The 45,013-nt window shown below is 42.3% G+C and carries 36 protein-coding genes and 2 tRNA genes (1 of these 38 running past the window's edge); 27 read left to right on the forward strand and 11 right to left on the reverse strand.

All coding sequences use genetic code 11. The features are described from left to right. From pepB to rluF, 14 genes are all read left to right on the forward strand, one after another. Nucleotides 1-682: the 3' portion of an aminopeptidase PepB gene (pepB, locus tag PSF11_RS11125; protein WP_004921373.1), read on the forward strand. It extends 614 nt beyond the left edge of the window; only the last 682 of its 1,296 coding nucleotides appear in the window; its start codon lies off the left edge, out of view; its stop codon occupies nucleotides 680-682. Nucleotides 683-781: 99 nt separating this feature from the next. Beyond that, entirely contained in the window at nucleotides 782-1,240 is a 459-nt protein-coding gene (locus tag PSF11_RS11130) for an enhanced serine sensitivity protein SseB C-terminal domain-containing protein (protein WP_004921371.1), read from the forward strand. A 426-nt stretch (nucleotides 1,241-1,666) separates the two neighbouring features. Further along, complete coding sequence (locus PSF11_RS11135; RefSeq protein WP_014656319.1) at nucleotides 1,667-2,629, forward strand: Rpn family recombination-promoting nuclease/putative transposase; 963 nt, start codon at nucleotides 1,667-1,669, stop codon at nucleotides 2,627-2,629. 327 nt (nucleotides 2,630-2,956) lie between these two features. Beyond that, a complete protein-coding gene (locus PSF11_RS11140) occupies nucleotides 2,957-8,005 on the forward strand; it encodes an alpha-2-macroglobulin family protein (RefSeq protein WP_072502415.1) in 5,049 nt (1,682 codons plus the stop codon). Nucleotides 8,006-8,078: 73 nt separating this feature from the next. Then, complete coding sequence (pbpC, locus tag PSF11_RS11145; protein ID WP_072502414.1) at nucleotides 8,079-10,400, forward strand: peptidoglycan glycosyltransferase PbpC; 2,322 nt, start codon at nucleotides 8,079-8,081, stop codon at nucleotides 10,398-10,400. 243 nt (nucleotides 10,401-10,643) lie between these two features. After that, nucleotides 10,644-11,069: a nucleoside-diphosphate kinase gene (gene ndk, locus PSF11_RS11150; protein WP_072502413.1), complete on the forward strand. Its 426-nt coding sequence runs from the start codon at nucleotides 10,644-10,646 to the stop codon at nucleotides 11,067-11,069. Nucleotides 11,070-11,221: 152 nt separating this feature from the next. Further along, a complete protein-coding gene (locus tag PSF11_RS11155; protein ID WP_004921358.1) occupies nucleotides 11,222-12,403 on the forward strand; it encodes a bifunctional tRNA (adenosine(37)-C2)-methyltransferase TrmG/ribosomal RNA large subunit methyltransferase RlmN in 1,182 nt (393 codons plus the stop codon). A 193-nt stretch (nucleotides 12,404-12,596) separates the two neighbouring features. Next, a complete protein-coding gene (gene rodZ / locus PSF11_RS11160) occupies nucleotides 12,597-13,541 on the forward strand; it encodes a cytoskeleton protein RodZ (protein ID WP_004921357.1) in 945 nt (314 codons plus the stop codon). Nucleotides 13,542-13,694: 153 nt separating this feature from the next. Then, on the forward strand, nucleotides 13,695-14,816 hold the full coding sequence (ispG, locus tag PSF11_RS11165; protein WP_004921354.1) for a flavodoxin-dependent (E)-4-hydroxy-3-methylbut-2-enyl-diphosphate synthase: 1,122 nt from the start codon (nucleotides 13,695-13,697) through the stop codon (nucleotides 14,814-14,816). A gap of 215 nt (nucleotides 14,817-15,031) precedes the next feature. After that, the gene (gene hisS, locus PSF11_RS11170; protein ID WP_014656316.1) at nucleotides 15,032-16,324 is read left to right on the forward strand and encodes a histidine--tRNA ligase; all 1,293 of its coding nucleotides are present in this window, start codon (nucleotides 15,032-15,034) and stop codon (nucleotides 16,322-16,324) included. A 10-nt stretch (nucleotides 16,325-16,334) separates the two neighbouring features. Then, nucleotides 16,335-16,958, forward strand: coding sequence for a YfgM family protein (locus PSF11_RS11175; RefSeq protein ID WP_004921349.1), 624 nt, complete (start codon nucleotides 16,335-16,337; stop codon nucleotides 16,956-16,958). Nucleotides 16,959-17,101: 143 nt separating this feature from the next. Then, on the forward strand, nucleotides 17,102-18,274 hold the full coding sequence (bamB, locus tag PSF11_RS11180) for an outer membrane protein assembly factor BamB (RefSeq protein WP_004921347.1): 1,173 nt from the start codon (nucleotides 17,102-17,104) through the stop codon (nucleotides 18,272-18,274). Between the two features lie 138 nt (nucleotides 18,275-18,412). After that, nucleotides 18,413-19,885, forward strand: a complete 1,473-nt coding sequence (gene der, locus PSF11_RS11185) for a ribosome biogenesis GTPase Der (protein WP_004921345.1) — start codon at nucleotides 18,413-18,415, stop codon at nucleotides 19,883-19,885. Nucleotides 19,886-20,033: 148 nt separating this feature from the next. Further along, nucleotides 20,034-20,909 carry a 23S rRNA pseudouridine(2604) synthase RluF gene (gene rluF, locus PSF11_RS11190; protein ID WP_072502412.1) on the forward strand — a complete coding sequence of 292 codons (876 nt, stop codon included), beginning with the start codon at nucleotides 20,034-20,036 and terminating at the stop codon, nucleotides 20,907-20,909. A 79-nt stretch (nucleotides 20,910-20,988) separates the two neighbouring features. Here the strand turns inward: rluF and PSF11_RS11195 are convergent, their stop codons facing one another. Both PSF11_RS11195 and hemF read right to left on the reverse strand, forming a co-directional pair. Beyond that, nucleotides 20,989-22,137, reverse strand: coding sequence for a M4 family metallopeptidase (locus PSF11_RS11195; RefSeq protein ID WP_014656315.1), 1,149 nt, complete (start codon nucleotides 22,135-22,137; stop codon nucleotides 20,989-20,991). 155 nt (nucleotides 22,138-22,292) lie between these two features. After that, nucleotides 22,293-23,210: an oxygen-dependent coproporphyrinogen oxidase gene (gene hemF / locus PSF11_RS11200; protein ID WP_004921339.1), complete on the reverse strand. Its 918-nt coding sequence runs from the start codon at nucleotides 23,208-23,210 to the stop codon at nucleotides 22,293-22,295. Between the two features lie 136 nt (nucleotides 23,211-23,346). Between hemF and PSF11_RS11205 the strand changes: the two genes are divergently transcribed. The 8 genes from PSF11_RS11205 to cysM all read left to right on the forward strand — a co-directional run bounded on the left by PSF11_RS11205 (nucleotide 23,347) and on the right by cysM (nucleotide 30,893). Continuing rightward, on the forward strand, nucleotides 23,347-23,778 hold the full coding sequence (locus PSF11_RS11205) for a GNAT family acetyltransferase (RefSeq protein ID WP_014656314.1): 432 nt from the start codon (nucleotides 23,347-23,349) through the stop codon (nucleotides 23,776-23,778). Nucleotides 23,779-23,871: 93 nt separating this feature from the next. Next, nucleotides 23,872-24,468, forward strand: coding sequence for an RpoE-regulated lipoprotein (locus PSF11_RS11210; RefSeq protein ID WP_004921336.1), 597 nt, complete (start codon nucleotides 23,872-23,874; stop codon nucleotides 24,466-24,468). Between the two features lie 279 nt (nucleotides 24,469-24,747). Then, nucleotides 24,748-25,644, forward strand: a complete 897-nt coding sequence (locus tag PSF11_RS11215; protein WP_036940983.1) for a Dyp-type peroxidase — start codon at nucleotides 24,748-24,750, stop codon at nucleotides 25,642-25,644. 263 nt (nucleotides 25,645-25,907) lie between these two features. Beyond that, complete coding sequence (locus tag PSF11_RS11220) at nucleotides 25,908-26,930, forward strand: sulfate ABC transporter substrate-binding protein (protein ID WP_272682823.1); 1,023 nt, start codon at nucleotides 25,908-25,910, stop codon at nucleotides 26,928-26,930. Continuing rightward, nucleotides 26,930-27,760: a sulfate/thiosulfate ABC transporter permease CysT gene (gene cysT, locus PSF11_RS11225; protein ID WP_072502410.1), complete on the forward strand. Its 831-nt coding sequence runs from the start codon at nucleotides 26,930-26,932 to the stop codon at nucleotides 27,758-27,760. The genes PSF11_RS11220 and cysT overlap by 1 nt, the downstream gene beginning before the upstream one ends. Further along, a complete protein-coding gene (cysW, locus tag PSF11_RS11230; RefSeq protein ID WP_004921327.1) occupies nucleotides 27,760-28,626 on the forward strand; it encodes a sulfate/thiosulfate ABC transporter permease CysW in 867 nt (288 codons plus the stop codon). The genes cysT and cysW overlap by 1 nt, the downstream gene beginning before the upstream one ends. Then, nucleotides 28,623-29,711 (forward strand): sulfate/thiosulfate ABC transporter ATP-binding protein CysA, encoded by a 1,089-nt coding sequence (gene cysA, locus PSF11_RS11235; protein ID WP_060561139.1) that lies wholly within the window; start codon nucleotides 28,623-28,625, stop codon nucleotides 29,709-29,711. Before cysW ends, cysA begins: the two co-directional genes overlap by 4 nt. Nucleotides 29,712-30,008: 297 nt before the next feature. Further along, on the forward strand, nucleotides 30,009-30,893 hold the full coding sequence (gene cysM, locus PSF11_RS11240) for a cysteine synthase CysM (protein WP_004921324.1): 885 nt from the start codon (nucleotides 30,009-30,011) through the stop codon (nucleotides 30,891-30,893). Nucleotides 30,894-31,064: 171 nt separating this feature from the next. On the opposite strand, the gene crr is transcribed toward cysM, so the two are convergent. From crr to cysZ, 5 genes are all read right to left on the reverse strand, one after another. Then, the gene (gene crr, locus PSF11_RS11245) at nucleotides 31,065-31,574 is read right to left on the reverse strand and encodes a PTS glucose transporter subunit IIA (RefSeq protein ID WP_004921322.1); all 510 of its coding nucleotides are present in this window, start codon (nucleotides 31,572-31,574) and stop codon (nucleotides 31,065-31,067) included. Nucleotides 31,575-31,623: 49 nt separating this feature from the next. Beyond that, complete coding sequence (ptsI, locus tag PSF11_RS11250) at nucleotides 31,624-33,351, reverse strand: phosphoenolpyruvate-protein phosphotransferase PtsI (RefSeq protein ID WP_004921320.1); 1,728 nt, start codon at nucleotides 33,349-33,351, stop codon at nucleotides 31,624-31,626. Between the two features lie 142 nt (nucleotides 33,352-33,493). Continuing rightward, nucleotides 33,494-33,751 (reverse strand): phosphocarrier protein Hpr, encoded by a 258-nt coding sequence (ptsH, locus tag PSF11_RS11255; RefSeq protein WP_004921318.1) that lies wholly within the window; start codon nucleotides 33,749-33,751, stop codon nucleotides 33,494-33,496. Nucleotides 33,752-34,105: 354 nt separating this feature from the next. After that, nucleotides 34,106-35,059, reverse strand: coding sequence for a cysteine synthase A (cysK, locus tag PSF11_RS11260; RefSeq protein ID WP_004921315.1), 954 nt, complete (start codon nucleotides 35,057-35,059; stop codon nucleotides 34,106-34,108). A gap of 277 nt (nucleotides 35,060-35,336) precedes the next feature. Further along, complete coding sequence (gene cysZ / locus PSF11_RS11265) at nucleotides 35,337-36,101, reverse strand: sulfate transporter CysZ (RefSeq protein ID WP_004921313.1); 765 nt, start codon at nucleotides 36,099-36,101, stop codon at nucleotides 35,337-35,339. 348 nt (nucleotides 36,102-36,449) lie between these two features. On the opposite strand from cysZ, the gene zipA reads away from it, so the two are divergent. The 4 genes from zipA (at nucleotide 36,450) to PSF11_RS11285 (ending at nucleotide 41,238) form a co-directional block, all read left to right on the forward strand. Beyond that, nucleotides 36,450-37,463, forward strand: coding sequence for a cell division protein ZipA (zipA, locus tag PSF11_RS11270; RefSeq protein WP_151207855.1), 1,014 nt, complete (start codon nucleotides 36,450-36,452; stop codon nucleotides 37,461-37,463). A gap of 57 nt (nucleotides 37,464-37,520) precedes the next feature. Next, nucleotides 37,521-39,536 carry an NAD-dependent DNA ligase LigA gene (gene ligA / locus PSF11_RS11275; RefSeq protein WP_004921309.1) on the forward strand — a complete coding sequence of 672 codons (2,016 nt, stop codon included), beginning with the start codon at nucleotides 37,521-37,523 and terminating at the stop codon, nucleotides 39,534-39,536. A gap of 231 nt (nucleotides 39,537-39,767) precedes the next feature. Continuing rightward, nucleotides 39,768-40,952: a NupC/NupG family nucleoside CNT transporter gene (locus PSF11_RS11280; RefSeq protein WP_014656308.1), complete on the forward strand. Its 1,185-nt coding sequence runs from the start codon at nucleotides 39,768-39,770 to the stop codon at nucleotides 40,950-40,952. Between the two features lie 70 nt (nucleotides 40,953-41,022). Next, nucleotides 41,023-41,238, forward strand: a complete 216-nt coding sequence (locus tag PSF11_RS11285) for a DUF3820 family protein (protein ID WP_004921304.1) — start codon at nucleotides 41,023-41,025, stop codon at nucleotides 41,236-41,238. Between the two features lie 10 nt (nucleotides 41,239-41,248). Here the strand turns inward: PSF11_RS11285 and PSF11_RS11290 are convergent, their stop codons facing one another. Continuing rightward, on the reverse strand, nucleotides 41,249-41,665 hold the full coding sequence (locus PSF11_RS11290; RefSeq protein ID WP_004921302.1) for a MarR family winged helix-turn-helix transcriptional regulator: 417 nt from the start codon (nucleotides 41,663-41,665) through the stop codon (nucleotides 41,249-41,251). A 132-nt stretch (nucleotides 41,666-41,797) separates the two neighbouring features. Here PSF11_RS11290 and PSF11_RS11295 point away from each other — a divergent pair, with 132 nt between their 5' ends. Then, nucleotides 41,798-42,550, forward strand: coding sequence for an SDR family NAD(P)-dependent oxidoreductase (locus tag PSF11_RS11295; protein WP_014656307.1), 753 nt, complete (start codon nucleotides 41,798-41,800; stop codon nucleotides 42,548-42,550). 203 nt (nucleotides 42,551-42,753) lie between these two features. Here PSF11_RS11295 and PSF11_RS11300 read toward each other — a convergent pair. From PSF11_RS11300 to gltX, 3 genes are all read right to left on the reverse strand, one after another. Beyond that, nucleotides 42,754-42,829, reverse strand: a tRNA-Ala gene (locus PSF11_RS11300). A 38-nt stretch (nucleotides 42,830-42,867) separates the two neighbouring features. Continuing rightward, nucleotides 42,868-42,943 (reverse strand) — tRNA-Ala (locus tag PSF11_RS11305). A gap of 204 nt (nucleotides 42,944-43,147) precedes the next feature. After that, nucleotides 43,148-44,569 (reverse strand): glutamate--tRNA ligase, encoded by a 1,422-nt coding sequence (gene gltX, locus PSF11_RS11310; protein ID WP_004921297.1) that lies wholly within the window; start codon nucleotides 44,567-44,569, stop codon nucleotides 43,148-43,150. Nucleotides 44,570-45,013: the final 444 nt, after the last annotated feature.

Genomic DNA, 45,013 nt, shown 5'->3' on the forward strand with positions numbered 1-45,013 from the left:
TAGTATCAAACCTTCATCATCCATGAACTCAATGAAAGCAGATATGGGTGGGGCAGCAACGCTGGTTGGTTCTCTGGCACTCGCTATTAATCGTGGTCTGAAAAAACGCGTTAAATTGTTCCTTTGCTTGGCTGACAATATGGTTAGCAGTAATGCCTTTAAATTAGGTGATATCATCCGTTACCGCAATGGTAAGTCTGTTGAAGTGATGAACACAGATGCAGAAGGTCGTTTAGTTTTGGCTGATGGCTTGATTGATGCAAGTAAAGAGCAGCCATCGCTGATTATTGATGCGGCAACTTTAACGGGGGCTGCAAAAACCGCAGTTGGCAACGACTATCATTCAGTGCTTAGCTTTGATGATAAACTGGTTGCTGAGCTTATGGATGCTTCAAATGAAGAGTTTGAACTGTTTTGGCGCTTACCACTGGCTGAATTCCACCGCCAGCAATTGCCGTCGGGGTTTGCTGACCTAAATAACATTGCTGCACCATCCCATACAGCAGGTGCAAGTACCGCAGCCGCATTCCTATCCCATTTTGTTGAGAATTATCGTCAAAACTGGGTGCATATTGATTGTTCAGCAACGTACCGTAAATCACCAGTGAGCCTGTGGGCTGAAGGTGCAACGGGAATTGGTGTAAGAACGATAGCAAACTTACTGATGAAAAAAGCAGGCTAAAAAGTTTTATCTTAATAAACATTAGCGGGGACGAAGGGGGCGACTTTTCGTGCCCGTTTTTTTATTATAGGGTTAATTATTTTTCTATGAGGCATAAGCATGTCGCAGCAATCCGAATCGAATAAACCTTTTAGTAACGATAACAATATCGAATTTACTGAGTTGGTTATTCCTCAAGGGGCATCGTTAAAATTAAGCGCACTTGAAGAAGAGCCTGAAGCATTAGTAGGGGTCTTAACTGAATGTTTTAAACAGCATAAGGTGGTACGCCGTGCCTTTTTAGTATCTGCCCAAGAAGAAAACCAAGAGGGTGATGAAGCTATTTTAATGGTGGCATTAGAGTTTGTGCCAGGAACTGAGAATATCGATGAGATTATTCATCAAGCGGGAACATTAGCGTGTGAATATTTAGACGATAATGAGTCCATTGATTTTTGTTTAGTTAATGAAGCAGAAAAGGGTATTAGCCATTTTATTACCGAACATATTCAACCTTTCTATCAACGTAAGTTAGGCAGTTGGTTACGTGATTCAATCCCAATTAAAAACACCAAATAAGCTTCTGCAGTGGGTTAGTGGCCCACTGTGGGGTAGTTATCCCTCATTAAACCAATAGCTTAAATAACCTAAGCAGCGAGCGTCATTACATATAGCGTTTCAGAATCATGCTATTTTTCAGAGAAACTTTTGTCGTGAGTTAATTGAGCGACTAATGACCTTTTCAGTATTGAGATGATAGGTTTGTCATGTAATGACAAATAGTAGGGTACATCGTCCATATTGATGGTTAAATAGTTTAAAGTCATAAATATTGCTGTGTCGATAACGATATGGCTAGTGTGAGTGTAGTCAGTAACGACTTAATATATGACGAGTTATAGTGGTCATTTAAAATACGATGCTCCCTTCTAAGGCAATCACCAAAATCGCCTGCAAATAAATATCACAATGATTTTTATAGGTCTGCTTAGATAAGGTTCGCTAATGAAGAAAGTACAACGACACTCAGCTCACGATGCGGCATTTAAAGGTTTCATGGCGCAAATAGAAAATGCTAAAGATTTTTTTCATTTTCATTTACCAGAGCATATTCATGCATTATGTGATTTTGAAACATTAACTCTCACTAATTCTTCTTTCATAGACAAACAATTGCGTTCACGATTATCAGATGTGTTGTATTCAGTTCAAACGACAGAAGGAGAAGGGTATATTTACTTACTCGTCGAACATCAATCTTCACCAGACAAATTGATGGCATGGCGATTAATGCATTATGCATTTTTAGCGATGAATCAGCATTTGCAACAAGGGCATAAGAACTTGCCGCTAGTCGTACCTGTTTTGTTTTATCACGGGGAGAGTTCACCTTATCCATATTCACAATTATGGACTGACTGTTTTCCTCTCGCGGATGTGGCTAATAACTTGTACACACGTTCTTTTCCTTTAGTCGATGTCACGGTTATTGATGATAATGAAATTGTTAATTATCGTAAGGTTGCAATTATGGAATTGGCTATGAAACATAAGCATTTGCGGGAGGAAAGTGAGCATGTGATCTCCCTATTGGCTCAAGCGCTCAATAATCACTATAATACTGATAGCGATGTCATCACTATTCTCAACTATCTATTTTTTACGATGGATGCAGAAAATGTTGAGAAAATAGTCCAACAGTTGAGTGAAAAAACTGAAAAGCATCAAGAGGTTATTATGAATATTGCACAACGTTTGCAAGATAAAGGTGTAAAAGCAGGCTGGGAAAAAGGGCATCAACAAGGCCTGGAAGAGGGCATTGAAAAAGGTATTGAAAAAGGTATTGAAAAAGGCAAACATGAGGCAAATCTTGCCACCGCTAGAACACTTTTAAAAAATGGAATTAGTCTTGAGTTAATTATGGAAAGTACAGGGCTAAGCCAAGAAGAACTTATTTCCCTCCAGTGATGTGACAGGCGCTCTGCTTTGTTGATGTGAAGGGCTCTATTTTTTCTTTGTATCTTACAAAATCATCACAACACCGCCTACTGATACATTAATGGATTATCTTATGTGCGTTAATATCTGTTTTATCTGTACTGATGCCTAAAATAGTTAGGGTTTTTTCCGCTTTGTCTTATAGGTACTAATCGCACAATCTGTTAAATTGTGTAACCGATTTACGCACTATCTCAGTCTTTGCTTATTTTAACATCCAGCCAAGATTTCTGTAGCTTCCAACTTATAGATGGAAGTAAAAGCACCATATATTAACTATAAAAGGAAGAATCGGTCATGAATCAACATATTCGTTGGGCTTCATTGGCGGGTCTAAAAACAAAAAAACGTTATATTGTAGCAGCATTAGCCTCAGTTATTGCACTAACAGGTTGTGATAATTCAGACAACACAAATAGTAAAGAAAACAGCGTCGTAGCCGAAAAAAGTGCAACGACAGAAAAAGTGATTCAAACGGCACCGTTAGCGGCGGCAAAGGGAGCTACGCCGAAATTATCAGCAGCTGAAATGATGAAGCGCTATGCGGGTAAAGAGTTAACTATTCTTGATGCCTCTGAGTTGCAACTAGATGGGGCAAGCGCAATGGTTGTCACCTTCTCTGTGCCGCTATATGAGGAGCAAGATTTTAGTCAATATTTAAACTTAGTTGATGTGAAATCAGGAAAATTGGATGGTGCTTGGGAACTATCCGATAATAAAATGGAGTTACGTTTTCGTCACTTACCGCCATCAAGAGAGTTAAATCTCACAGTAAATACAGGGATTAAGGCGATAAATGGGCGTACGATAGAGCAACCATTTGAGAAAAAACTGCAAACAGCACAGATTATCCCAACAGTTGGTTTTGCAAGCAAAGGCTCCTTATTACCGAGCAAAGTAGCACAAGGATTGCCCGTTATTGCGCTGAATGTAGATAAAGTCGATGTGAATTTTTTCCGTATTGACGAAAAGCAATTACCACAATTTCTGTCAATGTGGCAATACCGTAGTAACTATGAATATTGGTATTCAGAAGAGTTTCTCAATAAAACCGAACTTGCTTATACAGGGCGCTTTGACCTCAATCCTGATAAAAACACTCGCCAAACCGTTTTACTACCTTTAAAAGACATTAAAGAGCTACAGCAAGACGGCGTCTACCTAGCTATCATGCAAAAAGCGGGTAGCTACAGTTATCAGTTCCCTGCAACAGTATTCACCCTGAGTGACATAGGGGTCTCACTGCATAGCTATCAAGATCAGGTCGATGTTTTTACACAATCGCTCGCAAAAGGTTCCGCCCTTAAAGGTGTTGAGCTGCGTATCCTTGATGAAAAAGGTCAATTGGTTAACCAAGCGACTACTGATAGCGAGGGGCATGCCAAATTAGATAAATTGGCGGGTGGAAAATTATTGCTAGCGACCCTTGATGGGCAAACGAGCATGATTGACCTCACTCAACCTGCTTTAGACCTCTCTGAATTTGATATTTCAGGCCCTACTGGATACGCAAAACAATTTTTTGTGTTTGGGCCACGTGACTTATATCGCCCAGGTGAACTGTTATTGGTTAATGGGTTATTACGCGACGGTGATGGAAATCCACTTAAAGCGCAACCTGTTAAAGTGGATGTTTTAAAAACGGATGGACAGGTTGTTAGAAGTTTTGTGTGGCAACCTGAGAAAGACCATGATGGTTTGTATCAATACCAGTATGAAATTCCTCAATCAGCGGAAACGGGGGGCTGGTCATTACGCTTTGATTTAGGTGACGGGTCACCACTACGTTACTATAAATTCAATGTTGAAGACTTTATGCCTGAACGCATGGCATTAGATGTCACTACAAAAGATAAACCTATTTTGAATAATCAGCCTGTTGAGTTTGATATTCAAGGCCGCTATTTATATGGTGCACCCGCCGCGGGTAATGAACTTCAAGGGCAAATATTTATTCGTCCTGATCGTGAAGCCGTAGCTAAATTACCTGGATTTGAATTTGGTTTTGCGAGCGAAGAAGGGTTGCAACGTAAGCTTGATGAATTCGATTTAACGCTAGATGATACGGGTGAAACCGCCATTAGTGTGCCACAAAGTAATTGGGAATCTTTACGCTCCCCAATAAAAGTTATTGCGCAAGTTAGTCTATTGGAGGCGGGCGGGCGTCCGGTGACCCGTCGTGCTGAGCAAGCCGTATGGCCAGCAAGGGAGATGGTGGGTATTCGCCCATTATTCAATAAAAAGGAAATTTATGATTATCGAACTGACCGCTATGCCCAACGCTATAATGTTGATGAAAATTCTTTAGCGGAGTTTGAGCTTGTCTTTGCTGATGCTGCCGGAAATAAATTAGAGGCCAACAATTTAACTGCACGCCTAATTTATGAGCGTCGTGATTATTATTGGAATTGGTCTGAAAGTGGTGGTTGGACATCAAACTATGATCAAAAAGATTTAGTGATGGCCAATGAAAACATCAAGATTAGTCAAGGTCAGACAACAAAAGTCTCATTTCCTGTTGATTGGGGTGCCTTCCGTCTTGAGGTTATCAATGAAAATAACCAATTAGTCACCAGTCTACCGTTTTGGGCCGGTTATTCATGGCAAGACAATACGGGCGGTAATGGGGCTGTGCGCCCTGATCAAGTTAAGCTGAGTTTAAATAAACCGGCTTATTTACCGGGTGAAAAAGCAAAAGTTCGTGTGGAATCACCAAAAGCGGGTAAAGGTTATATTTTACTTGAATCAAGTAATGGTCCACTGTGGTGGCAAGAAATTGATGTTCCTGAAAAAGGAATGGAAATTGAGGTACCAGTGAATAAAGAGTGGGCTCGCCATGACCTATACATTACTGCGGTCGTTGTTCGTCCAGGAGATGACTCGAAAGAGGCAACGGTTAAGCGAGCGATTGGGGTACTTCATCTTCCGTTAGCGGATGAAAATCGCAAGATTGGATTAGCGCTCTCAGCACCAACCCAAATGCGTCCAAACCAAGACCTTATCGTTAAAGTGAAAGCGACGGCACAAGATGGCAAGCCATTACCTGAAAAAGTCAATGTATTGCTATCTGCTGTGGATACTGGCGTGTTGAACATTACTGATTTTAAAACGCCCGATCCGTATGACGCCTTCTTTGGTCGTAAACGTTACAGTGTCGATCAGTACGATGTGTACGGTCACCTCATTGAAGGCCAAGGTAAGTTAGCAAATTTACGTTTTGGTGGTGATGGTGAAGATACTTCATTAGATCGTGGTGGAATGAAGCCACTTACAGAAGTGCAAATCATTGCGGAACAGGCGGCACCTGTCACATTAGATAAAAATGGTGAAGGTGAAATTAGCTTACCGATCCCTGATTTTAATGGTGAGTTGCGCGTAATGGCTCAAGCATGGAATGAGAAGGATTTTGGTCATGCTGATAGTAAAGTCGTGGTAGCGGCGCCGCTTATCACTCAAATGTCGATGCCACGTTTTATGGCTGGTGGTGATAAATCTTACTTCTCATTAGATCTCACTAACACGACGGACAATACACAAAATGTGACAGTGACTTTTAAAGCCTCTGGAATGGTGAAATTAGAAGGAACCGCCACGAAAGAGCTAGCCTTAGTGAAAGGTAAACGTACAACGGTAACGTTGCCAGTTCGCGCGGATTATGGTTATGGTCAGGGTGAGGTTTCAATGACAATCAATGGTATTGATTTGCCAGATGAATCATTGAAAGCGTATAGCAATAGTTGGAAAGTTGGGGTTCGCCCTGCACAGCCTGCGGAAACGGTCTCTTATGCTGTTGCTATTGAGCCGGGTGAGCAATGGTCATTACCAACCGAGAATTTACAAGGTCTCTCCCCTAATACGCTCGAAGGTCAAGTTTTACTAACTAGCCGTCCACCATTGCAGATTGCCCGCTATATTCGTGAGCTATTTGCTTATCCATATGGCTGTCTTGAGCAGACAATCAGTGGCTTGTATCCATCGTTATACTCTTCACAAGCAGAGCTGAATAAGTTAGGTATAAAATCGCAGACAGATGATGACCGTCGCAAAGCCATTGAATTGGGGATCCCTCATTTATTAAGCATGCAACGTCCTGATGGTGGTTTCTCGTTATGGGATCGTAACGGTAGAGAAGAGTACTGGCTAACGGCATATGCTGCGGATTTCCTTAACCGAGCAAATCAGCGTGGTTATACGGTGCCGAAAGAGGCATTAACCAATGCTAATAGTCGTTTATTGAGCTATTTACAAGATGGTAATCAAATTAATTACCCCTATGTAGATGATCAATCAGCCGCACGTTTTGCAGCCCAAGCCTATGCGGGCTTAGTACTTGCAACACAGCAAAAGGCGCCTCTCGGAGCATTACGACAACTCTACTCAAGAAGTCAGGAAGCCAATAGTGGGTTGCCACTAGTACAGTTGGGTATCGCTTTAAATTTGATGGGCGATAAAACACGGGGTGATAATGTAATTGCTGATGGGTTGAAAAAGCAGCGAGCTCGTTACAGCTACAGTGGGGATTATGGCTCAATCATTCGTGATGATGCGATGATCGTTGCGTTACTGAATGAATACCAATTGATGACAAAAGCACGTGATCAAAAACTGCAAATTCTTTCAAACAACTTGGTATCTCAACAGTACTTCTCAACTCAAGAGAGCAATGCGCTGTACTTGGCGGGACGTTATTATGTGAATAATACAGAAACCCCATGGAAAGCGGTCATTAATGGTCAACAACCACCGATGACCTCAGATAAGCCTATCAATGAGTTTTTAACTAAAGAGCAGCTAAAAACAGGTTATAGTATCGAAAATACAGGAACGAACACGTTGTATGGCCAATTGAACGTAGTGGGTTATCCATTGTATACGCCAACACCAAGTTCGAATGTGTTGAATGTGAAACGAACCTATTTAGATCTGCAAGGTCGTCCAATTTCACTCGATCGTTTAAGAACAGGTGAAATGGTCGTGGTGAAATTAGAAGTTAATGCTTCACAAAGAGTACCTGATGCTTTAGTGGTTGATTTATTGCCTGCTGGCTTAGAGCTTGAAAACCAGAACTTAGCAAATAGTAGTGCTAATCTGAGTGAAACTGCGCCAAACTTGCAGGAAGTGATTGATGATATGCAACAATCACAAGTCAACCATATGGAATATCGGGATGATCGCTTTGTGGCAGCCGTTGAGGTTGAGCAATATAGACCGACAACATTAGTCTATTTGGCGCGTGCCGTGACACCGGGGGTATATTCTATCCCGGCTCCACAAGTGGAATCGATGTATGTTCCTGAATGGCGTGCGGTAGGTAAAGCTAACGGCCAGTTAGAAGTCGTTCGTTAATCTTTAATCAGCCCTTATACTGGATGCGTGATGATTTCGGTATAAGGGCTATTTGTTTGCGGTATATCCATCTATGAAAAAAAGATTACGACGCGCTGGGTTGGTTTTGCTCTGCTTGGTGATTTTTTTGCCTCTTTTATTTTTGCTGGCAGATAAGATTTGGCCATTGCCGATAAAACAAGTTGAGATGGCGCGCACGGTCGTTGCCCAGGATGGTACACCACTTTGGCGTTTTGCGGATAAAGAAGGAATATGGCGTTACCCCGTAAAACTGGATCAAGTTTCCCCTGAGTTTATCGAAGCATTATTGACCTACGAAGATCGTCATTTTTATCAACATCCCGGTGTTAACCCATTTTCATTACTGAGAGCATTGTGGCAAGACGTCAGTTCAGGGCACATTGTCTCTGGTGGAAGTACGATCTCAATGCAAGTTGCTCGGTTAGTCGATCCCCATGACCGCACCATAACAGGGAAATTGAAACAGTTATGGCGTACTGCACAACTTGAATATCACTATTCAAAAGATGAAATACTGGAAATGTATCTTAACCGAGCTCCCTATGGAGGTACGATTGAAGGTATCGGTGCGGCCAGTTGGGTCTATTTAAACAAAGCACCTGATAAATTAACCTCGGGTGAAGCGGCATTGTTTGCGGTGTTGCCACAAGCACCTAGTCGACTAAGGCCAGACCGTTACCCCGAAAGAGCGCAAGCTGCACGCGATAAAGTGCTCGATAGACTCGCGGAATATCAGGTGTGGCCAGCAGATAAAATTGAAGATATTAAACAAGAACAGATTTGGTTAGCGCCACGCAAAAATCCGAATTCTGCGCCTTTGTTGGCGCGCCGAGTTGTCAAGGATGCACAAGAAACGGTCATTGAAACCACCATTGATGCAGGGTTGCAGCGCCAATTGGAAGAGATGGCAATTAACTGGAAAAACCAGCTTCCTAAGCAGACATCGCTAGGGATATTGGTAGTAGATCATACTGATATGAGTGTGAAAGCTTATATTGGGTCAATCGATTTTCAAGATAATAGCCGTTTTGGTCATGTCGATATGATCACGGCTTGGCGCTCACCGGGGTCAACATTGAAGCCCTTTTTATATGCCTTAGCGATGGATGATGGTTTGATCCACGCTGAATCTTTACTGCAAGATGTGCCTCGACGCTTCGATGATTATCGACCGGGGAACTTTGATAGCGGTTTTAATGGGCCTGTGAGTGTGAGTGACGCATTAGTCCGTTCACTGAATTTACCCGTAGTACAAGTGCTTGACGTTTACGGAAGTAAGCGTTTTACGGCGAAATTACGTAATGTGGGAACAGAATTACGTTTTCCTTTAGCTAGCGAACCTAATTTGTCGTTAATTTTAGGAGGCACTGCCGCTCGTATGGATGAGTTAGTTGCGGCTTATAGTGCTTTTGCTCGCCAAGGGAAAGTGTCGCCATTGCGCTATCGTCCAACAGACACAATACGTGATCGCCAATTAATGTCAGCGGGTGCGGCATGGATTATTCGGCGTATTATGGGTGGTGAAGCGCGCCCTGTTCCTGATAGTAGTTTGACCGCGCAAGTTAATTTAGCGTGGAAAACAGGTACTAGCTATGGTTATCGAGATGCTTGGGCTATCGGGGTAAATCCACGCTACACAATAGGAGTGTGGGTGGGGCGGCCCGATGGTACTCCTGTTGCCGGGCAATTAGGTTATGCGACCGCGATCCCCATTATGAATCAAGTGAATAATTTATTGTTAGGGCGTTTGTATCAATCGAATCAATTGATGCCAAAAGACACCAAGCCATCAACGGTCAGTCAAGCGATGATCTGTTGGCCTAGCGGCACTGTATTACCAGAAGGGGATAGTAATTGTCGGCAACGCCGTTTAAGTTGGATTTTAGATAATACGATCCCGCCAACATTAATGGCGAAAGATCAAGAATCATTATTGGGGTTACGTCAGAAAATATGGGTAAATGAACAAGGGTTGCAGGTTGCTCCTGATTGCCCTAATGCAGTGGAAAAAGAGGTTTATTTGTGGCCGATTACCTTAGAGTCTTGGTTACCACAGAGTGAAAAACGGATAAATCGTTTACCGCCAATCGACTCGTCCTGTCCTCCATTGCGTACGGAAACACCACCTTTGTTTATTTCGGGCATCCGTGATGGGGAAATTCTGCAACGGCTACCAGGAAAAACGAGTTTGGATGTGCGTCTAATGACACAAGGTGGGCAAGGGCAGCAATGGTGGTTTTTAAATGGTGAACAGATCCAAGAGACTGAGCACAATGGTAGCGTTTTACTGACCTTCGATAAGGCAGGAAACTATCAAATTTCGGTATTAGATCTTGGTGGGCAAGTCACGTCAGTTAATTTTAAAGTCAAGTAACAAATAAAAAGTGTGACTGAGTCAAAAAAATAGTGTTTTTTGCTATAAAAAGTTTAACAAAATGTTGATGTGACTGTAGGAAATTGTAATCGTAGCCCCTATAATCAACGCCTTAATTTCTGCTGCTCGTCATCAGAAGATAAACAATATAAAAAACTACAACTGACATCTACTTTGTGTTTTGATTAACATGAAAGTTAAGAATACAAAAGTAAAAGTCACGATATCGCTAAGAGGTTATTTATGACGGTTCAACGTACATTTTCTATTATTAAACCAAACGCAGTGAAGAAAAATGCTATTGGTGCAATCTATAATCGTTTTGAAAGCGCTGGTTTTTCAATCGTTGCCGCCAAAATGTTGCATTTGACTCGTGAGCAAGCAGAAGGTTTCTACGCAGAGCACAAAGGCCGCCCTTTCTTTGAAGGTCTGGTTGAATTCATGACTTCTGGTCCAATTATGCTGCAAGTACTAGAAGGCGAGAACGCAGTTCAACGTCACCGTGACCTAATGGGTGCAACTAATCCAGATAATGCACTGGCAGGTACTCTACGTGCTGACTATGCAGACAGCTTCACTGAGAATGCGGTTCACGGTTCAGATTCTGTTGAATCAGCAAACCGCGAAATCACGTATTTCTTCACTGAAGACGAAATCTGCCCACGCTAATTGGTAAACTAGTGTAATGCATTAGCATTATTCTTATAAAGTTTGTACAATGCGACGCCCTGTTAATATAATTGTTAACAGGGCGATTTTATTATGAACGTTGTGCTACCAAAGTAGCACTCGCCGAAAGTGTAACAACGAGGCAACTTAACATGTCCGATATGACAACCAGTGCACAATGTGCAACTTCCTCCGCTATTTCTGTCACACCAGAAAACAACACACAAAAAATTAACCTGCTGGATTTGAATCGCAAGCAGATGCGTGAATTTTTTGCGCAAATGGGTGAAAAACCATTCCGTGCCGATCAAGTCATGAAATGGATTTATCACTACTGTTATGACGATTTCGATCAAATGACAGATATTAATAAAGCGTTAAGAGCAAAACTAAAGGAAGTCGCTGAAATTCGTGCTCCTGAAGTTGCTGAAGAACAACGCTCAGCAGATGGCACCATTAAATGGGCGATAACGGTAGGTGACCAGCAAGTCGAAACGGTTTATATTCCAGAAGATGATCGTGCAACCTTGTGCGTCTCCTCACAGGTAGGTTGCGCGTTGGAATGTAAATTTTGTTCTACCGCTCAACAAGGATTTAACCGTAACTTACGGGTTTCTGAAATTATCGGGCAGGTTTGGCGCGCAGCAAAAATTATTGGTTCATTAAAATCCAGTGGTCGTCGTCCTATTACCAACGTGGTTATGATGGGAATGGGGGAGCCATTACTGAACTTGAATAATGTGGTTCCCGCGATGGAAATCATGATGGATGACTTTGGTTTTGGTTTATCTAAACGCCGAGTCACACTGTCAACTTCCGGTGTTGTTCCTGCGCTGGATAAATTAGGGGATATGATTGATGTCGCTTTGGCGATTTCATTACATGCACCGACTGATGATATCCGTGATGATATTGTACCTATCAATAAAAAATACAATATAGAAACATTCCTGAGCAGTGTAAGACGTTATTTATCCAAATCCAATGCGAATGGTGGTCGTGTCACGGTAGAGTATGTCATGCTTGACCACATTAATGACAGTATTGAACAGGCTCACCAATTAGCGGAATGTTTAAAAGATACGCCAAGTAAAATTAATTTGATACCTTGGAACCCGTTCCCTGGGGCGCCGTATGGTCGTAGTTCGAATAGTCGTATTGATCGTTTTTCAAAAGTATTAATGGAATATGGCTTTACAACGATTGTGCGTAAAACACGTGGTGATGATATTGATGCCGCCTGTGGTCAGTTGGCGGGAGAAGTGATTGACCGAACAAAACGGACCTTGAAAAAACGTATGGCTGGGGAACCTATTAAGGTGAAAGCAGTCTGAAGTTATAGATAAAGTCTAAATATTTGGTCTAATTATCATTTGGGTCATTTATGGATAGGCAAAATGGCCCTCATCACCTACAATGTTTTGTAGGTGATGATATTAATATAATTATCACATTAGGATTATTACGAGTAAAGCTAAGGAAAAATAGCTTTATATTTCATTCACTCGGAAACAGTGTTGCCAGCAAATGACTATCGATAACAATACCGAACAAACCCCAATCACTGTAGGAAAATTATTGTCTCAAGCGCGTGAACGTATGGGATTAACACAAGAGTCAGTCGCGGAGCGTCTGTGTCTTAAAGTTAGTACGGTAAGGGAAATCGATGAGGATGTGAAACCTGCTGGCGTTGAACCTACGTTTTTACGCGGTTATATGCGCTTATATGCGCGTATGGTTAATGTGCCTGAAAGTGAATTGAATGCGTTACTTAAAAATGATGAGCCGATTGCGGCATCAACAGTCTCATCAATGCAGAGTTACTCTTTAGGTAAAAAGCGTAAGAAGCGTGAAGGTTGGTTAATGAAACTAACCTGGCTAATTGTCATTGTTTTGATTGCTATGGTTGGTATTTGGTGGTGGCAAGATCATCAAAAACAACAAAATGAATTTGTTACGATGGCAAATCAAAATGATTTGCTTATATCTCAGCAAAATGAAAGTGGAAATCCAGTTGAGCTTTCCAATGGGTCAACAGAGACGCCAACAAATACATCTGAGACAGGTGAAGGTACCCTTGTCGACTTAAACGCCGCTCAAGCGACAGAGAATCAGCCAATTGAATCTTTGCCAGTAAAAACCGTTCCGTTACCGAATTCACCTAATACAACAGTGAGCGTTGATCGCACTCAATCAACGGAAGAGCCTGTAGCTACTCCTGTCGTTCAAGATGCGCTCACCATGAGCTTTAAAGGTTCATGTTGGCTGGAAGTTCGCGATGCGAATAATAAAGTCTTGTATAGTGGTATTAAGAACAGCGGCGACACCTTGGATTTACAAGGTAAATTGCCTTACCGCTTGAATATTGGTGCGCCCGCAAACGTTGATATCAAATTCAATGGTAATGTGGTTGACTTAAGCCGTTTTATTAAAGCGAATCGTTCTGCTAAATTAAAAATACCTGAAGCATAAAGTCACAAATTAAGAAGACGCAAACTGTATCCTAAAACTAGAATTGTGATAGTTTGCAGTTTGCGTTTTTGTGTATAGTGGTCATCGAAGCAATGATTATCAACTACACAACAGTGTTTAAGAGCACATGGATGTCCAGAGAGTAAAATTAAAATGCATAATGAATCACCGATAAAAAGACGTAAATCCACCCGAATTTATGTAGGTAACGTGCCTATTGGCGATGGTGCTCCCATTGCTGTCCAATCTATGACGAATACGCGCACGACGGATGTTGAAGCCACTGTGCGGCAAATCCAATCACTTGAGCGTGTAGGTGTTGATATCGTCCGCGTGTCTGTTCCTACGATGGATGCAGCAGAAGCCTTTAAATTAATTAAGCAGCGCGTGAATGTGCCATTGGTTGCGGATATTCACTTTGACTACCGTATCGCGATGAAAGTGGCTGAATATGGTGTTGACTGCCTACGAATTAACCCAGGTAATATCGGCAGTGAAGAGCGTATTCGCCAAGTCGTTGATAGTGCTCGTCATCACAACATTCCTATCCGTATAGGGGTCAATGGCGGGTCACTGGAAAAAGATATCCAAGAAAAATACGGTGAGCCAACACCTGAAGCATTGGTTGAATCAGCAATGCGACATGTTGATATCTTGGACAGGCTGAATTTCGATCAGTTCAAGGTCAGTGTTAAAGCGTCGGATGTCTTTCTTGCCGTCGGCTCTTATCGTTTATTGGCGCAAAAAATTGATCAACCACTTCACCTCGGTATTACAGAAGCGGGTGGGGCTCGTTCTGGTTCAGTGAAATCAGCAATTGGTCTTGGTATGTTGTTGGCTGAAGGTATCGGCGATACGTTACGTATCTCACTCGCGGCAGATCCTGTTGAGGAAGTGAAAGTCGGTTTTGATATTCTAAAATCGTTACGGATCCGCTCACGTGGCATCAACTTTATTGCTTGCCCAACCTGTTCACGCCAAGAATTTGATGTGATTGGTACGGTAAATGCTTTGGAGCAGCGCCTCGAAGATATTATCACGCCGATGGATGTCTCTATTATTGGTTGTGTAGTGAATGGCCCGGGTGAAGCCGAGGTTTCTACTTTAGGTGTGGCTGGCGCGAAAACCAAAAGTGGTTTCTATGAAGATGGCGTTCGCCAAAAAGAGCGTTTTGATAATGACAATATTATTGATCAGCTTGAGGCGAAAATTCGCGCAAAAGCAGCAATGCTTGATGAAAATAACCGTATAAAGATAAACCAAGTCGAAAAATAATTGTCAAACAACTGGCTCATTGAGGGCCAGTTTTTGTTTTTATGACTTTTTGACGGGGGTTCAACGCATAGCTTGATGTAAAAATTAAACGGACAAACCCAAAAAGAGCAGAATATTCCCGATTGAAGCGGAATATTGTGGTTTGTCGATTGAACCCAATGACATTTCGCTTTTATAATCGAGTCTATTCGATTCCGAAAAAATAGAGACATAACGTGGCAAAAAATATCCAGGCCGTTCGTGGCATGAATGACTATCTGCCGGCAGACACTCGAGTCTGGCAGAAAATTGAAGCAGTACTTAAAAATATTTTGCAGGGTTACAGCTTTAGTGAAATCCGTACCCCGATTGTAGAGCACACCCCGCTATTTAGCAGAGCGATTGGTGAAGTGACCGATGTTGTCGAAAAAGAGATGTATACCTTTATCGACCGTCACGACACAGATAAAGCAGAGGTAAGTCTCACTTTACGCCCTGAAAATACTGCCGGTTGCGTCCGTGCAGGTATTGAGCATGGTTTGCTGTACAATCAGGAACAGCGCTTATGGTATCTAGGGCCCATGTTTCGTCATGAACGCCCACAAAAAGGCCGTTATCGTCAATTTCACCAACTTGGCGCCGAAGTTTTCGGTCTTGCGGGGCCAGACATTGATGCTGAACTGATAATGATGACAGCACGCTGGTGGCGCGCATTAGGTATCAGCGAACATGTGACGTTAGAGTTAAACTCAATCGGCTCTTTAGACGCTCGTGCAAATTATCGTGAAGCATTAGTGGCCTTCCTTGAGCAGCATAAAGAAAAACTCGATGAAGATTGCAAACGCCGTATGTACACGAATCCATTGCGTGTGCTTGATTCAAAAAATCAAGATGTACAGGCGTTATTAAATGATGCTCCTGAGCTGTTTGATTATTTAGATGATGAATCTCGTGAGCATTTTGATGGTTTATGCAAATTGTTAGATGCAGCGGGTATTCAGTATCGTGTTAATCAACGTTTAGTACGTGGTCTGGATTATTACAACCGCACCGTTTTTGAATGGGTGACAACAGCGCTAGGCTCGCAAGGTACAGTATGTGCTGGTGGCCGTTATGATGGTTTAGTCGGTCAATTGGGCGGTAAACCAACCCCAGCAGTCGGTTTTGCTATGGGCATGGAACGTATGGTTCTATTAGTTGAAAGCCTAAATCCTGGCTTTATTGCTGATGAATCTGTCACGGATGTTTATTTAGCCTCATTTGGTGAAAATAGCCAAAAATCGGCGCTGTTATTAGCAGAGCAAGTACGTGATGCTCTACCAAACTTACGTGTGATGACCAACCATGGCGGCGGTAACTTTAAAAAGCAATTAGCGCGTGCAGATAAACAGGGCGCTAAAGTTGCGTTGATTTTAGGCGAAGAGGAAATCGCTAATCACCAAGTCGGGGTAAAAGATCTACGAACAGGTGAGCAAGAAACAGTATCGCAGCAGCAATTGGCACAGCGTTTAGCTGAACTGTTAGGTTAAGGAGAGGCACGTGGAAGTTTATACAAACGAAAATGAACAAGTTGATGCGATTAAACGCTTTTTTGCTAATAATGGCGTGGCATTGGTGGTCGGGCTTGTTTTAGGGGTTGGGGCTGTTTGGGGATGGAATTACTGGCAGTCACATAAAACAAATATGCTGCAAGAAAGCGCTCAACAGTTTGCAAAAGCGAGCGAAGAACTGCATTCAGGCTCTACTCAAGGTATTGAAGCTGCGCAAAAATTCGCTGCGGATACAACAGATGTATATAGCGCGATGATCGGACTAGAATTGGCTCAAGTGGCTGTCGATAAAGGCGATTTAGCGTTGGCTGAAAAATCATTGTCTGCTGCTTTAACTAAAGCAAAAACCGATGATATGCTTGATTTAATTAATTTCCGCTTAGCAAGAGTGCAGCTTGCACAAGGGAATGCTGATGCAGCATTAGCTTCTGTTGGTAACATCAAAGGAAAGGCATGGCAGGCTGCTGCACAAGATGTTCGTGGAGATGCATTACTTCATAAAGGCGACAATGCAGGCGCAAAAGCTGCATATACTCAAGGGCTAGATAGTGAAGGCTCACAGACGCTTAAAGAACTTCTTACCCTTAAACTGAACAACGTATCTGTACTCTAAATTATTAGGGTCGTATCCAATCGGTAGGCCAATCCCCCCTTAGAGCGATAGACATACGCGATAGGGGGAAATCAATGGATATCAACAGGATACGGCTTGAAATTGGATGAGTATAATTTATAAGAAGAAAGGAAACGATTATTATGCAGTTGCGGAAAACACTTTTGATTGGCTTAGTCGCTTCAGCTTTACTTGCCGGTTGTTCCAGCGAAACTGATTCTATCGTTATGGCACCACTTCCTCAGGTTGAAAACCAATTTACTCCAACGATCGTTTGGGATAAATCAGTCGGTAATGGTGTAGAGCAGTTTTATTCTGATCTATCGCCAGTATGGGATGGTAGTGCTGTTTATGCTGCCGATCGTAAAGGAATAGTGAAAGCATTAGAACTGGAGAGCGGTAAAGAAATTTGGTCAGTAGACCTTTCTAAGCGCACAGGTTTTCTTTCTGCTAACTTATCCGCACTGCTTTCGGGTGGGTTAACGGTTTCGGGTAACCATATTTATATTGGTACTGAACGCGGAACAGTCATTGCATTGAATAAAGAAGATGGCTCGGTGGTATGGGATGTCGAAGTAGCGGGTGAAGCCCTCTCTCGCCCAGTAGCCAATGATGGCTTAGTTATTGTTCATACCAGTAATGGCATGTTGCAAGCACTTGATGAGAACAGTGGTGAAATCAAGTGGACAGTGAATATGGATACACCATCATTGTCTTTACGTGGTGAATCAGCGCCAAGTATTGCCTATGGTGCCGCTATTGTTGGTGGTGATAATGGCCGCGTTAGTGCTGTACTTTTATCCCAAGGTCAACTTATTTGGCAACAACGTATCTCTCAAGTGACTAGCTCTACAGAAATTGGTCGCTTAGATGATGTTGATATGACGCCAATTATTGATGATGGTACTATCTATGCAATTGCGTATAACGGTACACTCGCAGCACTTGATATGCGTTCAGGACAAATAAAATGGAAACGCGATCTCGGCTCTGTCAATAACATGGTGCTTTCAGGTGAAAACCTTTATCTGGTCGACCAAAATGATCGTGTATTGTCTGTGCGTAAGAGCGATGGCGTAACACTGTGGACACAAGAAGATCTGCTTAATCGTGGGTTAAGTGCACCAGAAATGTACAATGGCTACCTTGTGGTTGGTGATAAAGAAGGCTACCTCCATTGGTTAGACATGAGCACTGGTGGTTTTGTAGCACAAAACAAAATTAACAGTTCAGGTCTGCATAGCCGCCCAGTTGTTGCCAGTGATAAGCTAATGGTTCAGGCAAGAAACGGAACAGTTTATCTGTTAACTCGTTAATTTTCTGACAAGCTGTCAATTTCTCGCTAAAATCAACGGTTCCTAGTGGTAGGAACCGTTTCGTTTTTTGTTTTCTGGTTGGGTTTTGTTTAAGAACCGGGATTCTTTTAGTTAATTAGAGTAGTGAGGCATCAAATAATGATACCCGTCGTAGCGCTGGTTGGGCGTCCAAACGTAGGAAAATCCACGTTATTTAATCGATTAACCCGTACCCGTGATGCACTGGTAGCGGATTTTCCTGGTCTGACTCGTGATCGCAAATATGGTCGTGCCGAAGTGGAAGGGCATGAGTTCATTATTATTGACACGGGTGGTATCGATGGTACTGAGGAAGGCGTCGAAACCCACATGGCAGCACAATCCTTACAAGCGATTGAAGAAGCTGATGTGGTTCTATTTATGGTCGATGCACGTGCAGGGTTAATGCCTGCTGATGAAGGTATCGCAAAACACCTGCGTAGCCGTAAGAAAAAAACATATCTGGTCGCCAATAAGACGGATGGTATTGATGCTGACAGTGTAATTGGAGACTTTTATTCACTTGGTTTAGGTGAAATCCACCCTATTGCAGCGTCACATGGTCGCGGTGTGACCCAGCTAATCGAAAAATCGCTAAAACCTTTCATTGAAATAGAAGAAGAAGTCGAGCTAACCGAGGAAGAAGAAAACGCGGCGTATTGGGCAGCGCAAGAGGCTGAAGCTGAGTTTGATGAAGAAGACGAGGAGTTTGATCCAACAACGTTACCAATTAAATTAGCGATCGTCGGGCGCCCAAATGTGGGTAAATCAACATTGACTAACCGTATCCTTGGTGAAGAGCGTGTTGTGGTGTTTGATATGCCAGGCACAACTCGTGACAGTATCTATATTCCAATGGAGCGTGACGGGCGTGAATACGTTTTAATTGATACAGCGGGTGTCCGTAAACGCGGTAAGATCACCGAGACGGTCGAAAAATTTTCGGTAATCAAAACGCTGCAAGCGATTGAAGATGCGAATGTGGTGTTGTTGGTCATTGATGCGCGGGAAGGTATTTCCGATCAAGACCTGTCACTACTTGGTTTTATTCTTAATGCTGGTCGTTCATTAGTGATTGCGGTTAATAAATGGGATGGAATGAAGCCTGAAGATCGTGAACATGTGAAAGACATGTTAGAGCTACGTCTCGGCTTTGTGGATTTTGCCCGTATTCACTTTATTTCAGCGCTGCATGGTAGCGGTGTAGGTAACCTGTTTGAATCCGTTGAAGAGGCCTATGAGTCTGCGACACGCCGTGTTGGTACAGCATTGTTAACACGTATTATGAAGATGGCGGAAGAGGAGCATCAACCTCCACTTATCCGTGGTCGTCGTGTGAAAATGAAATATGCGCATGCGGGTGGTCATAATCCGCCAATTGTTGTTATTCATGGTAATCAAGTTTCTGATTTGCCTGATAGCTATAAACGTTACCTGATGAATTATTTTCGCCGTTCATTGCAAGTGATGGGTACACCAATTCGTATTCAATTCAAAGAAGGTGAAAACCCTTATGCGAATAAGAAAAATCAGCTAACAGCAACTCAATTGCGTAAACGTAAGCGTTTAATGCAACATTTGAAAAAACGCTAAGCGAAGAAGTCGCACGTCAACGTGAAGCTTCTGAAAAAGCCGTAACAAATTATTCTGTTACGGCTTTTTAATAACTATCCGTTATTATTTAAAGTGAGCTAGGTTCAACCGTTTGGCTCCCTATCTATGCAGATTACAGAGGGTAACCATGCAAATTAAATCTTCGACACGTCTTAATAAGTACATTAGCGAGAGTGGAATTTGTTCAAGACGTGATGCGGATCGTTATATCGAGCAAGGAAATGTCTTTATTAATGGCAAACGTGCGGCTATCGGCGATCAAGTTTTTAGTGGTGACGTTGTCAAAGTAAATGGACAACTTATTGAACCTAGGAATGAAGAAGACTTAGTGTTAATTGCGCTGAATAAGCCAGTTGGTATTGTGAGTACGACGGAAAGTGGGGAAAGAGATAATATCGTTGATTATGTTAATCACAGTAAACGTGTTTTCCCTATTGGTCGCTTAGATAAAGATTCTCAAGGGCTAATTTTTCTCACAAACCATGGCGATTTAGTGAATAAGATCTTGCGTGCGGGTAATGAGCATGAAAAAGAGTATTTAGTCACGGTTAACAAGCCTATTACTGATGATTTTATTCGTGGTATGGGAGCTGGCGTACCTATCCTAGGCACGGTAACTAAAAAGTGTAAAGTAAAGAAAGAAGCTCCTTTTGTATTTCGGATCACGTTAGTTCAAGGGTTAAATCGTCAGATTCGTCGCATGTGCGAATATTTTGGTTTTGAGGTCACTAAGTTAGAACGCGTGCGTATTATGAACGTGAATCTTTCTGGGATCCCATTAGGTGAATGGCGTGACTTAACAGATGATGAGCTAATTAAGCTATTTGAGATGATTGAAAAATCAGAATCAGAGGCTAAGCCGAAAAAGTCTGTTAAACCGAAAACATCAACGGCAGGGAAAACGGGTAGCAAGCCAAATGCAGGCAGCAAGCCTAAAGGAATGGCTGATACTGCGTCTCGTAAACGTTTCACTCAACCAGGCCGTAAAAAGAAAAGACGCTAACCTTATGTTTTAAAATGTCAGCCGTATTTTATGGCTGACAAGCTCTGTCTGTTAGTGACAGGGCATTTTATTTGCAAACTTAAACGTAGATACCCACATTTTCCCAGCTTTTGCGAGTAAGATTAACGACATGATGGTCAAATTTTTCTGTCGCTGTTCTAATGGTTGCTTTGGCGAAATCGTCAAATGTTGCTCGCGTGCTAAGTGTCTTATCAAACATAGTACGGATCCAAATCTGTCCCGCTACCTCCCATGAGTAACCACCTAACGTTGTCGCCAGCAGGTAAAATGCTTTATTAGGTATACCTGAATTAATATGCACACCACCATTGTCTTGGAAAATAGACAGATTTTTGTAATCTCTCATATGACCGACTTGTGGGTCTCTGTTTGTTTCCGAAAGGCGATAGGCGGTTCCCGGTGCGGCCATAGAACGTAAAGCAGGAGCTTTGGCTTTATTGATAAAAAGGTTTTCACCGAGCAGCCAATTGGACTCAGCTGCTGTTTCATTTGCTACATACTGTTTAACCATAATACCGACAACGTCGGCAACGGATTCATTCAAGGCGCCTGACTGGAAAATATAATCAAAATCAGTCGTAAAGGTAATAAACCCATGGGTTAATTCGTGTGCAATAATATCAATATCATTATAAAACGGGCCAAAATAGATACTATCACCATCACCGAAATAGATAGCTTGTGAATTCCAGAATGCGTTTGGATAATTTTTGTCGAAATGAACTACCGCATTGATTTGCGAATCACAACCAAAGATCTTATCAATGTTGAGCTTCTCTTTATAAAACTGCCTAACATAGCCAATAGAATCATAAACAATCTGTACGGGTGTGTATGGTTGTGCAGGATCACCTTCTTTCATAACAATAAGATAGTCTTCATGGGGCATATGAAGTTCATCAGGACTCGGATAGGTAGGCTCCAGTGAAAGGTCAGAACGAGAGCAGATAGGTAGGTTAGAATGGGTATGGTTAGGTAAAAATGCTTTTTCCTGTGCATCGCGGATGATGCGTTCGTAGTTTGTACCTGGGCGGGCTGAACAAGTAAATAACTGTTTTAGGTGTTCTTTATCTTCCGTCGAATAGCCTCTGCTCATTAATTCATTGATATGAAGTAGTGTGGATTTAAGCTTTTGGCATTGAGATTCTTTATATAAGTGATCAACAAGGTATGGGGGAAGATAGGAACGACCAAGAATATGATTCATAAATAGACTCCATTTTGTGGGTGGAAATGGAATCATAAGCTACAAGGGGAAGAGTGTAACTAGTTGATAATTAATTATATTTGATAATTTTTGCTATTTTTTGTTACTAAAGCCGCCAAGTGCTTTGGCGACTTTATAAAAAATGATTTTTACGCTTATTTCGCCAGCCAATCTTTTTTAGAGACTAAAAAGTCACTATACAGCTTGGCTTCGGGGGTATTGGGCTCAGGGTGATAGTCATATTCCCAACGGACTAAAGGAGGCATTGACATTAAAATGGATTCTGTACGTCCTCCACTTTGTAAGCCAAATAGTGTACCGCGATCCCACACGAGGTTGAATTCAACATAACGACCACGTCGATACAGTTGAAATTGACGCTCTCTTTCTCCCCACTGATGGTGGCGACGTTTTTCTACGATAGGTACATAGGCATCTAAAAAACCATGACCAACAGCTTGTGTGAAGTCGAAACAAGTCTCGAAATCAGGTTGGTTTAGGTCATCATAAAATAGCCCACCAACGCCTCGTGGCTCATTGCGATGTTTCAAAAAGAAATAGTCATCACACCACGCTTTATATTTGCGGTAAGTTTCTGAACCAAAAGGTGCGCAGAGGTCGTGTGCAATGGTGTGCCAGTGGATCACATCATCTTCAAAACCATAGTAAGGGGTTAAATCGAAACCACCACCAAACCACCAAACGGGATCTTGACCCTCTTTTTCTGCAATAAAAAAACGGACATTTGCATGAGTGGTTGGAATATAGGGATTCAGAGGGTGGATCACTAAAGAGACTCCCATAGCTTGATAGCTACGACCTGCTAATTCAGGGCGGTGAGCGGTTGCTGAACTCGGGAGTTTTGTTCCTTGAATATGGGAAAAGTTAACGCCTGCCTGTTCAAAAATAGCACCTTGAGTTAACACACGGCTGCGGCCTCCGCCACCTTCTGCGCGTTCCCATGTTTGTTCTAGGAAGGTTTCCTTACCATCCAGTTCAGTAATTTTTTGGCAAATGGTTTCTTGTAGTTCAAGCAAAAATGTTTTTACTTGAAAAATATCAGGGTAATTCATTGTTTTCCAATAGAACGGTTGGTAAAAAAAAGTGAGTAAAGTATACCCTTTTGAGTTAAAAAAGGCATATTGAATATTGATTGTGCGCAAAAAGCGGTGATAATGGCAAAAAACTCAGTTAAAACGGGTCATGAACATGGAAATACGCATCTTTCGCCAAAGCGATTTTGAAGAAGTCATCACATTGTGGGAACGCTGTGATTTAAATGAGTTTGGGGATGATCCTGAACTTGATATTGAACGAAAACTCCAGTGTGGTGCAGATCTTTTTCTTGTTGCGGAAGTGACAGGTGAGGTTGTTGGCACTGTGATGGGAGGATATGACGGAATAAGGGGAACGGCATGCTATCTTGCGGTTCATCCAGAGTTTCGTGGCCGAGGTATTGCCAATGCTCTGATTAGTCGCTTAGAGAAAAAATTGCGAGCAAGAGGGTGCGGCAGAATTGAGTTCCTTGTGAATGAGGAGTCTGACGCTGCTATCTGTATGTTCGAAAAAATGTTATATGAAGAAGAGCAGCCAGCAAGGCTTATCTATACAAAAACACTGGATCGTGATTTGGATTTTTAATGCTGTTGCGTGTTTATTTCGTTATAAACTGGAATGTTTTCAGAAAAAGGTTGTCACAGTAAGCAGTCAGTCAGCCAATAAATAGAGGATGTTATGCCCAAAAGTGTAATTGTGAAGCTTTCTCAGATAGTCGCGCTAAGTGGTGTGTTTTTGCTATCGGGTTGTGCAGGCTCAGGGGGGTTTTGGTCTTCACTTTCACCAATGAACTGGTTTAGTAGCCCTATTACTGCGAAGGCAGCGGGTGTGGGGGAGATCACAGGGTTCACACCAATGCAAGCTGACATCATCAAGGAGCGATTAGATAACCGTTACACGATACGAAGTGGGATGCAAACTGAGCAAGGTGAAATTGTGACCGTGTTTCAAGGTATCGATGATGAGACGGTTAAAATTGAAGTGATCGGCCCTGAAAAAGGTTATGTTTCACGTATTATTGTGGATGACCCTGACATTAAAACTGAATGGGGAACGAAAATTGGTTCATCATTTAGCGGTATTTATGAAAAAGCTTTTGGCGCATGTAAAATGGCTGAGCCAATTAATAATCAACCGACTGTTGAATGTGTAGCCCCGCAAACATCCCATATCATTTATCGATTTAATGGTAAATGGCAAGGGCCAGAAGGTTTAATGCCACCGGATGATGAATTAAAGAGCTGGACGGTATCACAAATTATTTGGAAAAAATAATGGTGATTTAGCGTGATGATAGAGAGCTATTGGTCGATAGCTTTGGATTATGTTCTAAACATTTAATTGATATAACAACGTGTTTTATTAAGGTAAAATACGTTGTTATTCCCTCCTAAATATACGATCCCCTCTTAACCCACTTATCTTATTAAGAATAAATTGTGCATTTTTCTAAATGTTAGCCAATATTTGCGTTAAAACAGGTGAAAATCGTCATCGATGAGATACTATATCGCTAGACATAAATAATAAATTATTTAAAAGAGGTTGATTAGCATGTCTCATTCTCAGAGCGGTATTTTGAAAGATCATAGCCGTTTCGGTATTTTCATTGAAGCAATGGTGCAAGGGTCTCTGGCTGATATAAAAACAGGTTGTCAGCGTTTTGTTGAAACACTGACTCAATTACAAGAGCAGTATCCAACAGATAGATTAGGGGCTGTAGTGGCCTTCGGCTCTGATATCTGGAAACAGCTATCAACACCGGAAAGCGCGCCTGAGTTAAAACCATTTCATCCATTAGGTAAAGGGTTAGCGCCAGCAACACAGCGTGATATTTTTATTCATATCCAATCTCAACGCCATGATATTAACTTTTCATTGGCACAGGCGGCACTAAAAGCATTCGGCTCAGCAATTAAAGTCGAAGAAGAGATCCACGGCTTCCGTTGGGTTGAGGAGCGCGACTTAAGTGGCTTTATTGATGGAACCGAAAACCCACAAGGTGAAGAAATTGCTGAAGTTGCATTAATTGCTGATGGCATTGATATGGGAGGCAGTTATATTCTTGTTCAGCGTTATGAGCACAGCCTCAATAAATGGGACCGTTTCTCTGAACAAGAACAAGAGAAAATGATTGGTCGCACCAAAAAAGACAGTGTGGAGCTGGATGAAAGCGAACGTAATGTGACTTCACACGTTTCTCGCGTGGTGGTTGAAGAAGATGGGGAAGAGCTATCGATTATGCGTCATAGCTTGCCATATGGTACGGCAAGCGGCAAACATGGTTTATTCTTCGTTGCGTATTGCGCGCGCCTCCATAATATTGAACAGCAGCTTTTGAGTATGTTTGGTGAAAAAGATGGTAAATATGATGACCTGTTACGCATGACCAAAGCAGTATCAGGAAGCTACTATTTTGCCCCTTCAATTGACACTTTATTGTCGTTATAAATTATTCTTATTGCCGCCATCTGGCGGCAATTTACTTTTGCGTCAATATCCTACTTTTCCCTTCTATTGCTTAGCACCTTCATGAAGGCCTTTCACGCAGTCAACTTTATGATAACTAATATAATTTATTTGCTTATTGCCATAATTTCTTGAATATACCAATTTGATATATTAAAAGGCAATTGATAGCTACACAGTTATAAACAAAGCAGATAAAGTAACCTCATTAGCGTAGTTTTGGTTTAGTCATAAGTAGGTGCCTAATGCAAAAAGCGATTTTAAAGAAAACAGCCTTAGCGAGTCTCGCAACATTTTCATTGATGGGGAGCGCGCCGTTGGTAGCGGCTGAACTGCTCAATAGCTCTTATGATATCGCCCGAGAGCTATTTGTTGAACTAAACCCTGAATTTGAAAAGCAGTGGAATGAACAGCACCCTGATGACAAATTAACGATCAAGCAATCACATGCTGGCTCATCGAAACAAGCCTTAGCTATTTTGCAAGGTTTAAAGGCTGATGTGGTGACTTATAACCAAGTGACAGATGTACAAATCTTGCATGATAAAGGCAAGTTGATCCCTGAAAATTGGCAAGCAAGATTACCGAATAATAGCTCACCTTATTACTCTACGATGGCGTTTTTAGTGCGTAAAGGTAATCCAAAGGGCATTAAAACGTGGGATGATTTAGCGCGTGAAGATGTGAAGCTGATTTTTCCAAATCCAAAAACATCGGGTAATGGTCGTTACACTTATTTAGCGGCATGGGGAGCCTATGCGCAAGAAAATAAAGGTGATGAAAAGAAAACCCGCGAGCAGATGAAGCAGTTTTTGAAAAATGTAGAAGTGTTCGATACAGGGGGGCGTGGTGCCTCAACTTCCTTTATTGAAAGAGGCCTTGGGGATGTATTGATTAGCTTTGAATCAGAAGTGAACAATATTCGTCAGCAGTATGGTGAAACGGACTATGAAGTTATCGTTCCTCCTGTCGATATTCTGGCGGAGTTCCCAGTTGCTTGGGTTGACAAAAACGTTCAGAAAAATGGTACGGAAGAGGTGGCGAAAGCCTATCTTAATTACCTATATAGTCCAAAAGCTCAAGAAATTATCACTAAATTTAACTATCGGGTGAACGATCAGGCAGTCATGGCGGCAAATAAAGATAAGTTCCCTGAAACCCGCTTATTTACGGTCGAATCACAGTTTAAGAGTTGGCCTGCGGTGATGGAGACCCATTTTGCGACGAACGGAGAGTTTGACAAATTGATGGCAGAAGGGCGCCGTTAATGCGTAAGTCAGGGAAACGCTTTTTGCCAGGATTTGGCCTCACACTAGGTAGCAGCCTATTTTATACCTGTTTGATCCTGCTGCTACCTTTGAGTGCGTTAGTCGTTCAGTTATCTGAAATGACGTGGCAACAATATTGGGATGTGATCAGCTATCCGCAAGTCGTTGCCGCTTATAAAGTCACCTTACTGGCTGCACTGGTTGCGAGTTTATTTAATGCGGTTTTTGGCATGCTGCTCGCTTGGATTTTGACTCGGTATCGTTTTCCTGGCCGCACTTTTTTAGACGGCCTTGTTGACTTGCCTTTCGCCTTACCTACCGCGGTGGCAGGTTTAACATTAGCTACGTTATTTTCAGCGTCTGGCTGGTACGGGCAGTTTCTGCATCACTTTGATATTAAAGTAGTAAATACTTGGCTCGGTATTGCTGTCGCAATGGCTTTTACCAGTATTCCGTTCGTTGTACGAACGGTACAGCCTGTGTTAGAAGAGCTTGGGCCTGAATATGAAGAGGCGGCACAAACATTGGGTGCAAGCCGTTGGCAAACATTTCGACGGGTGGTATTGCCTGAAGTTTCTCCCGCATTAATTGCAGGAACAGTATTGTCTTTTACCCGAAGTTTGGGGGAGTTTGGTGCCATTATCTTTATTGCAGGAAATATTGCTTGGCAAACTGAAGTCGTATCTTTGATGATTTTTAGTCAGTTACAACAGTTTGATTACCCAGCAGCGAGTGCGATTGCTTCTGTTATTTTAGCGGTTTCATTATTACTGCTATTTAGCGTCAATGTCGTACAAAGCCGCTTTGGCAAAAGGTTGGGAGGAAAGTAATGGCTCAGGTTACACCTGTCACGGGGGCTTCTCGTCAACCGATTAATTGGGCTAAATGGTCTTTGATTATCACTGGCATATTGTTTTCAGTCATGTTGCTGGTGGTGCCAATTATTTGGATATTTTTGACCGCTTTTTCCAAAGGTATTGATGCGGTTTTAATGAATTTGAATGACGCGGACATGTTGCATGCTATTGGACTGACGGTCCTTATTGCACTGATAACGGTGCCTGTCAACTTGATCTTTGGCACCATGCTCGCGTGGTTAGTTACTCGATTTCAGTTTCCTGGTAGGCAACTGTTATTAACCCTAGTCGATATTCCTTTTGCGGTATCGCCAGTGGTCGCGGGGTTACTTTATCTACTTTTTTATGGCTCCAACAGTTGGTTTGGGGGCTGGCTAGAAAGTTATGATATCCAATTAATGTTCTCGTGGCCCGGTATGGCATTAGTGACCATTTTTGTGACCTGTCCTTTTGTGGTTAGGGAATTAGTTCCACTGATGTTAAGCCAAGGTAGTCACGAAGATGAAGCGGCAGTCTTACTGGGCGCTTCAGGTTGGAAAATGTTTTGGAGAGTTACCTTACCAAATATCCGTTGGGCACTATTGTATGGTGTTGTTCTGACTAATGCTCGAGCAATAGGTGAATTTGGTGCCGTGTCCGTTGTTTCTGGTGCCATACGCGGGGAAACCTATACGCTACCGTTACAAGTAGAATTATTGCATCAAGACTATAACACCGTAGGCGCATTTACTGCTGCTGCGATCCTAGCTGTAATGGCGATTATCACTTTAATTATTAAAAGTGCATTGCAATGGCATTTGAGCCGGCAGCAATCCGAATCAGGAGTTCATTTACCATGAGTATTCAAATTGAAAAAATTGGGAAATTGTTTGGTAGGACGCAAGTGTTGAAAGATATTTCATTAGATATTGCATCTGGTGAAATGGTGGCACTGCTCGGTCCATCCGGTTCAGGTAAGACGACACTGTTACGGATTATTGCAGGGTTAGAACAGCATAGCCATGGCTTACTACGCTTCCATGGTCAAGATGTTAGCCGTATTCATGCTAAAGATAGGCATGTTGGCTTTGTATTTCAACATTATGCCCTGTTTCGTCATATGACGGTGTTTGACAATGTCGCGTTTGGTCTCACCGTTATGCCAAGAAAACAACGCCCATCATCGCAAGCTATCAAGCAGAAAGTCATGCAATTACTTGATATGGTTCAGTTGGCGCATTTGGCCTCTCGTTATCCTTCTCAGCTTTCAGGAGGGCAAAAACAGCGTGTTGCGCTGGCTCGTGCCTTGGCTGTAGAGCCACAAATTTTATTGCTAGATGAGCCTTTCGGTGCGTTGGATGCTCAGGTACGTATTGAATTGCGCCGCTGGTTACGTCAATTACATGATGAATTGAAGTTTACCAGTGTATTTGTCACCCATGATCAGGAAGAGGCCATGGAAGTTGCCGATAGGATAGTGGTGATGAGTCAGGGGCATATTGAGCAAGTTGGCACTCCTGATGATATCTGGCAACGTCCTGAAACGCGTTTTGTGTTGGAGTTTATGGGGGAAGTGAATCAACTCCATGGGCAAATTAAAGGTTCTCAGTTACATATTGATGGTTATGAATTCCCTCTACATCATGCAAGTGCCCAACAAGGCGAGGTGGATGTGTTTTTACGTCCATGGGATATAACATTGAAGAAAGACGTTGATGAACAACACCGATTACCGGTTCGTGTGATTGAATCAGGGCCGAGAGGGCATTTCTGGCAGTTAACGGTACAGCCTATAGGTTGGGGGCATGAACCTCTCTCTGTAGTTTGGCAATCTTCTCATGCAACGCCTGTGCGTGGTGAGCACTATTTCCTTGGTAGTCAACAGGCTAAAATTTACCAAGGTGAAAATGAGCTCTTATTTCCCCAGTTAGCTAAAAGTGCCTAACCATTCCTAATATTGCGTTGATGTTGTTATTTCATCAACGCAATATCCCTCGATATTAAAACGCAATTTATGCCTGCCTGACCATTTTTGAGCTGACCAATGGCATTTTTTTGAGACTATTTTCAGTCAAATTCCCTGTAAACATATCATATATCGATATTAGTAATAACATCGACCAGAATTATTAATTACTGATATATAAGTGAATTTTTTTCATGCTGCTAATTTGTAGGTGTTAGGATACTATCTATATCATTCGAAATGGTGATTATAGATAAATAGAATAAGGAATAGACAGTGGCAACTCTGGAACAATTTATAGGTAATACGCCGCTAGTTAAACTTCAGCGTTTGACACAGGGGATGGACGCTGAAATTTGGGTCAAACTAGAAGGTAATAATCCGGCTGGCTCCGTCAAAGATAGAGCTGCGTATTCAATGATCACAGAAGCGGAAAAACGTGGTGAAATAAAACCTGGTGATACATTGATTGAAGCGACGAGTGGCAATACCGGGATTGCTTTGGCAATGATCGCCGCAGTCAAAGGTTATAAACTCAAACTATTGATGCCCGAAAATATGAGTAAAGAGCGCCAAGCCTCAATGAAGGCTTATGGTGCTGAACTCATTTTAGTCAGTACTTCAGTTGGCATGGAGGGCGCTCGCGATTTAGCTCAAGAAATGGAAGCGAAGGGGGAAGGGAAGGTCCTTGACCAATTTAATAACCCCGATAATCCATTAGCCCATTTCAAGACCACAGGCCCTGAGATATGGCAGCAAACCGATGGGCGCATGACTCACTTTGTTTCAAGTATGGGAACGACAGGAACTATCACGGGAGTCAGTCGTTATTTAAAATCACAATCATCACATATTCAGATTGTGGGCTTACAACCAGCGGAAAAAAGCCAAATTCCGGGGATCCGCCGTTGGTCGCCAGGCTATCTTCCGGGGATCTTCAATCAAGAATTCGTTGATACCGTTTTAGATATTAATCAGGAAGAGGCTGAGGAGACGATGAGAGCCCTCGCTAAACAAGAAGGTATCTTTTGTGGTGTTAGTTCAGGAGGCGCGGTTGCGGGCGCTTTGAGAGTGGCTAAAATGAATCCGGGAGCGGTGATCGTTGCCATTATTTGTGACCGAGGCGATCGCTATCTTTCTACGGGCGTGTTTGACGATTAATTAGCATCGCCATCTAGACACTGACAAAAGCATCAATGTGCTCGAATATAGGTGAGTCGTTGATTGCAACAGATATGATGGCGATGGATTTTATCCTGCCATAAAAAAACCACCAGAGGTCATACAACGCTATCTGGTGGTTTTATTTGAAAAGCTTAAAAGGGATTGCCGTTATTTTTTAACGCGCATAATAACTGTTTCACCCACGGTAACGCTACCGCTAAGCTTAGTCAGCTCTTTAATTTCATCCATATTAGAAATCACAACCGGCGTTAGAACTGATTTTGCTTTTTCTTCCAGCAATGCAAGGTCAAACTCGATAACCAAATCACCTTTTTTAACGGATTGCCCTTCTTCAGCGATACGTTTAAAGCCTTCACCTTTCAGTTCGACTGTATCAATACCGAAGTGAACAAATAGTTCAATACCATCATCAGATTCAATAGAAAACGCATGATTGGTTTCAAATATCTTACCAATAGTCCCATCTACAGGAGCGACAATTTTGTTCCCTGCTGGTTTGATGGCGATACCATCACCAACAATTTTTTCAGCGAAAACAACATCGGGAACATCTTCAATATTGACAATTTCACCCGATAGAGGTGCGATAATTTCAATACTGCCACTGCTATTTTTATCATCCGAAACCAGTGATTTCAGTTTGTCAAACAGACCCATGGACCTTCTCCTAATCGTTTTTATATGGGACCGAACTAATGTGCTGCTCCTAGCATAACGTTTTTTCTTGGATAAAGGTATCAACAAGTTTCATCAATTCGTCTGCGGTTGGTTGGGCAAGGGCTTGCTCAGCCAGTGCTTTAGTATCTGCAAAGTTTGCATTACGAATTAATTTTTTAATACGAGGAATTGAAATTGCACTCATACTAAATTCATCTAACCCCATACCAAGCAGCAACAAGGTTGCACGTTCATCACCTGCTAATTCACCACACATTCCTGTCCATTTGCCTTCTGCATGTGATGCATCAATGACTTGCTTAATCAAGTTCAATACAGCAGGCGACATTGGATTGTAGAGGTGAGAAATCAGCTCATTACCACGGTCAACAGCTAGAGTATATTGAGTGAGATCGTTCGTCCCAATACTGAAAAAGTCAACTTCTTTTGCTAAATGATGAGCAATAACCGCTGCGGCAGGGGTTTCCACCATGACACCAACTTCGATTGATTCATCAAAGGCTTTGCCTTCTTCACGTAATTGACCTTTTAGCATCTCAAGTTCTGCTTTTAGTTCGCGAACTTCCTCAACGGAAATAATCATCGGGAACATAATACGCAGTTTACCAAAACTTGAGGCTCTTAAAATAGCTCTTAACTGAGAATGTAGAATTTCTTTGCGATCAAGGCAAATACGAATTGCCCGCCAGCCTAAGAATGGGTTCTCTTCTTTTGGCAAATTCATGTATGGCAGGTCTTTATCACCGCCGATATCCATGGTACGCACAATAACAGCTTGGCTTCCCATTGCTTCGGCAACAGCTTTGTATGCTTGGAACTGTTCTTCTTCAGTTGGCAGTGAGTCTCTATCCATAAACAGGAACTCAGTGCGATATAAACCAACCCCTTCAGCACCGTTACGCTCAGCACCCGCGACATCGCGTACAGTACCGATGTTTGCACACACTTCGACTTGATGACCATCCAGTGTGATTGCAGGTAAATCTTTTAATTTTGCCAGTTCATTTTTTTCTTGCTGATATTCTTCATTGAATTTTTTCAGCTTATCAATTTCTTGATCTGACGGGTTCAGATAGATGTGGTTGTTGACACCATCTAGAATGAGGTAGTCACCATTTTTGATTTTCGCGGTGGCATCTGAGGTGCCGACAATGGCAGGCAACTCCAGTGAACGAGCCATGATTGAGGTATGTGATGTACGACCACCTAAATCGGTGATGAAACCTAATACTTTATCAAGGTTTAATTGTGCCGTCTCTGACGGTGTTAGGTCAGCTGCAACCAAAATAACCTCTTTGTCGATGGCACTCAAATCGACGATAGGCATACCGAGGATATTTTTTAATAGGCGTTTACCAATATCGCGTACGTCGGCAGCACGCTCTTTCAAATATTCATCATCAAGTGCTTCGAGCGCTTGGGCTTGATCCTCAATAACGGAGTAAACCGCGGCATCAGCTGTTTTTTTATCACTTTTGATTAGAGAGACAATTTCTTGTTCAAGCTCTTCATCTTCCAGCAGCATAATATGGCCTTCAAAGATCTCAGCTTTTTCTGCACCAAGATTTTTTTCGGCTCGCTCTTTAATGAAGCTGAGCTGTTCGGCTGATTTGTTACGTCCTTCAATAAAGTGTTGGATCTCGGTTTCTATCTGGTCGTCAGTAATTTTTTTTGTGCTGACAGTGATAGGATCTTCTTTGAGGATTAAAGCCTGACCAAAAGCAAAACCTGGGGATACTAAAATTCCTGAAATCATAATATTACCTTACTACTGCGGGTAGGTGTTCTGATGTTGAAAAGACAACAGTAAGCTTATCTGTGTGTAAACTGATATCCCTGAATGATGCCATTCAGGGATGAAGATTAATGCGGTGACACAGGCTCTCTTGCTTGTGCGGTTATTCCAACTCACCCATCAGTTTAACTAAATGCTCAACTGCTTGTTTTTCATCTTCGCCTTCGGCAGAAATTGTCACAACAGTACCTTGAGTTAAGCCTAGAGTTTGTAACTTAAATAGGCTTTTTGCGCTTGCTGATTTGCCACCAGAAGTCAAAGTAATATCAGAAGAGAATGCTTTGGCTTCTTTCACAAATTGAGCGGCAGGGCGAGTATGTAAGCCGTTAGGTGCTGTAATAGTGACTTCTTGCTGGAACATATTATTTCCTCAATAACTTTAGTTTTTTATAATGACCTAAGCTAGTGTAGTTGAATAAACTTAGGTTTGCGTATTGTTAGATTATTAACTGTTAAAAAGGTTTCCTACTTTGTTGCGTATCAACACTTTTTCAGTTTATTGGCCTAAATAATGTCAATTTAAATCGCAAAGAATATGAGTAATTGAACAAATCTTTGACTTAAAGTTGATTAATTTCGTGGCTCAAAATAATTACTATGTTTAATACTAAACCCTAGGTCAGAAATCATCTCAATACGTGCTAAAGTTTGATCCATTCCACAAAAAAAGCACCAAATAGGTGCTTTTTTAACGATTAATTAACGGTTTTTAAAATTACTCGGCGGATAGATCGGAAAATAGAACCGTTGATAAATAGCGCTCGCCTGATGAAGGTAAGATAACAACAATGTTTTTATCTTTAAATTCAGGTTCAGCTGCGAGTTTTACTGCGGCTGCAAGAGCAGCACCTGATGAAATCCCTGCTAGGATCCCTTCTTTTTCCATTAATTGGCGGGCAGTTTGAATGGCTTCATCATCACTGATTTTAAATACTCTATCAATAAGCGTGATATCTAGGTTGCCAGGAATGAAACCAGCCCCGATCCCTTGAATTTTATGTGGGCCTGGCTTGACTTCATCTCCTGCTAGCGTTTGGCTAATAACAGGGGACGTTTCAGGCTCTACCGCAACCAGAGTGACATTTTTGCCCTTGGTTTTTTTCAAATAACGACCGATACCGGTGATAGTACCCCCAGTTCCCACACCCGCGATAACAACATCAACCTTACCGTCAGTATCACTCCAAATCTCAGGTCCTGTCGTTTTTTCATGAATTTCAGGGTTAGCTGGATTATTAAATTGTTGCAGCAAAATATACTTATGCGGATTGCTGTTGACGATTTCTTCGGCTTTCTCAATGGCGCCTTTCATCCCTTTAGCGCCTTCAGTCAATACAAGATTCGCCCCTAATGCTTTAAGCAGTTTACGGCGTTCGACGCTCATCGTTTCAGGCATGGTCAATGTTAATTTGTAGCCTCTAGCCGCGGCGACATACGCCAAAGCAATCCCTGTATTACCACTAGTAGGTTCAACCAGCTCTTTTTCTTTGGTCAGAAGTCCTTTTTTCTCAGCATCCCAAATCATATTCGCACCAATACGGCATTTAACGCTGAAACTTGGGTTGCGTGATTCAACTTTCGCTAAGATATTGCCATTGCCGAAATGCTTTAAACGTACTAATGGGGTATGGCCAATGGTTAGCGAATTATCATCATAAATTTTACTCATGGGATATCCTTATAATCAGGCAGTTGCCTATTTAGAACTGAGAATGATAGATAAGATTGACTCCAAACATACGTGAACTCGCTATTATTGCAAATATAAATTAAGTATAAGCTTATAACGAATTGCTATCTTATATGGAAAAATTATAAGTAAAAGGTTGTGACACAAGCACCTATCATAAAATATGTTGCGCTGTGTCTGTGGTCTGAGGGAGGTTGAAGATGAAAAAGTGCGAGGTGTAAATTCCCCCCGCACTCTTGATCAAATCAGTGAATAATTAATAGCGTGCATGACGAGCGCGGTATTGGTCAACCCACATTAAGGTCGCGCCACAAACGGCAACAGGCATAATAATCAAGTTAAGGATAGGTATCATCATTAACACACTAACTGCTCCACCAAATTGAATATTATTCATGCGGTCTTTGGCTAAAGCATTTTTCATTTCACTAAAGCTAACGCGGTGATTATCAAATGGATAATCGCAATACTGAATTGACATCATCCACGCACCGAATAGGAACCAAAGAATGGGAGCAACAGTTTGCCCAATACCAGGGATAAAAAACAAAATTAATAAGCCAATAGCGCGCGGAAGGTAATAACCGATCCTAACAAACTCACGCTTAACCATGCGTGGAACATCTTTTGCGATATCAACAATACCGCCATCAGGGGCGGGCACACCGGTTAATTCTGATTCGAGCTTTTCGGATAACCAACCATTAAACGGTGCGGCGATAATGTTGGCAACCGTACTGAAAAAGTAAGTAAATATAAGTAAAATCGAAATAACGGAAATAGGCCAAATAAGATAATCAAGCCATTGTAACCAACTAGGAATATAGCTCATGACTTGGTCAATCCAACCACCAAGTTTGGTATATAACCACCAAAATGCACCACCAAGTAAGATGATATTGGCTAAAAGTGGTAGAATAACAAAACGTTTAATACCTGGACGTGTAACAAGACGCCATCCTTGAACGAAGTAATAAAAACCTGAATGGCTTTTTTGTTGCGAATCTGTCGATTGTATCATACTTCTTATTCTCTCCTTTGCGGTTGACTATGTATCATATAGATAGGTTTTTAGGCTGGCTAGTCAGTATTTGCTTAAAAAAGCAGCAAACGAAAGCAGAATTGTCTCTTTCTTATCAGAAAATCGTTTAGGGGGTTGCACTTAGCACGTTTGACAAATAATCTTAAGATATATCCGTCATTTTTTAAGTTGTTTTTCGGTTGACGGCGTTTTACCGCTGAAATCCCCAAAATCATACCGCAATGCGGGGCGAGGGGAGCGGGAGTGCGCCTTGGCTTGCAACTTAAAGTATTTTGGCTTATTTTTTGCCGTGGTGGCATTATCATTCAACAATTAGAGATAGCAGCGATGCAGGATTTGCGTCTGATATTAGTGGTCGTAGGTGCGATAGCCATAATTGCGTTATTACTGCATGGTTTATGGACCAGCCGTAAAGAGCGCTCTAAGTTATTCCGTGATCGTCCCGTAAAACGCCGAAAACATGACAGTCAGGATAAATCATCGGATTATGATGATGATTCTGCATTATTCAGTGAAACTCAAAAGGTAGAGCCTCCCGTCTCTTCACCGGTAGTTTCTGAGCCTGCTCGTCAGGTTCAAGAAGAACGTCGTGCCGAACCTGATTTGCCACCCATTACATCTTCTACTCGTGATACCGAGCCTGTATTAAATATTACGCCTGAGCGTTCAGAGCCTGTTGAATCTGATATTGACTCGCGCGTTAATGCTGTAAATGAACAACCCGCGATGAAGGTGGAACCAACGGTTCAACCAATAGCGACACCAGTCTCTACAGCGAATGGGCGCACTCAGCATGCGCCTGAACAACCAGAATTTGATTTTGACATTCACGAAGAGCAAGAGGGGCCACAGCCGACACACCATGAACAGGAACAGGCGCACACTGAGAAGAAAACTGAACAACCGCAAAACCAATCTTCAGAGAACAACAAGGAGACGGTTCTGGTTCTTCATGTAGCTGCACTTCAGGGGCAAGTTCTACAAGGTGAAGCGCTGTTGCAAAGCATTCTTCAAGCGGGCTTCCAGTTCGGTGAAATGCGTATTTTCCATCGACATGTGCATCCATCGGGAACAGGGCCGGTTTTATTTAGTCTTGCTAATATGGTGAAACCGGGGTCTTTTGATCCAGAAACGATGTCAGAGTTCACCACTCCGGGTATCTCTATGTTTATGATGGTGCCATCGTATGGTGAAGCAGGGCAAAATTTCAAATTGATGTTGCAAGCTGCACAGCGTATTGCTTCCGATGTGGGGGGCGTAGTCCTTGATGATGAGCGTAAAATGCTCACACCTCAGAAAATTGAGGTGTACCATGCTCGGATCCGCAACACACTGAATTAAATATCAGAATCAACGAAACCCCCTTAACTGGGGGTTTTTTATCTTTACTGGTGAAACATGACTACAAAACAACATCTCGATACACTCAAACAACAATTACGTCATCATGAATATCAATATCATGTATTAGATGCACCTGAAATCCCAGATGCAGAATATGACAAACTCATGGAAGAGCTGAAGGCTATCGAAGCGGAACATCCTGAATGGATCACCAGTGACTCACCGACTCAGCGAGTGGGTGCGGCTCCATTAGCGGCGTTTGACACCGTACGTCATGAAATACCGATGTTATCGCTTGATAACGTATTTGATGAAGAAAGCTATCTTGCTTTCGACAAACGCGTGAGAGACCGATTAAAAGATCAGCAAGAACAAACCTTCTGTTGTGAATTAAAATTAGATGGCCTTGCGGTGAGCTTACTGTATGAGAATGGCGAACTCGTCCAAGCCGCTACTCGCGGTGATGGAACTGTGGGGGAAAATATTACCTCTAATGTTCGTACAATTCGTGCTATTCCACTTCGTTTAACGGGTGAAAATATTCCTGCTAGGGTAGAAATTCGTGGTGAAGTATTTATGCCACAAAAAGGCTTTGAAGCATTGAATGAGGAAGCGCGCCGTACAGGTGGAAAAGTTTTCGCTAACCCTCGTAACGCGGCAGCGGGGTCATTACGCCAATTAGACCCACGTATTACAGCGAAAAGGCCTTTAACGTTCTACTGCTATGGCGTGGGGCTGGTGGAAGGCGAAACACTGCCAGATACTCATTATGAGCGACTGATGCAATTTAAGAAGTGGGGGTTACCTGTAAGTGAGTATGTGCAATTACGGACAGGCGCTCAGGCGGTATTGGACTTTTATCATGAGATAGAAAAAGCTCGCCCAACATTAGGCTTTGATATTGATGGGGTCGTCATTAAAATTAACGACATTGCAACCCAAGAAGAGTTAGGCTTTGTGTCTCGGGCACCTCGTTGGGCAACGGCGTTTAAGTTCCCGGCTCAAGAGCAGATGACATTGCTAAAAGATGTTGAATTCCAAGTTGGACGTACCGGAGCAATTACGCCTGTTGCACGTTTGGAACCAGTTCAAGTTGCCGGCGTGACAGTCAGTAATGCGACGCTACACAACGCTGATGAAATTGAGCGCTTAGGGGTTCATATCGGTGATACTGTTGTGATCCGTCGTGCGGGCGATGTGATACCTCAAATTGTGAGTGTTGTTGAGTCTGAACGCCCAGCCGATAGCCGAGAAATTGTTTTCCCAACTCACTGCCCAGTCTGTGGCTCTGATGTGGAACGTGTCGAAGGTGAGGCCGTTGCGCGTTGTACTGGTGGGTTGATTTGTGGTGCACAACGTAAAGAAGCACTGAAACATTTTGTCTCACGCCGTGCGATGGATGTGGATGGCATGGGCGATAAGATCATCGACCAATTAGTTGAAAAAGAATATGTGAAAAATCCGGCTGATCTGTACCAATTAAGTGCAGGGATATTGACGGGTTTAGATCGCATGGGGCCAAAGTCGGCACAAAATTTAGTGGAAGCCCTAAATAAATCGAAATCAACGACTCTCGCTCGTTTTATTTATGCGTTAGGCATTCGTGAGGTCGGTGAGGCTACCGCGGCAAATTTAGCGGCGCATTATGGCACCCTTGAAGCCCTAATGGCGGCAGATGAGGAGTCACTCAAAACGGTACAAGATGTTGGTCATGTGGTGGCTAAGCATGTCGTTAACTTTTTCCGCGAGGAGCATAATCAAACTGTCATTCAAGCGTTAATAGATAAGGCGAATATTCATTGGCCAGAAGCTGTTGCGGTAGATGTGAGTACGATAGATAGTCCATTTGCAGGGAAAACCGTGGTATTGACGGGCTCTTTGAGCCAACTGACACGGGATGAAGCAAAAGATAAATTAGTGGCACTCGGCGCTAAAGTCTCTGGCAGTGTCTCTAAGAAGACGCATTTAGTCATTGCAGGTGAGGCGGCAGGTTCAAAACTGGCAAAAGCAAATGAGCTAGGTATACCTGTCATTGACGAAAATGAGCTAATTCGCTTATTAGAAGCCTAATAATTAACGAGAGTTTGAAGTATCATTACCCAGAAAATGGGTAATGATATGATCTGTATCAATCTACCACCTAAGAATTAGAATTTACTGTAATAATGTGATCGGTATATATTTTTTGCAAAATACACTGGGGTCGTTTTCATACTAATGTGATTCCCGTCTCATTTAAATGTCGGCTATTACATAGAATAGATACATAAACCGCTTTATTAAATTTGTATGGAGTCGCATATGACCTCGATCCTGCATTTTGTTCTATCCCTTGTTGTAATTGGCGCTCTTGCAGTCTTAGCCAGTAGTAACCGTAAGGCGATACGACTACGCTATGTTTTTCAACTACTGGTTATTCAAATCGCATTAGCATACTTCTTCTTGAATTCTAATGTCGGTTCTTCATTCGTACTAGGCGTTGCAAGTGTTTTCACCCATTTATTAGGTTATGCAGCCGAAGGGACCAAGTTCGTTTTTGGTGGCATGATCGAAGGCAATCTAGCGTTTTTCTTCTTGCAAGTCCTCTGCCCAATCATCTTTATTTCCGCACTGATCGGTATCTTACAGCATATTAAGGTGCTGCCTCTTGTGATCCGTGTGATCGGTACGGTTCTATCTAAAGTCAATGGTATGGGCAAGCTAGAGTCTTTTAACGCGGTTAGCTCACTGCTATTAGGCCAATCTGAAAACTTTATTGCCTATAAAGATCAGCTAGGCAAAATGTCTGAACGTAGAATGTACACCATGGCTGCAACGGCAATGTCGACGGTTTCTATGTCGATAGTTGGTGCATATATGTCCATGCTAGAACCGCGCTTTGTGGTTGCAGCATTGGTACTTAACATGTTTGGTACTTTCGTGATCCTTTCCTTAATCAACCCATACCCACCTGAAGCCGAAGAAGAGTTACAGATGACCAATATTCATGAAGGTCAAAGCTTCTTTGAAATGTTGGGTGAATATATCCTTGCCGGCTTTAAAGTTGCGATTATCGTATCAGCCATGTTAATCGGTTTTATCGCTTTGATTGCCATGGTAAATGGTATCTGTATGGCGATTTTTGATATCAAGTTCCAAACCATGCTGGGCTACGTGTTCTACCCATTTGCTTGGATATTAGGTATCCCTGCTGAAGAAGCATTGCAAGTCGGTGGGATCATGGCGGTAAAAATGGTCACTAACGAGTTCGTCGCAATGGGCGACCTAAAAGAGGTTGCAGCAACGTTATCAACACGTTCAGTCGGTATTTTATCGGTATTTTTAGTCTCTTTTGCTAACTTCTCCTCAATCGGTATTGTGGCAGGGGCAATCAAAGGCTTAAATGAGAAACAGGGTAACACGGTTGCACGTTTTGGCTTGAAACTGCTGTTTGGTTCAACATTAGTTAGCTTCCTATCAGCGGCTGTTGTTGGCTTAATTCTGTAAAACATAAAAGCGTGGTAAAGTGTAAAACGGCGTTCATTATGAATGCCGTTTTTGCTTTTAGGAGGAAAAAATGGAAAAACAAGATCTCATTGATATGGCAAACACGCGGATGCCATTTGGAAAATATCAAGGTCGTGTATTGATCGATCTTCCTGAAGAATATCTGCTATGGTTTTACAAAAAAGGGGCATTTCCACAGGGGCGATTAGGGCAACTGATGGAAATGGCATTAGGCTTAAAAATAGAGGGGCTAGATGGCCTTGTAAAGCCTTTAAAACGAGTTTAGTTGTATTGGGTCAGTCATGGCCTAAAGCCGCAGTGACTTTCTGTGAAAGCTGGATAAACAAAGCTTGTTCATTCGCTGTTAAAGCACTACTGACTTTAGCGGCATTTTCTTTTCGGCCTGTTGCTGCACGTTGTAAAAAATCCCGACCTTCATCGGTTAAGTGAGTGATTAATTCTCGCTTATCTTGTTCAGATTGGTATTGGCTCACGAACCCAAGTGCTTTTAGTGCTCGAAGAAACTTGGATAAATTCTGCCGAGATATGCCTAACAGTTGGCTTAATTGCCCTGGTGTTTGATCCCCTTTGAGCCGAAGTATTTCTAATACATCATATTGCCCCCAAGTGACCTGTTCAGGTGTAAAGCTTAAACGCCTCGCAACCAAGGTACATTGCAAAAGTGATAGTGCATCTTCGAGTTGATTTGCCATGTTATTTCATCATGTTAGTGATTATTGACACAGTATAGCCTTATCAATCCGATAAAATCGACTATTGATTAACTAAAGTTAATCATATACAGTGTAGTTAATTAACTTTAGTTAATCATGTTGAGAGGAAGTATGCAAAATTTACAAGAGAAAGTCGCTTTAGTGACAGGCGCATCAACAGGAGTTGGTGAAGAAATTGCACTACATTTATACCAATGTGGTGCGACGGTGTTTATAACAGGACGCAACGAAATATCATTACAAACAGCAGCCAATAAGATAGACCAAAGTGGCGAACGTGTTATTCCTTTAGTGATGGATGTGACAAGTCACGAGCAATTTAAAGCAGCAATTACACAAATTGAGCAGCAGTGTGGGGCGTTACACTATTTGGTTAATAATGCAGGGATCACAGGACCTCATGGCGTTACTATTGAGGATTATCCACTAGCGGATTGGGATGCCGTTATCGCAACTGATGTGAGTGGAACTTTTTATGGATTAAAATACGGATTACCTGCAATCGTCAGGGCGGGAGGCGGAGCCGTCGTGAACTTATCTGCATGTAATGGCGTGACTGGTATTGCGGGTATTTCACCTTATACAGCGGCAAAACATGCTGTTTTAGGTCTAACTCGTGCAACGGCACTAGAGTATGCTCAAAAAGGGGTGAGGATTAATGCTATCGGTCCTGGTTATGTCGCAACGCCAAATATAATGAATTTACCAACTGAAACTCAAGAATGGATGGCATCGACTCACCCAATGGGGCGCATGGCAACGCGTGAAGAGATCGCAAAAACAGTCGCATTTTTACTTTCTGATGATAGCAGTTTTATTACAGGGGCATTTATACCCGTCGATGGGGGATATACGGCACAATAGGGATGCGGTGGTGATAGATATTCATGGCTAGCCGCAACCACTTCTTCTTACAAGAAGTGCATCAAAAACAGCCATAGTATGAGGAAGTGTTATATCTCAATAGCGGCTATTTTTCTGAAGTAAAACCGGATGACATCTCGAACCAATCTATTATATTGGGATAAAAAAGAGATAGGCTGACTAACTATTGACAGGATATAAGGTGGTGGAGCTAAGCGGGATCGAACCGCTGACCTCTTGCATGCCATGCAAGCGCTCTCCCAGCTGAGCTATAGCCCCAACAAAATGATTTTGATACCACCTAACAGGGAATTAGATGGTGGAGCTAAGCGGGATCGAACCGCTGACCTCTTGCATGCCATGCAAGCGCTCTCCCAGCTGAGCTATAGCCCCAAACAAAATCTTTTGGACGGAGGGCATAATATTCAAGCAATGTCAGGGTGTCAATCAAATAATGTGGTTTTAAGTTTAATTGCTGAATTATAGAGCATTTCGTCAATGAATAAGGGGGTGTATAGAGATTAGAGGAGTACTTATAAGGTTGATAAGGCGTGAACCCCTATGATGCTAACCATCACAGGGGCTTAATTAAATCAATTACTGGGCTGAGGCTTCACGTTCGGCGATAAACGACAACGCTTTATCAATGCGTGCAATAGCACGTGTTTGACCAATCGCATGAACGGTAACATCTAACGCAGGGGATTGACCCGCACCAGTTACAGCGACACGTAATGGCATGCCGACCTTACCCATACCAACGTCTAATTCAGCGGCCGTTTGTTCGATAGCTTGATGAACGTTTTCTGCTGTCCAATCGGTAATTGCTGACAGTTTTTGTTTCACCGTTTCTAATGGTTGACGTGCAACAGGGCGCAAGTGTTTTTTCGCGGCATCTGCATCGAACTCATCAAACTCTTCATAGAAGTAGCGGCAGGATTCAGCGATCTCTTTCAATGTTTTGCAGCGTTCACCGAGCAATTTAACTAACTCAGCTAATTGCGGGCCATTTTCAGTGTTGATGTTTTGTTGCTCAATATGCCATGCAAGGTGAACGGCAACTTCTTCTGGTGGCAATTGATTAATATAATGGTGGTTTAACCAAAGCAACTTATCGGTATTGAATGCGCTCGCTGATTTGCTAATTGCATCTAAGCTAAAGTATTCAATCATTTCTTCACGAGAAAAAATCTCTTGGTCGCCATGTGACCAGCCCAAACGAACTAAATAGTTGAGTAGTGCTTCTGGTAAATACCCTTCGTCGCGATATTGCATAACGCTTACAGCACCGTGACGCTTGGAGAGTTTTTTACCGTCATCGCCTAAAATCATTGAAACGTGTGCATATTCAGGAACAGGTGCTCCTAGCGCTTTTAAGATATTAATTTGGCGTGGGGTATTGTTGATATGATCTTCACCGCGGATAACGTGAGTAATTTCCATATCCCAGTCATCAATAACCACACAGAAGTTATAAGTTGGTGAGCCATCGGTGCGGCGAATAATGAGGTCATCTAACTCTTGATTACTAAACTCAATCGGGCCACGGATTTTATCATCAAAAATAACCGAGCCTTCTTGTGGATTACGGAAACGAACAACATGCGGCTCGTCAGGCGTATGGTTATGGGCGTGATCACGGCAGCAGCCATCATAGCGAGGCTTTTCACCTGATGCCATCTGTTGATCACGCAGCGCCTCTAAGCGCTCTTTTGAGCAGTAGCAACGATAAGCGGTACCTGCTTCAAGCATTTGGTCAATAACATCGTTATAACGGTCAAAGCGTTTCGTTTGATAATAAGGGCCTTCATCCCAATTCAAATTTAACCAGTTCATACCATCCATAATGGCATCGATAGCTTCCTGAGTTGAGCGTTCTAAGTCCGTATCTTCGATACGCAGAACAAATTCGCCTTGATTATGGCGGCTGAATAACCAGGAATAAAGCGCAGTACGCGCTCCACCAACATGTAAATACCCTGTTGGACTAGGTGCAAAACGGGTTTTAATTTTACTCATCGAGATTGCCTTAATTGCGATACGTGGTTTCTAACATGCCAACGTTCTCTAAATAATAGGGAAGCGTTAAATATAAACAGCCTATCATTGATGTGTGAGCGAAAGATTTCTTCTCGCTATCGGTCACCAGAGAAACACGTCAGCATGTCTAAAATGTTGTTCTATTCTATCACTCTAAAGTGATACCTCAATCAAGTTATCGATGTTGATGCAAATAAAATCCGTAAAAAAAGAAAAAGGATAGGCAATTTCTCAGCATAAAAATATTTTTGTTCTAATATTGTATTGGTTGGGTGATACAAAAGCTTAATTATTGGTTAAATAAGGTTCTTTTCTGGTGAATATTGGAACATCTTGCTTATTTTTACAACGAACAGAAAAAATCTATTCAAAAACCGTTGACTCAGAACGAGGGATCCCTATAATGCACCTCCATCGACGGCA

It is taken from the genome of Providencia sp. PROV119, assembly GCF_028482435.1.
GTDB lineage: Bacteria > Pseudomonadota > Gammaproteobacteria > Enterobacterales > Enterobacteriaceae > Providencia > Providencia stuartii.

Excerpts from the sequence above, each read along its gene's own strand:
- PSF11_RS11130 (WP_004921371.1), top strand. The coding sequence starts at position 782 with ATGTCGCAGCAATCCGAATCGAATAAACCTTTTAGTAACGATAACAAT.
- PSF11_RS11135 (WP_014656319.1), top strand. The coding sequence starts at position 1,667 with ATGAAGAAAGTACAACGACACTCAGCTCACGATGCGGCATTTAAAGGT.
- PSF11_RS11140 (WP_072502415.1), top strand. The coding sequence starts at position 2,957 with ATGAATCAACATATTCGTTGGGCTTCATTGGCGGGTCTAAAAACAAAA.
- pbpC (WP_072502414.1), top strand. The coding sequence starts at position 8,079 with ATGAAAAAAAGATTACGACGCGCTGGGTTGGTTTTGCTCTGCTTGGTG.
- ndk (WP_072502413.1), top strand. The coding sequence starts at position 10,644 with ATGACGGTTCAACGTACATTTTCTATTATTAAACCAAACGCAGTGAAG.
- PSF11_RS11155 (WP_004921358.1), top strand. The coding sequence starts at position 11,222 with ATGTCCGATATGACAACCAGTGCACAATGTGCAACTTCCTCCGCTATT.
- rodZ (WP_004921357.1), top strand. The coding sequence starts at position 12,597 with ATGACTATCGATAACAATACCGAACAAACCCCAATCACTGTAGGAAAA.
- ispG (WP_004921354.1), top strand. The coding sequence starts at position 13,695 with ATGCATAATGAATCACCGATAAAAAGACGTAAATCCACCCGAATTTAT.
- bamB (WP_004921347.1), top strand. The coding sequence starts at position 17,102 with ATGCAGTTGCGGAAAACACTTTTGATTGGCTTAGTCGCTTCAGCTTTA.
- der (WP_004921345.1), top strand. The coding sequence starts at position 18,413 with ATGATACCCGTCGTAGCGCTGGTTGGGCGTCCAAACGTAGGAAAATCC.
- rluF (WP_072502412.1), top strand. The coding sequence starts at position 20,034 with ATGCAAATTAAATCTTCGACACGTCTTAATAAGTACATTAGCGAGAGT.
- PSF11_RS11195 (WP_014656315.1), bottom strand. The coding sequence starts at position 22,137 with ATGAATCATATTCTTGGTCGTTCCTATCTTCCCCCATACCTTGTTGAT.
- hemF (WP_004921339.1), bottom strand. The coding sequence starts at position 23,210 with ATGAATTACCCTGATATTTTTCAAGTAAAAACATTTTTGCTTGAACTA.
- PSF11_RS11205 (WP_014656314.1), top strand. The coding sequence starts at position 23,347 with ATGGAAATACGCATCTTTCGCCAAAGCGATTTTGAAGAAGTCATCACA.
- PSF11_RS11210 (WP_004921336.1), top strand. The coding sequence starts at position 23,872 with ATGCCCAAAAGTGTAATTGTGAAGCTTTCTCAGATAGTCGCGCTAAGT.
- PSF11_RS11215 (WP_036940983.1), top strand. The coding sequence starts at position 24,748 with ATGTCTCATTCTCAGAGCGGTATTTTGAAAGATCATAGCCGTTTCGGT.
- PSF11_RS11220 (WP_272682823.1), top strand. The coding sequence starts at position 25,908 with ATGCAAAAAGCGATTTTAAAGAAAACAGCCTTAGCGAGTCTCGCAACA.
- cysT (WP_072502410.1), top strand. The coding sequence starts at position 26,930 with ATGCGTAAGTCAGGGAAACGCTTTTTGCCAGGATTTGGCCTCACACTA.
- cysW (WP_004921327.1), top strand. The coding sequence starts at position 27,760 with ATGGCTCAGGTTACACCTGTCACGGGGGCTTCTCGTCAACCGATTAAT.
- cysA (WP_060561139.1), top strand. The coding sequence starts at position 28,623 with ATGAGTATTCAAATTGAAAAAATTGGGAAATTGTTTGGTAGGACGCAA.
- crr (WP_004921322.1), bottom strand. The coding sequence starts at position 31,574 with ATGGGTCTGTTTGACAAACTGAAATCACTGGTTTCGGATGATAAAAAT.
- ptsI (WP_004921320.1), bottom strand. The coding sequence starts at position 33,351 with ATGATTTCAGGAATTTTAGTATCCCCAGGTTTTGCTTTTGGTCAGGCT.
- ptsH (WP_004921318.1), bottom strand. The coding sequence starts at position 33,751 with ATGTTCCAGCAAGAAGTCACTATTACAGCACCTAACGGCTTACATACT.
- cysK (WP_004921315.1), bottom strand. The coding sequence starts at position 35,059 with ATGAGTAAAATTTATGATGATAATTCGCTAACCATTGGCCATACCCCA.
- cysZ (WP_004921313.1), bottom strand. The coding sequence starts at position 36,101 with ATGATACAATCGACAGATTCGCAACAAAAAAGCCATTCAGGTTTTTAT.
- zipA (WP_151207855.1), top strand. The coding sequence starts at position 36,450 with ATGCAGGATTTGCGTCTGATATTAGTGGTCGTAGGTGCGATAGCCATA.
- ligA (WP_004921309.1), top strand. The coding sequence starts at position 37,521 with ATGACTACAAAACAACATCTCGATACACTCAAACAACAATTACGTCAT.
- PSF11_RS11280 (WP_014656308.1), top strand. The coding sequence starts at position 39,768 with ATGACCTCGATCCTGCATTTTGTTCTATCCCTTGTTGTAATTGGCGCT.
- PSF11_RS11285 (WP_004921304.1), top strand. The coding sequence starts at position 41,023 with ATGGAAAAACAAGATCTCATTGATATGGCAAACACGCGGATGCCATTT.
- PSF11_RS11290 (WP_004921302.1), bottom strand. The coding sequence starts at position 41,665 with ATGGCAAATCAACTCGAAGATGCACTATCACTTTTGCAATGTACCTTG.
- PSF11_RS11295 (WP_014656307.1), top strand. The coding sequence starts at position 41,798 with ATGCAAAATTTACAAGAGAAAGTCGCTTTAGTGACAGGCGCATCAACA.
- gltX (WP_004921297.1), bottom strand. The coding sequence starts at position 44,569 with ATGAGTAAAATTAAAACCCGTTTTGCACCTAGTCCAACAGGGTATTTA.